Annotated in this window: 49 protein-coding genes (2 of these 49 running past the window's edge); 15 read left to right on the top strand and 34 right to left on the bottom strand. The window is 46.5% G+C overall.

Features of this window, described 5'->3' with window-relative positions:
- From MKY87_RS18600 to MKY87_RS18555, 10 genes are all read right to left on the bottom strand, one after another.
- Positions 1-388, bottom strand: partial view of an NAD(P)H-hydrate dehydratase gene (locus tag MKY87_RS18600; protein ID WP_340965672.1) — the 5' portion only. It extends 1,292 nt beyond the left edge of the window; only the first 388 of its 1,680 coding nucleotides appear in the window; the start codon lies at positions 386-388; its stop codon lies beyond the left edge, outside the window.
- A gap of 203 nt (positions 389-591) precedes the next feature.
- Entirely contained in the window at positions 592-1,224 is a 633-nt protein-coding gene (locus MKY87_RS18595; RefSeq protein ID WP_338590479.1) for an NAD(P)-dependent oxidoreductase, read from the bottom strand.
- Between the two features lie 263 nt (positions 1,225-1,487).
- Positions 1,488-3,239, bottom strand: a complete 1,752-nt coding sequence (locus MKY87_RS18590) for an alpha/beta hydrolase family protein (protein ID WP_340965671.1) — start codon at positions 3,237-3,239, stop codon at positions 1,488-1,490.
- Positions 3,221-4,687: a tetratricopeptide repeat protein gene (locus MKY87_RS18585; protein ID WP_340965670.1), complete on the bottom strand. Its 1,467-nt coding sequence runs from the start codon at positions 4,685-4,687 to the stop codon at positions 3,221-3,223. Before MKY87_RS18585 ends, MKY87_RS18590 begins: the two co-directional genes overlap by 19 nt.
- Complete coding sequence (locus tag MKY87_RS18580) at positions 4,684-5,484, bottom strand: hypothetical protein (protein ID WP_340965668.1); 801 nt, start codon at positions 5,482-5,484, stop codon at positions 4,684-4,686. The genes MKY87_RS18585 and MKY87_RS18580 overlap by 4 nt, the downstream gene beginning before the upstream one ends.
- Positions 5,462-8,206, bottom strand: a complete 2,745-nt coding sequence (locus tag MKY87_RS18575; RefSeq protein WP_340965667.1) for a lanthionine synthetase LanC family protein — start codon at positions 8,204-8,206, stop codon at positions 5,462-5,464. Before MKY87_RS18575 ends, MKY87_RS18580 begins: the two co-directional genes overlap by 23 nt.
- A 118-nt stretch (positions 8,207-8,324) precedes the next feature.
- Complete coding sequence (locus MKY87_RS18570; RefSeq protein WP_161799395.1) at positions 8,325-8,462, bottom strand: hypothetical protein; 138 nt, start codon at positions 8,460-8,462, stop codon at positions 8,325-8,327.
- Between the two features lie 186 nt (positions 8,463-8,648).
- Positions 8,649-9,920, bottom strand: coding sequence for an MFS transporter (locus MKY87_RS18565; RefSeq protein ID WP_340967485.1), 1,272 nt, complete (start codon positions 9,918-9,920; stop codon positions 8,649-8,651).
- The gene (locus tag MKY87_RS18560) at positions 9,910-10,287 is read right to left on the bottom strand and encodes a hypothetical protein (RefSeq protein WP_340965666.1); all 378 of its coding nucleotides are present in this window, start codon (positions 10,285-10,287) and stop codon (positions 9,910-9,912) included. Before MKY87_RS18560 ends, MKY87_RS18565 begins: the two co-directional genes overlap by 11 nt.
- A gap of 158 nt (positions 10,288-10,445) precedes the next feature.
- Positions 10,446-10,859 carry a GNAT family N-acetyltransferase gene (locus MKY87_RS18555; protein WP_307415191.1) on the bottom strand — a complete coding sequence of 138 codons (414 nt, stop codon included), beginning with the start codon at positions 10,857-10,859 and terminating at the stop codon, positions 10,446-10,448.
- A gap of 365 nt (positions 10,860-11,224) precedes the next feature.
- On the opposite strand from MKY87_RS18555, the gene MKY87_RS18550 reads away from it, so the two are divergent.
- From MKY87_RS18550 to MKY87_RS18535, 4 genes are all read left to right on the top strand, one after another.
- Positions 11,225-12,076 (top strand): hypothetical protein, encoded by an 852-nt coding sequence (locus MKY87_RS18550; protein WP_340965665.1) that lies wholly within the window; start codon positions 11,225-11,227, stop codon positions 12,074-12,076.
- Positions 12,069-13,205 carry a hypothetical protein gene (locus MKY87_RS18545; protein WP_339311955.1) on the top strand — a complete coding sequence of 379 codons (1,137 nt, stop codon included), beginning with the start codon at positions 12,069-12,071 and terminating at the stop codon, positions 13,203-13,205. Before MKY87_RS18550 ends, MKY87_RS18545 begins: the two co-directional genes overlap by 8 nt.
- Before the next feature lies 1 nt (position 13,206).
- Positions 13,207-13,614, top strand: a complete 408-nt coding sequence (locus MKY87_RS18540) for a hypothetical protein (RefSeq protein ID WP_339311953.1) — start codon at positions 13,207-13,209, stop codon at positions 13,612-13,614.
- Between the two features lie 140 nt (positions 13,615-13,754).
- The gene (locus tag MKY87_RS18535; protein ID WP_340965663.1) at positions 13,755-14,642 is read left to right on the top strand and encodes a hypothetical protein; all 888 of its coding nucleotides are present in this window, start codon (positions 13,755-13,757) and stop codon (positions 14,640-14,642) included.
- 770 nt (positions 14,643-15,412) lie between these two features.
- Here MKY87_RS18535 and MKY87_RS18530 read toward each other — a convergent pair.
- Positions 15,413-18,124, bottom strand: a complete 2,712-nt coding sequence (locus MKY87_RS18530; RefSeq protein WP_340967484.1) for an S-layer homology domain-containing protein — start codon at positions 18,122-18,124, stop codon at positions 15,413-15,415.
- A 363-nt stretch (positions 18,125-18,487) separates the two neighbouring features.
- Here MKY87_RS18530 and MKY87_RS18525 point away from each other — a divergent pair, with 363 nt between their 5' ends.
- Positions 18,488-20,809, top strand: coding sequence for a helix-turn-helix domain-containing protein (locus MKY87_RS18525; RefSeq protein WP_340965662.1), 2,322 nt, complete (start codon positions 18,488-18,490; stop codon positions 20,807-20,809).
- 307 nt (positions 20,810-21,116) lie between these two features.
- Positions 21,117-22,655: an extracellular solute-binding protein gene (locus MKY87_RS18520; protein WP_445669424.1), complete on the top strand. Its 1,539-nt coding sequence runs from the start codon at positions 21,117-21,119 to the stop codon at positions 22,653-22,655.
- 93 nt (positions 22,656-22,748) lie between these two features.
- On the opposite strand, the gene MKY87_RS18515 is transcribed toward MKY87_RS18520, so the two are convergent.
- The 7 genes from MKY87_RS18515 to MKY87_RS18485 form a co-directional block, all read right to left on the bottom strand.
- The gene (locus tag MKY87_RS18515) at positions 22,749-22,988 is read right to left on the bottom strand and encodes a YezD family protein (RefSeq protein WP_036607453.1); all 240 of its coding nucleotides are present in this window, start codon (positions 22,986-22,988) and stop codon (positions 22,749-22,751) included.
- A 156-nt stretch (positions 22,989-23,144) separates the two neighbouring features.
- Positions 23,145-24,020: a sulfate ABC transporter permease subunit CysW gene (cysW, locus tag MKY87_RS18510; protein ID WP_340965661.1), complete on the bottom strand. Its 876-nt coding sequence runs from the start codon at positions 24,018-24,020 to the stop codon at positions 23,145-23,147.
- A gap of 67 nt (positions 24,021-24,087) precedes the next feature.
- Positions 24,088-24,924, bottom strand: coding sequence for a sulfate ABC transporter permease subunit CysT (gene cysT / locus MKY87_RS18505; protein WP_017690928.1), 837 nt, complete (start codon positions 24,922-24,924; stop codon positions 24,088-24,090).
- Positions 24,925-25,011: 87 nt separating this feature from the next.
- The gene (locus tag MKY87_RS18500; RefSeq protein WP_340967480.1) at positions 25,012-26,091 is read right to left on the bottom strand and encodes a sulfate ABC transporter substrate-binding protein; all 1,080 of its coding nucleotides are present in this window, start codon (positions 26,089-26,091) and stop codon (positions 25,012-25,014) included.
- Between the two features lie 483 nt (positions 26,092-26,574).
- Complete coding sequence (locus tag MKY87_RS18495; protein ID WP_340965660.1) at positions 26,575-28,452, bottom strand: rhamnogalacturonan lyase; 1,878 nt, start codon at positions 28,450-28,452, stop codon at positions 26,575-26,577.
- A 265-nt stretch (positions 28,453-28,717) separates the two neighbouring features.
- Positions 28,718-29,974 carry a transcriptional regulator gene (locus tag MKY87_RS18490; RefSeq protein ID WP_339786713.1) on the bottom strand — a complete coding sequence of 419 codons (1,257 nt, stop codon included), beginning with the start codon at positions 29,972-29,974 and terminating at the stop codon, positions 28,718-28,720.
- Between the two features lie 379 nt (positions 29,975-30,353).
- Positions 30,354-31,409 (bottom strand): lactonase family protein, encoded by a 1,056-nt coding sequence (locus tag MKY87_RS18485; RefSeq protein ID WP_339786715.1) that lies wholly within the window; start codon positions 31,407-31,409, stop codon positions 30,354-30,356.
- 235 nt (positions 31,410-31,644) lie between these two features.
- On the opposite strand from MKY87_RS18485, the gene MKY87_RS18480 reads away from it, so the two are divergent.
- Together MKY87_RS18480 and MKY87_RS18475 are read left to right on the top strand one after the other, a co-directional pair.
- On the top strand, positions 31,645-32,505 hold the full coding sequence (locus MKY87_RS18480; protein ID WP_340965659.1) for an AraC family transcriptional regulator: 861 nt from the start codon (positions 31,645-31,647) through the stop codon (positions 32,503-32,505).
- Between the two features lie 146 nt (positions 32,506-32,651).
- Entirely contained in the window at positions 32,652-33,335 is a 684-nt protein-coding gene (locus tag MKY87_RS18475) for an S-layer homology domain-containing protein (RefSeq protein WP_340965658.1), read from the top strand.
- A gap of 194 nt (positions 33,336-33,529) precedes the next feature.
- Here the strand turns inward: MKY87_RS18475 and MKY87_RS18470 are convergent, their stop codons facing one another.
- The 3 genes from MKY87_RS18470 to MKY87_RS18460 all read right to left on the bottom strand — a co-directional run bounded on the left by MKY87_RS18470 (position 33,530) and on the right by MKY87_RS18460 (position 34,884).
- Positions 33,530-34,156, bottom strand: coding sequence for a nitroreductase family protein (locus tag MKY87_RS18470; RefSeq protein ID WP_076215923.1), 627 nt, complete (start codon positions 34,154-34,156; stop codon positions 33,530-33,532).
- 39 nt (positions 34,157-34,195) lie between these two features.
- Entirely contained in the window at positions 34,196-34,354 is a 159-nt protein-coding gene (locus tag MKY87_RS18465; protein WP_340965657.1) for a hypothetical protein, read from the bottom strand.
- 65 nt (positions 34,355-34,419) lie between these two features.
- Complete coding sequence (locus MKY87_RS18460) at positions 34,420-34,884, bottom strand: RrF2 family transcriptional regulator (RefSeq protein ID WP_091038227.1); 465 nt, start codon at positions 34,882-34,884, stop codon at positions 34,420-34,422.
- Positions 34,885-35,315: 431 nt separating this feature from the next.
- On the opposite strand from MKY87_RS18460, the gene MKY87_RS18455 reads away from it, so the two are divergent.
- The gene (locus tag MKY87_RS18455) at positions 35,316-36,047 is read left to right on the top strand and encodes an MBL fold metallo-hydrolase (RefSeq protein ID WP_340965656.1); all 732 of its coding nucleotides are present in this window, start codon (positions 35,316-35,318) and stop codon (positions 36,045-36,047) included.
- Positions 36,044-36,616, top strand: a complete 573-nt coding sequence (locus MKY87_RS18450) for a TetR/AcrR family transcriptional regulator (protein WP_339786724.1) — start codon at positions 36,044-36,046, stop codon at positions 36,614-36,616. Before MKY87_RS18455 ends, MKY87_RS18450 begins: the two co-directional genes overlap by 4 nt.
- Before the next feature lie 491 nt (positions 36,617-37,107).
- Here the strand turns inward: MKY87_RS18450 and MKY87_RS18445 are convergent, their stop codons facing one another.
- Genes MKY87_RS18445 through MKY87_RS18435 form a run of 3 tightly spaced genes read right to left on the bottom strand, consistent with a single transcriptional unit; the run spans position 37,108 to position 40,870 of the window.
- The gene (locus MKY87_RS18445) at positions 37,108-38,238 is read right to left on the bottom strand and encodes a hypothetical protein (protein ID WP_340910780.1); all 1,131 of its coding nucleotides are present in this window, start codon (positions 38,236-38,238) and stop codon (positions 37,108-37,110) included.
- Between the two features lie 54 nt (positions 38,239-38,292).
- Positions 38,293-39,735, bottom strand: a complete 1,443-nt coding sequence (locus MKY87_RS18440; RefSeq protein WP_340910783.1) for a glycosyltransferase family 2 protein — start codon at positions 39,733-39,735, stop codon at positions 38,293-38,295.
- Positions 39,716-40,870 carry a HEAT repeat domain-containing protein gene (locus tag MKY87_RS18435; protein ID WP_340965654.1) on the bottom strand — a complete coding sequence of 385 codons (1,155 nt, stop codon included), beginning with the start codon at positions 40,868-40,870 and terminating at the stop codon, positions 39,716-39,718. The genes MKY87_RS18440 and MKY87_RS18435 overlap by 20 nt, the downstream gene beginning before the upstream one ends.
- A gap of 217 nt (positions 40,871-41,087) precedes the next feature.
- Here MKY87_RS18435 and MKY87_RS18430 point away from each other — a divergent pair, with 217 nt between their 5' ends.
- A complete protein-coding gene (locus tag MKY87_RS18430; protein ID WP_179088578.1) occupies positions 41,088-41,573 on the top strand; it encodes a CcdC family protein in 486 nt (161 codons plus the stop codon).
- A gap of 120 nt (positions 41,574-41,693) precedes the next feature.
- Here the strand turns inward: MKY87_RS18430 and MKY87_RS18425 are convergent, their stop codons facing one another.
- Both MKY87_RS18425 and map read right to left on the bottom strand, forming a co-directional pair.
- Entirely contained in the window at positions 41,694-42,707 is a 1,014-nt protein-coding gene (locus tag MKY87_RS18425) for an NADP-dependent oxidoreductase (RefSeq protein WP_076215938.1), read from the bottom strand.
- A 174-nt stretch (positions 42,708-42,881) separates the two neighbouring features.
- On the bottom strand, positions 42,882-43,628 hold the full coding sequence (gene map, locus MKY87_RS18420) for a type I methionyl aminopeptidase (RefSeq protein WP_211084250.1): 747 nt from the start codon (positions 43,626-43,628) through the stop codon (positions 42,882-42,884).
- A gap of 207 nt (positions 43,629-43,835) precedes the next feature.
- Here map and MKY87_RS18415 point away from each other — a divergent pair, with 207 nt between their 5' ends.
- Entirely contained in the window at positions 43,836-44,045 is a 210-nt protein-coding gene (locus MKY87_RS18415; protein ID WP_017690946.1) for a hypothetical protein, read from the top strand.
- Positions 44,046-44,264: 219 nt separating this feature from the next.
- Here the strand turns inward: MKY87_RS18415 and MKY87_RS18410 are convergent, their stop codons facing one another.
- Both MKY87_RS18410 and MKY87_RS18405 read right to left on the bottom strand, forming a co-directional pair.
- Positions 44,265-45,098 (bottom strand): serine/threonine protein kinase, encoded by an 834-nt coding sequence (locus tag MKY87_RS18410; RefSeq protein ID WP_340965653.1) that lies wholly within the window; start codon positions 45,096-45,098, stop codon positions 44,265-44,267.
- 123 nt (positions 45,099-45,221) lie between these two features.
- The gene (locus MKY87_RS18405) at positions 45,222-45,908 is read right to left on the bottom strand and encodes a hypothetical protein (RefSeq protein WP_338590414.1); all 687 of its coding nucleotides are present in this window, start codon (positions 45,906-45,908) and stop codon (positions 45,222-45,224) included.
- Positions 45,909-46,451: 543 nt separating this feature from the next.
- Here MKY87_RS18405 and MKY87_RS18400 point away from each other — a divergent pair.
- Complete coding sequence (locus tag MKY87_RS18400) at positions 46,452-47,405, top strand: L-lactate dehydrogenase (protein WP_339786741.1); 954 nt, start codon at positions 46,452-46,454, stop codon at positions 47,403-47,405.
- A 257-nt stretch (positions 47,406-47,662) separates the two neighbouring features.
- On the opposite strand, the gene MKY87_RS18395 is transcribed toward MKY87_RS18400, so the two are convergent.
- Positions 47,663-50,371 (bottom strand): PAS domain-containing hybrid sensor histidine kinase/response regulator, encoded by a 2,709-nt coding sequence (locus MKY87_RS18395; protein ID WP_340965651.1) that lies wholly within the window; start codon positions 50,369-50,371, stop codon positions 47,663-47,665.
- Between the two features lie 657 nt (positions 50,372-51,028).
- Between MKY87_RS18395 and MKY87_RS18390 the strand changes: the two genes are divergently transcribed.
- Positions 51,029-51,589 (top strand): acyltransferase, encoded by a 561-nt coding sequence (locus MKY87_RS18390; protein WP_091038205.1) that lies wholly within the window; start codon positions 51,029-51,031, stop codon positions 51,587-51,589.
- 94 nt (positions 51,590-51,683) lie between these two features.
- Here MKY87_RS18390 and MKY87_RS18385 read toward each other — a convergent pair whose 3' ends face one another.
- From MKY87_RS18385 to MKY87_RS18365, 5 genes are all read right to left on the bottom strand, one after another.
- Positions 51,684-52,418: an ABC transporter permease gene (locus MKY87_RS18385; protein WP_340965650.1), complete on the bottom strand. Its 735-nt coding sequence runs from the start codon at positions 52,416-52,418 to the stop codon at positions 51,684-51,686.
- A gap of 1 nt (position 52,419) precedes the next feature.
- Entirely contained in the window at positions 52,420-53,136 is a 717-nt protein-coding gene (locus MKY87_RS18380) for an ABC transporter permease (RefSeq protein ID WP_338590406.1), read from the bottom strand.
- Positions 53,133-54,047, bottom strand: coding sequence for an ABC transporter ATP-binding protein (locus MKY87_RS18375; protein ID WP_036672188.1), 915 nt, complete (start codon positions 54,045-54,047; stop codon positions 53,133-53,135). The genes MKY87_RS18380 and MKY87_RS18375 overlap by 4 nt, the downstream gene beginning before the upstream one ends.
- An 80-nt stretch (positions 54,048-54,127) precedes the next feature.
- A complete protein-coding gene (locus MKY87_RS18370; RefSeq protein ID WP_340965649.1) occupies positions 54,128-55,645 on the bottom strand; it encodes a HAMP domain-containing sensor histidine kinase in 1,518 nt (505 codons plus the stop codon).
- A 44-nt stretch (positions 55,646-55,689) separates the two neighbouring features.
- Positions 55,690-56,373, bottom strand: a complete 684-nt coding sequence (locus tag MKY87_RS18365) for a response regulator transcription factor (RefSeq protein WP_192135550.1) — start codon at positions 56,371-56,373, stop codon at positions 55,690-55,692.
- Between the two features lie 215 nt (positions 56,374-56,588).
- On the opposite strand from MKY87_RS18365, the gene MKY87_RS18360 reads away from it, so the two are divergent.
- On the top strand, positions 56,589-57,671 hold the 5' portion of the coding sequence (locus MKY87_RS18360; RefSeq protein ID WP_340965648.1) for an alpha-glycosidase. 672 nt of this gene lie beyond the right edge of the window; 1,083 of the gene's 1,755 nt are visible here — the first part of the coding sequence; the start codon lies at positions 56,589-56,591; its stop codon lies beyond the right edge, outside the window.

The raw sequence follows: 57,671 nt of genomic DNA, 5'->3' as shown, positions 1-57,671 counted from the left end.
AGACCAATGTCACGCCAAGCCCTGCTTCAACCAAATGGCGCGCGGCCACCAGCCCATCGCCGCCATTATTGCCCTTGCCGATCAGCATGTACCACTGCTGATCTCCCGGGCGCTCCATCACCAGCGCCGGATCGGCGATGATGTCGCCACCATAACCTTGCCGATCACCGGGCCCGGTGTGTGCCCGCCTCGCATCGGTCTTGCTGCTATAGCCAAGCTGCCCTGAATCCACAAGCCGGCCTGCTGCCTGCCCTTCCCGGCACAGCTTGATGACTTCCTCGGCTATGGCGCGGCCTGCATTTTCCATTAGACTGGCAGCAGGAATACCCAGCTTATGAATGGTATACTCGTCCACAGCTCTCATTTGTTCAGCGGTTACGATAAACAACGTTCATCCCTCCCCGTGACAAGCTCATCTCATACTTAAAAGTAGCAACTTTGCACCTAAACGCTGCATCTTATATGTGTATCACTATATTTCCCCTTACCTCATCCAGTTACCACAATCCAATCGATACATCATCGAAAACTCTATCGATTCCGTGTACGAGACCTTCAGATTAAATTATCCATTCCAAAGCCCGTCTTCGCTTAATAACCTACCGTAAACCGTGCCTGGATAAACTGCGGATCGTCCAGTTCATCCACCAAAGCCGCTGCAAAATCGCCAACCGAAATTGAGCTTTCCCCGATATCATCTGTAATCACACGGGTCATACCAACTCGGAACTGGCCAGTCCGACGTCCTGTTGTGATTGTCGCAGCAGGGCTCATATAGGTCCAGTGAATACCTGATGCTTCAATCAGGTCATATGCTTCTGCATGTGCTTTTGCCAGTGGTTTGACTTCTTCCGGGAATCCCGGCGTATCCATCAGCATATCACCTGAATCGGTTAGCAAACTTCCCGCTCCACCAACTACAACCAGACGTCCTGCTTTTGCCCGGCGCACACCCTCGATCAACGAACGTGTCACTTCCAGCATCTCTTCTTCTCCACCAAACTTCGGTCCATATGCACTCACAACCGCTTCCTGACCCGCTGCAAAGTCAGCCACCTGATCCGGGTTAAGCAGATCTCCCTGTTCTACACGCAAACGCTCATGCACCATCTCAACCTTCGAAGGGTCACGCACCACCGCTGTCACTTCATGCCCACGATCCATCAGCTCCCACAGTATCGTCTTGCCAATTGCTCCGGTTGCTCCAAAAATGGCTACTTTCATATGAATTCCCTCTTTTCTGTAGATATCATCTTGTCAACTTACCGTTATTTTAATACTTAATCCTATTGTTATATACCTTAAACGGCTCACGCCATCTTAAACCGGATGTGACATCTTGTAAACGTTAATGTTCTTTCGCTTAACCTCTCAAGCTACGCACCAGACCACGAACAACACTTCCCCAACCGCTTTTCCTTTCCATATCATGACCTTAAACATCGCCAAAAAAGCCGCATTTGCGGCTTCAACATCACGTATTTATCTTACGTGGATACTCTACTGTAGGTTAGAAAATCAACAGCCTTCTGCGCCCAGATTCGTTCCGAATAAGCTTCATGCGCCATATCCTCAATATGAAGCTCAATCCTGCCTGTAGCACCAGACATTTGCTTGTTTTCCATGATGTCCAGATATAACCTCTCCGTCTGTTCTACGGGACACAGTTGATCAGACTGACCGTGAATGAGCTGAATATTCACCTCACTGAGCCCGGATACATAAGCTGTTGGGCTTCTATCCCGCAGGGCAGATTGATCATGCAAAAGCTCACCGATTTCAGTTTCCAAGAATGACCTTAGCTTCGTTCCTCCGCCTGCGTACAGTCCTTCCAGATCCGTAAAGGGTGCACAGGCAACCACAGTACTCCATAACGCCGGACTTTTACCTGCTACCAGCAATGCCAGATAAGCCCCATAGCTCACCCCATAGAGAGATACGTGTGAATAGGAAGATAACATCTGCTCCCGCATGAACTGGATGACATCTGCATCCACGCCGCCCCAATCGTTCTGAATGCGTATCCTGTAATCCGTGCCGAACCCTGAACTACCGGGATAGTTCAGCCCGATAACCCGCACTCCTGCCTGATATAATCCGCTGATGACCGGACTAAAGCTGTCAAACAGGCAATTATGAGGTCCGCCATGAAGATAGATGACCACCTGTTCTGCGCCCTCCGGGTGTATGTCCATGTACGGAATCATCTCATGTCCATAACGAACCCATCCATAGATTACATCGGGTTCCTCGTCAGGATGCTTGCCAATTCTCTCATCTCGCTCAACCGGGAAACGGGTAATCGTACGCGTTTGTTCCAAAAACCGGTATATCCCCGGCACCGGAGGACTTACAATAGATTCATATTTTCCGATCAAGCCCTGCCTGTCCCTGCTGAGCACAGCCTGTGTCAAGATTCCCGGATAATCATACAGCTCATACCTCTTCTCTCTGTCCAATGTATATTGAACATATTGCCACCTGCCGCAGGTTATCCCTTCGCAGAGGACTAGCTGTTGATGTAGATCGAGTTGCATTCTGATCAGTTCAGAGAAGGGTTGGCTATCCGTTGAACATTCATGCACCCGATCCTCTCCCTGCCTGATCCATCCAGGCTGGAAGCCATCTTCCACAGGAATAGAAACGGCTATCAGATCCCCCTGCTTATCCATCATAGGGTAGGGATACTCCTTATAGGGTATTTCGGATGATGGAAGGATATCTTCGGAATACGAGTACACTCTTCCGAATCCACCAACGTTTACACCAACCTCTCGTGTTGACGCAGACCAGAATACAAATTGCGGGTTGTCCAGATCAGGAGTCACCCATCGAGCCTCATCCTTCTCGGGATCGTAAAGACCTATACGGACAGCTCCTGAACGTCTAATGGAAAATAGCAGAATTAATTGTCCCTCTTGCCAAGCGGCCTGCATCACAGGAAATGGAAACTTCACAAAAAGGCTCTGAACCAAAATTGCTTGCTTCTCATTCTCGTATATATGAAGCCATTTCCCCGACTTGTCCTGAGTAATCACCAGAACACGGTTCCTTCCCATAAACTGAATATGCTGCGTGTGCTGATCTGACTCTGTCCCATGTTCAGAAAGGCTCTGCCGGCTATCAATCCGGCCTGTATCATCAAGACTGCACCATTCGCATGTATTGTCATCATAGCCCAAGAGCATACTCGTTCGTTCCTTATTCACACTCATTCGTGTCAAGAATGGATAACCCAACCGGATTTCCTCCTCTCATTCCAGCTCTTTAACTGCTCCCATCCCTCCAATTGCGATTCCAGTTTATCAATATACTGGTCCTGCGTGTATGCATCTAGGGGCGTAACGGTCCCCAGTCTGCCTAATGTTTCCCGAATCAATCTGATCTGTGGCAGACTGGCAACCGGCAGTCCCATCATCAATAGACGGTACACCCGGGATGCCCGTTCCTCTGACCCTTGAGTAATCAGCGCGCCAGCGATTTCCACCGCACGACCAAGCAGTTTCGAATGGATAGTGTTTGTCTTCATACGTAACAATTGAATCAACAGTTCATATTCCTGCTCCTGCTCACCAAGCTGTTGATGCAGTACCATTTTTAATTGCAGTACATGCCCCAGCCAATCCCCATATGCATCAACACATAACTTCTCCGCAGCCAGCAACGTCATACCCGCCTCTGCATAGTGACCCGCCCGGAGCTGCAAGCCCGCAATGTTTAGTAGCGTCTGAATCTGAAAAACCTGCTGATCGGGTCCATCAGGAAGCTGGCGTATACGCTGACCCGCCTGTTGCTCCAACGTAATTGCGCGTTCTACATTGCCCTCCTGCATCTCAATTAATGCTTCACCATTATCAAGTGCAGCCCATTTCCCAATACGATACGTTTCAGTTAACTCTTCATGGGCAATGGTTTCCCGAGCTTTGGAATAACAGTGTCGCGCTTCAGCATAATGCTTCCCGTTTTTGGTCAACAGCTGACCCAACTCAAACCAGAGTACTGCCTGTTGTGTCGCCGACAACCGTTGAAATAACGAATTATGGTCAAAAAAATGAAAACAGGACCTGTAGCGGGCCGGATCAGCCGATTTGGATAACAAAACCCAGGCCAGCCTATTGTAAAGCGCCAATGCTGCCTCTTTTTCCTTCCCTTTATCCTTGCTTACCATTTGTAGCTGTTCTTCCAACAAACGTCGGGTCTGATCGGGCGTATCCCTGACAAGGGATACCGGAAGTTTGGGTATGTCCTCAGGATGACTCGCCATGGTTGGATAGCGATGAAAAAAAAGCACTACACTTACTCCCCTTAGTTTCTGTCGATACAAGATATAGTGGATGGCTCCCAGATCCGCAGGGTGAAGGTAGGAAGATACTTCAACCAGAACCCATTTCCGATTACCAGGCGTCCACCCTGATCTTTGGAATCTCAATAACGCATTTTTACATGCCACAAGATCATCTATTGGCTGAAATGGATTTAGTTGATAGATCAGCGGGAGAGTAGCATACGGATCACCAACCGCAATTTGTATAACCTTATCCTGCCAATGCGTTCTCAGTTTGTGAATTTCATGCTTCACCGCATCTGATGCCCCTTCAACGACAAACAATCCAGGTTCATGACTCACACGAAACCATTTACTTCTCAGATCATGATAATCCGTACTTTCCAGTGAGACAGTCATCATGAAAGTTCACTCTCTTTCGTGATTCGGCATACGTGTATAAGTTCAGGCACCTGTTGTAAATTCAGTGCCGTCATCAATTGATAACTACCCCGGTTGTTTGCATCAAGTGATGCTTTAATCCACTGATTCGGATCTGAACTGCATCGATGGAGGCCATATGCAGCAAGCCATCGGGCCCAACCTTGACGTTTCGCTTCTGGTATTGTGAATATATGAGCAAGGAGTACACTGCCAAACTCATCGCTTAACAGACAGCCCCCGATCTTCCTTCCCTCCAGTTCCACAAGCCCGGAACCTTTCAGCAGCTTGCCATATACACCCTGATAAATATCTCCGATAGCTTGATGAGCAGCTTCCCAACCTGGACAGGTAGGATCACTGGCCTGAAGCAAGTGTGCAAGGGAATCCACCTGCCCCTCCGCAGACATCCAAACCGCGTCTTCATGTGGCATAGCCGGCACGGGAACGTCCTTCAACTTGCCGAAAAATCGATACCGATGGGCAAGAACATCCGCCCGGTATCCAAGCTTCTCCCACGGAAATGAGGCAGGAGCAGTTGCATATAGAGAGGACCATGTGATTTTATCCAAAACGGATGACATCCGATCTTCCCAATAAAGATTGGAATGTGCTTCACTCCATAAATCCAATGTATACTGCCCCTCACCCTGATCAATTAGCATGAATGAAGATAGGGTTTCGTCTTTTCCAGGTTCAACAGCATAATAGCGATCCCCCGCCTTCCCCGATTCGTGCTGGCATTGCGGCAGGATGTCAGATATGGATGTTAGCATCATACGCTCTCCCCTCCCTGTTATAATCGAAACCTGAATAAACCAGTGGTTCGGATGCAACAGACGGATAAAAACGGCGTAGCAGGAATGTATAGATCCCCATGTAACCGGTCATATAATCCGGGGAGAAGGACTCCATATCCTCCAGAGGCCACATCCATATGTCTTCCTGTGGATCACTTCGCAATACATGCAGGGTTCGGGTGTACTCCGCTAGTTTGGTTTCATATCTGCCTGGGAACTTGCGGTTAGCCAAGAGCAGAAAATCGCCATTGCCTGCAATTCCGTGACACTGCCCAAAAGAAGCAAATACCGTTGCCTGTGCTACTGCATCCGCTGCTTGAAGTCCAAGTCTGGTACAGAGGGGATCTTGCAAAATATCAGCCGCTGCCATCAAAAATCGCCCAATACCCGCCGATCCATTACACCAATGTACCCAGAGTGTATCCGGTTTTTCGGGGGATGCAGGCCACAGGCTCACGCCATTCTGTCCTCCATGACTCGTACGATCGAGTGTATCTACAATTCGCTTCACAGCAGAATAGTACGCTTCCTTTCCTGTACACTCCGCCAAGGCAAGCAGATAATATCCGATGCCTGCGATGCCATGAGAGAATCCAAGGGAATGATGGCCTTTTTTGTCCGATTTATCTTTCACTTTCCACAAACTCAATGATTCATCTGTCTGCTCTTCTTGTTCCAAAATATAAACTCCCAGTTCCTCTGCTCTTGCCAGAAGTTCAGGGCGGCCGCCAATACGGTATATTTCAAGCAGCATCAATCCCAACCCCGCCGCTCCATGACTAATATTGGTCTGCACCGGATCATATCGGGTGATTTCCAATGCCAGATCCTCTGCACGTCGTAGCAACGATGGATCATTTATTCGTTCAGCTGTCTCTGCAAGTGCCCAGGGAACAGCACCATATCCAAAATACAGACCTACAGGTGTCTCGTTGGGTACATAAGGATGGTTCGTCAAGATCCATTCCAACACTTTATGCGCATATTGATGATACTGTCTGTTTTGTGTAATCTGACCAAGCTGATTAAAACCAAAGATCATCCCTGTCCAGCCAAAGTTGAAATTCGCCGGATGAAACATCTTGCTCATGCTGTTTTCCGGGAACAGTTGCAAGGGGCTATTAAAATCAAGAGAAGTATACAGTGTGTTTACCATACGCTCGGCCTGACGGAGTACTTCTTCTGGCTCCATATTGCATTCATCCTTCTCTATTACATCCCTGCTTCCTCCTGAATTGACCTCTTGTTGTTCCAGCAATGAAACCAGTGTTTCACGAATTTCTGATAGCTCCACATGTCCGCCAGACATGATCTCGATGCCCAGACTCCCCAAGCCACGAAGCTGTGTATTACTCTGATGATTCAGATAAGCCTGTGCAGCTTCCAGATGGGATTGCCGATATTTCAGATAGGGGTCGATGGATGAAGCCATGTAATAGAAGACACCTCCCAGTGCATACAGATCATCCGTATAACTGGATCGCCTGCTGTGCTCACGTCCCCGTGGCACATAGCCCGGAGTATGACCGGTCAATGGATCGGCCTGACCCTCATCACTTCTGACATAAGCCAGTTCAAGATCAATCAGGCGTACACTTCCGTCCGTCAGCACAACAATATTGTTGGGCGTCAGATCATTGATCACAATTCCTTTATCGTGACATTGCTGCACCATATCGAGAATATGTATACCCATCCGATGCATATCTGCCCGGTTGTAGTCTGCGGCTACATGTCTGCGATGGATATATTCACGCAAGCTGATGCTTTCAAAATACTCCAGGATCAGATAGCGGTTATTTTCAGTACTAAACAGATCAAGCGGCCTTGGGGTAACTCCCGTATCCTTCATCAGATCAAGCACGCGATATTCATTGTCCAAATAGTTATGAGCAGAGCGCCCACCACCGTCTACACGCATGCGGTAGACCGCTTCTTTCATAACTGCCTGTTCATACGATGTGCCGGAGATGAGAAATACTCCTCCCTTGCCGGACTTCTTAAGTACACGTCTCACACGAATATTTCGTATACCAAACTCATTGTTATTGGAATCGGAATGACGAGTAGCAGCCTGATTCTTCTCCATCGCCTGAATCCGCAGTAATTCCTCAGGTTCACTCACCCACTCCGGTTTATACCTGCCAGGTGTTCTTCGATCCTCCTCCAACTTGCCTTCTGGATTCTGGATGGCATACACTTTTGCACCCGAGTAACGATCGTAATAGAAACGATCAGTGAATGCACCATAACGATAAAATACACACTGGCTACCGAGGTATGCCCGATCTGTCGGAATAGCTGGTCCTTTCAGATCACTTGTACATGAATGCATTAGCTCAAGTAACTTCAAGAACTGCTCTTCGTCTCGTGCGTAGATGGTGACACACTTCCCAGTCTGAGGGAGAGGTATGGAACCGTTAGATGTTTCAATCAGTTTCAGCCCGCTGCTCACTACTTTCCATTGCACATCATTTTCTGTGAGAACAGGTGCAATGCGTCGCAGCAATTCAGCTCCTTCCACAGGGATAACAGACAGATGAATTTTCCAGCCCTGTGCGGGAAGCCTTAATTCTTCCGGTCTAAAACAAATCCAATGGCCGTCATTCGACCATTGGATGGATTGGGGAAGTTCCCGGATTATATGTTCCAAAGCGTTCTCAAAGGCGTCCTTCTCTGGGGTTACGCTTGCGAATTTCAATGAGAATCACTCCTTTTTGAATAAAGTAAGAGGGGGAGGTACAATTATTTTAGTAATGCGCGAAAATCAAAGACTTATCTTTCAAATGATTCAGTGAATAGAGCGTGTAAAGAAGTTCCTAGCTCTCAACAACAATTGTTTGTGAGCTAGTCCAGCTGCACACTGTACACAAGCTTGTTTCCTCAAACATGTTGTTATCCTCTTCAACCTCTAGTGCCATCAAATCCTGTACAGATAAAATTTCCTTGTTTTCCATGATATATTACCTCCCATTTGTCTCCCCCTCTTATAAACCAAATTCTACATAAAATTTGATATTCCTTCTTTTTAATTGAATTATTTTACATATATTATTTAATTAATCCATTTATTTCGCTTGATCATGTCAATTTACTTGTTTCCTCGGACTAAAAAGAGGCGCAATATGACATCAAATTTCAGACTACATCGAGGTCGTTTGTTGCCGGGTACGCTTGCTCCGTTCTTCACGGAAAGGTCGGACAAATAGGCTTGCCATGCCCATACAAATAACAAATGTACCAATCCCCATGTACACCCATGAAGGGTTGTACGTTTCAATGAACCACCCTCCCAGCAACAACCCAAGCGGATTACTAATGCCACTCATCAAAACACCCATACTGTTCATGACACGTCCTCTCTTTTCTTCCGGGGTGGATAAAAGAATGGAAGTAACCAATGGTACATTCACAAGAGCAAGTCCCATCATCAACAAAAATGAACATGCAATCGCGATATACAGGTTAGGAAACATCGGCATAAGCAGCAAACTTGTACCTGAGATGAGATAACTGATCAAAAACCAGTGAGCGAGCGAGAGTCGTTTGGCATATTTACCACTGAGCAGAGAGCCCGCAATACTGCCAGCGGCAAAGGCTGACTGAAGCAGACCGTAGCCTTGTGGTCCGGCTTGCAGCACCATATTGGCAAAAATCGGCGTGAAAATGTGCAGTGGCGCCCCCGCAAAATTGATAATGGCTCCAAAAATAATACAGCAGGCCAAAATTTTACGGGAAAACAGGAATGTAATTCCCTGCATGCTATCTTTAACAAAGCCGGAGACTCCTTTTTGTTTCACTACTTTTGTTACAGGGATACGGATAAAGAAAATGGATATGGCGGATAGCAGAAATGTAACGGCATAGATGAACAGGATGGACTGAACGGAGATGAGCGCGATCAATATGCCCCCCAAGGCGTATCCAAGCAATTCAATCGTTTTGGAGGAAGAGTTCAGTAGTGCATTGGCTGGAGCTAATTGTTTTGCAGGTTCTGGCAAAATAGCGGGGATGACTGTCTGGGTTGCCGGATTGAACAAAAAACCAAGGATTGCAATGAGCAGATTGGCTGCGTATATATGCCACGGAAGCATGGATCCTGTCATGAACAAAAGAGCCAATATGCAAGCTACGCCTGCGCGCAATATATCTGTCCAGATCAAAAGTTGCTTTTTGGGAAGACGATCACTGATCGTAGCCAAAGGAATGCCCAAAAATGCATAGATCAAGTACGGCAACATCGGAATCAGTGCGGCAGCAAGTGCCGACTCCGTTAATTGGAGGATATACCACATCGTCGCCATAGAAAATAAAATCTGCCCTGCACCAGAAATCAATCTACCAACAAGAAGCACAACAAAAGAAGGAAGGCGCAAAACTGCTCGATAGCTGTCGCCGCGAATTTCATTTTTCATCTTTTTCACGCGCCTCTCCCTCGTACATAACAGATTCATCATCACTAATACGATGCAGACGTGTAACCAAACCTGAATCTCGAATGGTCTGTTGTATCTTGGCTTTTACCCGTTCAAGTTCAGCCGTATACTCGCGTATCTCGTTCAATAAGGTCTGATGGGTTCGGATGCCTTCCCTAATCAACATTGCAGTCGCATCAGAACGGTTTTTGGCTAATTCAAGAAATACAAGCTGATCTATGATATCAATCTCTTCCTGACTTAATCGGACGGAAACAACTCCCTTGGCTCCTGAAAGGTTTTTGTTCGCCTGCTCCACAGATCGTTCCACCATCTGGTTAAACTGAGCTTTCTGGTCATTGTACATATTCATTTCCTCCATTCTTCACGAGTGCAACCGTATATCGTAATTTGTAAATCGTAAATTGGATTTCATTTACATTATACATGTAAATATATGGTTGTAAAGCAAAAAACCTTTGGATTTATCCAAAGGTTCGCCGAATATGTTATTTAACTAGTTCACTAGTCTCCCTGCCTCCACCACATACCCTCCGATTTTGGGCTGGTGTATTCAAATCCAAATTGAGCATAAAGTTGATCAGCCGGAACATCCGCCAGCAGACTGACCAAACCACGGGCAGGTACTGCTTTACGCAGATAATTCATAATCTCGCTCATGATCAGTTTTCCATACCCCATGCCCTGAACATCCGGGTGTACAGCAATATCGACGACCTGAAAGAAACAACCTCCATCTCCAATCACTCGCCCCATGCCTATCAGCATATCCTCTTCTCGCAGACATACGGCAAACAGGCTATTCGGTAATCCAATCTCCGCCCCCTCCCTACTCATCGGGCTAAGGCCGGCAATCTGCCGCAAGGCAAGATACTCCACTGCTGCGGGTGGTGTGTGTTCAATATTCACATGATCCATGAATTGTGCCCCTCTCCAATAACTAATTTCTCCCCTTGGTTCATTAAAACTCGGACACGGTAATGCTATGCCCCGAATGCTTAATACCAAATTGATAATACATGTTAATGTGGTACTAACTTGGCCTCTTGCAGCTTAATATATCTTAAAATTCGAGTGAAACATCACTAAAAGATAGTAGTAGTCTCCCATACACTTCCCAAAGGTATTTTATTTAAATTCTCCCAATGCTTCAAAGCACTATTAGTGTATACTAGTCTTTATATATATAAGATTAAGGGGCGCTATTTATAAAGACTGTATTGGTTATAACAAGTACTGTAGATCAAACTGTAGATTACTTAATTAGTAAGTTCAAACACAAAGTGAATTTTTATAGAATTAATACAGATAAGCTACAAAATTATCAAATTAAAGTAACAACATCGGGTGTAATCATTAATGGCCCCATTGGAGAAATAACAGCCGATTACATAGATGCAGTATATTATAGAAAACCAATGTTACCCGATATGACCTTGTATGATTATAAGTTCCACTCATTAATGCAGAGAGATATTCTAACTCTTATTGAAGGGATTGCAGAAATTTCAGGAAAGGTAATTCTAACGAAGCCCTCTATTTTAAAGCGAGCTGAGAACAAAGTTATCCAATTACATTTTGCCTCCAGACTTGGATTTGTTATTCCAGCTTCTCTTATTACAAATGACTGTACTGATGCCTCTTCTTTCTGTAACAATCAGACTTCAATTGTAAAACCGTTATCCGTAGGACGTATACTTGAATTACAAAAAATCAATTACATACAAACAAATATAGTTGACCAAGCAATCCCAATTCAAAACTTGGAGATTGCCCCTTCATATTTTCAAAAATACGTTGATAAAGATGAAGAATACAGGGTAACAATTGTTGGAAGAAGTGTTTTCACCGTAAAAATCCAATCAAGTGATAAAGTTGACTGGAGAAGGACGAACGCCAAAGTACATTATACTAAGGCTTCTATACCTAATACATTAGTTAATCAATGCCTTGATTTAATGAAATTACTAGATATCAACTACGGAGCATTTGACTTCATTCTAAAAGATGGTGTTTATTATTTTCTAGAAGTGAATCCTAACGGACAATGGTTATGGCTTGAGCAAGCACTATCACTAAATATATCTTCTGCAATAATTGATCATCTGTTAGGAGGAAACACAATTTATGAATAATCCTATTTATTATATCCTTAAATTTTTTTCCTTTATGCCTTTTTTTCGTATAATTGACGAAAGTAACTTTGGAGAAATAAAAAAAGATTCCAAAGTTATTCAAGTTAATTTATTCAGTGTAAGTTTAGGCACAAAAATATATTGTCTATTTTATTTAGAAGCTGATTTGTATTTGTTTTCATTATGGGTTAATAGAACTCCACGACCAGGAAATATTTTTAAATTCGGCTGGGGAAAGATTATAAATTTACATAAATTACAACCTAAACTAACTGACCAAGAACTATCACAAAAGAGAGATGATTTTGAGAATGTTTTAATACTGAAAGAAGCTTTTCAAAAAGAAATATTAACTAACACTATTCTGCATAAAATAAATGATCTTCAATTAATACGAGGAAAAAGTTTCAATAAATTTTTGGCATATCTCGCAATAATTGCGTTACTTATTCCGATATATCTTCCTTACATATTACGTATTGATAGTATTTTCAACAAACCATTTTTACCAACTTTTATTTATGTCCTTTCAAGCATAATAATATTATTTTCTCTGGTCAACGTGTTGTTTTTCTCATATAATTTTCTCAAGGTTCAAACGTATCGTCAGTTTCTTTTCAATAAAATTAAAAATGCTAGCAGTAATGACGAAACATCTATTAAGTATATATCGGGTCTTTACTTTGATTGGCAAGAAATCAGGAATAGCACTACTAAAGAAGTAACCTTGATCAAGAACATGGAGAAATATTTAACCCACATAGTGATTTGGAGCATAATAGTCTTAGTCGTGGCAACAGCTCTCAATATTAATAATGGTTTTGAGAAGAAACCTCATACTATTTCACAAACCAAAAACGAGATTCATATTTTAGATAGCTCTCTAGACACAAAATCTTTTTTCTCAAAGTCCGAGGACTTGTTAAACAATATTCAAACTGGATTATTGGAAAATGATTATAAGGAAATTATTATTATAAGCAACAAGGAAGAATCGACTGATAATTACTCGCGCATTTTTGAAATTCTAAAAGCTTATAATGCTAATTCTACCCAAATCACTGAGATAATTGATGCAAATAATATAATCCATAAAAACCAAATTCAAATAATTATAATTAGGAGATAACATGAAAACACCTTATATCGCAAAATATATTAAGTCAATTCCTCTTATTGAAACAACAAGACACTATGACGAATTAATGCAAATGTCCTTTAATGTAAAAATAACAACAACAATTGAAGATACTGAACCGGATGAAATTAAATTCTCAGGATTCACCAAAATTACTGAAACTTTAGAAAATTCTGACGAAGACGATGTGATTGTGAACTTCAGTAGCGGAGCAGAAACCCGTTCTCTAGAAAATTCCGAGCCAGACGAAACAGTTTTCATGATTGATAACAATTCAACTAGACAAACCTATACTATTGAAAATAATGATGAAGACGACCAGGTGTCATTTGTTACATATAATTTATCAATAGAAACTGCCACAGTAGAAGACTCAACTCCAGATGAAACATCTATTTAAAATCTTAATTATTTTAATAAGCCGAATTCTCCTATCAATGGGTGGGGAAATTCGGCTTTCTTAAATTGCTTGAATTCATCTACTTCCTGTGTAATAGTGAGAGAAAGCTTACGTGAAGTTGCTGCAAAGGAGGAACAAGTGTGTTTCAACGTTGGATTGAAGATCTAACATCGCGCCCAGGTGCTGTGGCTGTGCTGCTTGGCGTCATGGCTTTGCTTCTGGGGATATACATATGGTCTGCCACTGAAGTTCGCCGCAGCCACGAAAGGCGAATGCGAAGGATACGAGATACATTATACATAAGTACAGCCCTCTTGGGACAACTTACCATCCAGGAAAATCGGAATTATGAACGATCGGAACACGAACATAATGATCTGATAACAGCAATGTTAGCCTGCAAAGCTGCATCTTACCTATCCCCTCAGCTACAGGACCAGATCCGTGACTGTATTAAGGATCATGATCCTGCCCGACTTGGACTGATGCACAGAGCACTGGAACGGGAATGCACCGTATTATCGGATGAACTCAACCGGGATACTCATGCAGATCATTGGGGCACAGCGGTCTGGACCATCCTTCGGCCTGTAGCCGAACCAGCCGCACTGGCGGCTACAGGGTTTCTGGTTACAGATCTGGTATTTCGTCAGCGGATGTTGGACGTGCCTGTCGACTCATGGGACAGCGTCTTGCCATGGCTTCGGGCAATTACCCTGATGATCACCATAGTATATGGTTACCTGCTCTGGGCCAGCCCACGACGGGATAGGTCACGTACAGTAACCAAAATGCTCTCCTTGCTGATCGCGCTATGCTCCTTGCTCCATCTGATTGGACCTGTTGCTTCACCCTATGCCCTTGGATTACAGCTGATTATATTCACTTCGGGTTTCGGGTTGACTGGGACACGCTCTCGAAGTGATCGCCCCTACGCAGGACATACGGATCTGGAACCAACGAAGCAAGTCTCTACGGAACTGGAAGGGAATGCACGTCGTACATCTGGTACCAACACCGACGAATAACCTACGATTCAGCTGCTTCCGTATGATTAAACTTAGATACCCACCTCGATGATACGAGACTTGGCCCTCCTTCGGCTGGATTTTTACAGATCAGGTCGTGTCTCCTTACTCGGCATTATACGATGATGAATGTCAGTGTCCCAAAATTATCGAGCTCTCGTCTGGCTGATCCTATTGAGTAGCCAGACGATTTTCTAAGGAACTCAGGACGTCTTATATTACCTCTACAGCCTCTTTCAAAATTGTAAAAAACCTCAGACACGTTATTTCCCAAAATCGCTCGATAAAAACGCTCTAAAACGCCGTACATTTCGATATAACGTGTATCAGATTCGTTAGATTTCTGCGGGTGCTTCAAATCCTTGAATACGACGCCTCAGATTCGTTAGCGCTCAATCCCTGCTCATGCTCTGTTCCAAGCGCGACTGAGAGGAAAACCTCGTGTCCCTCTCGTACGAAGCAAAAATTCTCATTGGTAGAGGAAAATAGGAAAGCCGCGGGGCATCCTGATCCCCTGCTTAAACATCCAATGTGCAGTACGCTTACTTACTCCGGACCTGTTCAGGGCGCCTCGGCTTTAAGTAAGTTTGAAGACACGCTCCAAATTCTGCAAGTCTGTACGCAAAAAGGGCTGAAACTACATTGTAGCTTCAGCCCTTTTCTATATTACTAATTTTGTCTTGCGAAGAATGATCGGAAAGTTATTCTGTCATCGAAGTCGCATGTGTGACATTCTTTAGTTCACTTTGTATCATGGATAATTACTTCACTTATTTGGCTACAACATGTGCAATGATACGACCTTTTTCGTACGTGACCGTAACGTCATAACCATCTGCCGTTACACTGTCGAATTCACCTGTAATTCCATTAGCCGTGATTAACGTAATATCTTTGGAACCTTCGACCTTATAGTTGGACAAGTCCAGTTTGAGACTTCCTCCATCAATATAGAGTTTTCTGCCGACATTCAGCTGACTGTTGTTGTCAGCCACTACTAATTCCAACGTACCGTTATCCATGGTAAAGTTTCTATTTAAGTTGAGTGCTCCGTCGACATCAACGACAACTGTTCCATTTTCTACATACAGATCACCTGTACCAAAAGCAGCTGCAGATTCAGCTACCAGCGTTCCTGCTTGCAACAATGTTCCGCCAGTGTAGCTATTTTCCCCTGTCAATGTAAGGCTTCCTGTTCCCTTTTTCGTAAGCATTCCACTACCGGTGATATCATTTCTCCACCAGTCTTGTGCATTGAAGCGCCCTTTGGAAGCGTCCATATCCACAGTTACATTGTTCAAGAATGCACCGTACCCATCCGCTGCCGTGACCAGATCAATTCTACCCCAGCCCTTGGATTCATCCAGTACAGGATATCCAGAGTCAATGGATGTTGTATACAATACTTGTCTGCGTTGCTCATCTGTTAAATACGGTTGACGTGTTTCTAACAGGGCTTCTGCTCCTTGCGGTACAACGGGAGCCAAACCTTTGGTTCCGGTTTGTGGTAAACCGTAAGTCATCTTTTCTCTATAGAAGGCTTTATTGGCATCATGATCTTCCCATTTGTGTTCATCGTAAGCACTCTTGAACGTGTAATCCTCTGTTACGGTGTGTGCATATTCATACAGACTCATATTTTTTTCCTTGGCTGCAGCTCCAAATACTTCTCCTGCATTCTCATAGCCTTTCTCTAACACATCTTTGTTCTCAGGCTGATTAAGTGCATAGGCAGCCATGGCTGTCGATTGTATTCTTCCTCCTATAATATCAAGCGGTGAGTGCATCCCCGTTACGACTCGATTCTCACCCAACTGAGCTGCTCTCGTTAACAATTCAGAGAATCGTTCTGGCGTAGCGTATGCCAAAGGAAATACGGATAAGTAAGCTGCACTGGTATGTCCGCTCGGAAATGCGCCATCTTTTCCTCTTCCATCTTCAGCGATTCGTTTGACATAAGTTAACGCAGGAATAAGTTTAACGTTAGTTTCGTATTGCTGGTAATGTTTTTCTCCTGTTGATTTGGTGCCGCCTGAAGCCAAAGGTACTTCTTTTTTCTCACCTTCGCCCAAGGTTTCCCATACAGGCAGTCCCTTGCTGTCAACAACTTCTTTCACTTCTCCATTGGAATTCATTCTCCACGGTCTAGGGGAAGAGTAGAAATATTTAGAAGGATTAGATGAGGCAGGAATTTTGAATCGAACCAGATCAACTAAATTGACCAAGTCTGAAAGTTCCGTCTTTGCTTCCCAATCTCCAATGCCTTGGCTTTCATCTTCCACTGTTTCTTCGGTCAATACCACATTCATTTCGTCCACCGTTCGTTCAACGTTTGTCTTTGGCTTGATGATATCTACATACGTGTTAGCCAACGGACCAAAACCCTCCATCACGCTATAGATCTTATCTCTTTGGTCATCATAATAGGCTGCCAATGTCTCTTCAGCCGTGCGATTTTGCGTGACCTTTTCTACATATTTGATATTGGCTTCCCAAGTCGCTTTGTTTCGGATCTCTTCATTTGCATATGTTTTCTGATCAGCGACAGCTACGGTTGGATCGTTTTTAAAGCCATCATAATATGGGGACGGTCCATCTCCATACTTTGCATTTTTGCCGTCAGCTCCAATTTTGGTTGCCGCTGTCCCATCTCTCCAATCCGCTTGGTTCATGGACCATACTTGATCAAAACCGTCCAAAATATCAATAAACGGATTGGTTTCCGCAATATTTTTCAAGGTGTCGTCTCCGGCATTGGCTCCGTGCTTCACGGCGGATAACCGAGCTTCATCTGCTGGGGGATTAACATTCAGTACGGTTGCCGTTCCTTTTGGCTTAGCTGGTTTGGCAGCTGTAGTAGCATCTGTTTCCACCGCCTTAACGAGCGCAGACACTGCTTCGGCACGAGTAATGGAATTAAGCGGTTTGAAGCTTCCATCTGCATAACCGGAGATAATTTTCGCTGCTGCCGCTCCACCTACAGCTCCCTTGCTCCACGCCGCAATAGACGATGAATCGCTAAATACATTCGCTGCTGTTTCATTTAACTCCAGATTCAAAATGCCAGCGATCACTTTAGCTGCTTCTTGACGGGTGATCGGATCTTGTGGCTTCATTGTGCCATCGGTGTATCCATCTATATATCCATTCGCATTTGCAATAGAAATTGCTTCGTAATACCATGCACTCTCAGACACATCGTTAAAGGTAATTTTAGCTTGTCCGGAATATCCGAAAGCACCGTTTACCAAATTCATAAATTCTGCTCTGGTAATATACGTATTCGGTTTGAATGAACGATCCAGGTAACCTCGAATTAATCCTTCATCACCCCATGCTTGAATATTTGCTTCCGCCCAGTGTCCCTTAATATCAGAGAACTGAATCTTCTGATCGGCTGCAAAACTCTTCTCTGCAAATGTCGGACCAACCATAGACAACATTAGAAGTAATGCCAGTGACTTTTTAAGTGGTTTTCTCATGGCTTGCAAATACACGCTCCCGTTATGATAAATTATTTTTTGCTTCTGCATCTGCAAATGAGTAAGAAAGACTCTATACAGATGTCTGATCTGCCGTTACTGTAGCATTAGGGAGCGTTTCGCATCTATAGAACAAATTCCGTTTTATATCAAAATCGTACGTTCCGGAGCTTATATGCCAAGAAAAATGGAGTTAGATACTACATTTATCAATTAAAATACCTACTTTTGTAAACGCTTTATTAACTGAAAGTAAATTATTCAGTGGGAGTTTGTTAAATTTCGATCAACATGATTTCTAGTCCTCGGCCTGCTATATAATGATGAAGTTGTTTAGAAAAGAGAAATGAAGGGGGAAAAAGAATGCTTAAGCCATTTCAATCTGTGAGATCCAAAATGGTTCTTTCCTACCTTGCTGTCGTTCTTGTCATTGCGCTTCTTTTCGGCTCCATTCTATACCTCTTCTTCTCCCATCAATACAGCAAAGAGATTCGAATCAATAATCAACTTTCGCTGAAAAGCACTGTCAATACCATTGAGAGCTCCGTTATCCAGAAGGTGAATCAGGTTTATCTGTCCCTGGCACTCGGTAACGCTGCAAATATCGATCTAGATAGCTTAAAAGGAAACCATAGCAAAATCCTGGACATCGAACAGTCCCTCAAAAATATGGTGCAAAATTATTCCGATCTCATTGAAGCTATTCATGTGTACGATACGAAGAACCACTTCATTGTCTCATCTGTATATGGGCTATTGCTCTATGAGGACACGCCTTCGAGTGTGGATCATACGACGGATTGGATTGCTGCGATGAAAGAGACTCCTGAAAGCTCCTTATGGATGAAGACTCGCATGGTTCCTCAGGATGCTTATATCGAATCACGGGAACAGGACAACATGAGTCCTCTGATTTCCTATGTCCACAGTTACCCGTTTCAATCGTCTGGACAGGACAGTACGGCCATGATTGCGATTGATATCAAAGAGTCAGCGATCAGTCAGATCATTAAAAACTTGCTCCCTGCTGACTATATGAATACATTCATCATCGATCAGGATGGAACCGTCATCTCTGCCGCAGACAAAACATTGCTCGGTAACTCCACGGAGGAACATCTAACGCAGTCGCTGCTTTCTTTTCATTCATCAGAAGAGAACTTCACGCCTGTATTTAACCATGACTCGCAAGTTGTTACCCAAGATCAATTTAAAGGAAATGCATGGCGGATTTACACGACCACACCTAATGACAGCTTCTATTATAAGATGGATAGCTTGAAAGAAGTTTCGATTCTTCTTGGCTTGCTGGCTGTTGCAGTTGGGATAGCGATGTCGTCCATTTTTACCACGGCCAACTATAGTCCTCTTAAGCGAATCCTGAATAACATCAAGAGCCGGATGGATAGCCCAACCAGCTTAAAACAGGACGAATACCGGTTCATCGATACAACGTTTAACAGTCTATCCAATAAAGTTGATAGTCTTGAAGAAACCTTACAGGCCAATCACAAGATGATTAAGCATAGTATCATGCTTAATATGTTAAATAATCGATTTACACCGGAGGAACTTACGGAACAGCTCCAGTCTGTTCACATTTCAATGGCCTACTCTCGCTTCCGTTGCATCGTCATTGACCCCGTTAATGAGAAGTGGAAGGATCTGAAGCCACGACAGTTGCAGCATACGTTGTACACGATGATTCAGCAACTTGAGATCGCAGAAATGGATGGAACTCAACTGCTGGCAGAGGAATTGCAGGATCACAAAATAGCCGTAATTATCTGTACCAACCAACCCGAAGAACCTCTCTCTGATCACATTGTAGACTTTATTCACGCTGAGGCGAGCAGCAGATTTGGTCTGGAATTTGTACTATCGTTAGGCGGATGGGTAGAACACTTCACAGAGATTCACACAAGCTATCATCAGGCGAATACCCTGATTCGATACAGCTACTTCTTCCCCGAGCAGTCTGCCATTCAGGATCTTGATCTTCTGAACAGGGAAACCAGCAGCTTGGAAATTTCGGACTCATACCTCGTAAATTTTGAGAAGAAATTGCAGACTCGGGATGTGCAAGGTACGGTTCAGGCCATTCAGGAATTGGTCGCGACATTAAAGAAAGGCCCCTATTCCGCCGAATACAGTCGGATCATCTTATTAAAAACGGTATCTATTTACGCTGAGTGTATTAATCAGGTTCGTTGGCAGCCCGCCGAGGCGAATTCATTGAATTTGTACAAGCAATTTTCATTGTTCTACAATATCAACCGCTATTCGGAATGGATCATTCATCTCGTCACCGAATTTGTGATGCATATGGAGAAGCGAAGTGAGGTACGAAGCGTGGATACCATTTCAGCTGTCAAAGCCTATGTTCGTGAGCACTTATCGGGCGATCTCACGCTGGATCATGTCTCAGAGCAAGTATTCATCAGCCCTAAATATCTCAGTAAACTTTTCAAGGAAGAAACCGGGATTGTTTATTCCGAATATGTTACGAATCAGAGAATGGAACGCGCACGCGAGCTCATGACACAGCGTGAAATTACAGTTGAGCAGGTCGCAAGTACGGTCGGTTACCGTACCCCTGCTTATTTCATTAAGAAGTTCAAAGAAATTCACGGCTGTACACCAAAAAACTTCATGCGCAGTCTAATGGAACAGGGATCTATATAGGGTCAATTAGGAATATTTACACGGACACTCCGATGACAGAATAACCTTCCGATCGCTGTTATTCCCAGATTTATTTGATCCCTTTTCTAAAAGGGGAAATCCGGGAATAAAGGCGAACGCTTCGCTTCTTCAGGTTCTTTCTGTCCTCTCCGTTATTGTGTAAATGTTAAATTGAACCTATATAGAATTTAAAATTAGTAAAGGAGCTGCTATGAACCTTTCAAGAAAGCTATGTCTATTGATTGCTACATCTATTCTTATAGGATTGATGAGCGGTTGTACCTTTCTAAACAGGGAGGAATCACAAGTGCAACAGCAGGACCATCTAGCAAGCGCTGAGAAAGATACAGCACCACAGTATACGATATCCTGGACCATGCATCAGAATATCCCTGTTCCTGAGGACGCTGAGATGATTGCATATATTGAGGATCGATTTGATGTCGATCTGGAGGTGTGGAACCTTGAAAACAAGCGGTACGAGGAACTGCTGGATTTGGAGCTTGCTCAAGGTAAAATACCGGATCTGTTTCGGATCAGACAACCGCATGATCTGCTGAAGTATCAAATGCAGGGGGTTTTAGCGGAAATCCCCCCGGATGTACTTGAACAATATGCGCCAAATATCGTACAGCGAATTCGCGATTATGACTCACGTTATCTGGAGTATGGAAAAATAAACGGCAGCTTATATGGAATACCGGCCATCAATGAGACCAACATCTATCGAACTCCTGTCGTATATCGAGAGGACTGGCTTAAGCGGCTTGGTCTGGACGTACCGAAGACATTAGAGGAATTTGAGACGGTTATGTATGCTTTTGCCAAAGATGATCCGGACGGGAATGGTAAACAGGATACGTATGGCCTGTCCAGAGAGGGCTTAAATGTCGTGTTTGGCGCCTTTGGACAGACCGTTTTCACCGAGCAGCTGTATTTTAATGAAAAAAACAACCAACTCGTGATCGGCGCTTTGGAGCCGGAGATGAAAAAAGCCCTGACTTATATGCAAAAGTGGTATCAGGACGGGATTATCGACCCCGAGTTTATAACCGGCGAAAATAAGGGTGGTTATAAACATCTATCCCATGCTTTTATTAATGGAAAAATTGGGATGACCTCGATGGGCAACTACTATCATTGGAATCAAGAGGGGGATTACAGTGTCCTGAATGAAAATGGCGAGGAAACTCCGGTGGGAGCCTCGTTTAATGTGAATGAGCTACTAAAGAAGAACGCAACTGCAGAGGTTGTATTTGGTTCTCCTGTTATTGGTCCTGATGGACATAGCGGTTCAAAAGGGAACAATCTGCTGATGAATTTTATTGCTATAGGTGCTGAGGCTACGAAGGAGCCGGGGAAACTGGAGAAAATTTTGGAGATCCTCGATTATGTAAGTGCCAACCCCGATCCGGAGGAGCAGATCAAAATGGAGTATGGCCTTCCAGGAAAACACTGGAATTGGAGCGCTGAAGATCCAAACTCGTTCCATTTACTTTACCCATACAACAGAATGGAGAATTATATTAATATGATCGGCTCAAGTATCGGCATGACGGTTCCAGGTACACCCTCGGATAAACGTGAACAGTGGGCTGCATCTGCAGGGTTGACGGAGAATGGTATCTATAATCGCCTGGAGGTTGCAACCCCTGCCCTGATTCAATATTCATCTGAATTGATTCGCATGAGAGACAGAGCGTACATCTCCATCATCACCGGCGATCAGCCTGTGGGGTATTTCGATACCTTTGTGGAAGAATTCATGGATGCAGGTGGGCAACAGGTGCTGCTTGAAGCGAATCATTGGTATAAGGAGCATAAGGAAACAAGTCGTGCGCAATAGGTAGGACAGTGTGAAACATACATTTCCCATGAGTTTCTGGATTATACATGTGTATTCCTATACACCCATCCTTCCCTGATACAACGGCACTCTCTATCCCTTTGCACTCGCATTTGATCCGCGTAGTGAACGGGCTGAACTGCTTCGTGCCGTGCTTCCGGATTTGGAGGCGCTGCCTGAGGGCGTATTTTCAAAACGCTTGCGTTCGGTCCGCTCCATCTGCACAATCTGACCTTCGTGCACCACGATATGCAAAGAACCAAACTCCATGTCATTCAGCTGTCCGGCAATTCGGTCCAACCATACCTCATCCACTTTTAACGGCTTAGCCATAGAGCCGCCTCCTCTTCTCGGGCTATTGCCCGCCATATTCCTAAGTACGCTGTCATCCAACGGATTTATAAATCATTCTTATCCAACCTATATACTTGGTTTATACATTATCAGGGCTTCCAGTAGCTGTCAATCTGTATTTTCTTCTTCTCATCATCACTTTTCTGAAACGGCTTTGTGTCCAAGCCAGCTCTTGAGCAGCAACGTGGCAAGAGCCAGAATCAGGAGCAGCGAAGCTACGGCAAATGAAGCTGAGAATTGATATTCGTTATACAAAATCTCCACATGCAGCGGCAGTGTATTGGTCTCTCCGCGGATATGTCCGGAGACCACAGATACCGCTCCGAACTCACCCATAGCACGGGCATTACACAGAATAATGCCGTACAACAGCCCCCATTTGATGTTGGGCAAGGTTACACTCCAGAAGATTCGCCACCCGGAAGCACCCAGTGTAACCGCCGCTTCCTCTTCCCGGATTCCCTGGTCCTCCATGAGTGGAATCAACTCCCTCGCTACGAACGGGAAGGTAATAAACAGCGTTGCAATTACGATGCCTGGGAGCGCAAAAATGATCTTGATATCATGCTCGGACAACCACGGCCCAAACCACCCATTCGAACCAAAAACCAATACAAAAATCAACCCGCCCACCACAGGCGAGATGGAAAAGGGAAGATCAATCAGCGTGATCATGAGTCCCTTGCCCTTGAACTGGAATTTGGTAATGACCCATGCAGCGGCCACACCAAATATCGTATTCAGCGGCACTGTAATCGCCGCAACCAATAACGTGAGTTTCAGTGCAGACATGGCATCCGGCTCGGTAAGAGCCGCGATGTATACACCCCAGCCCTGCTTCAACGCCTCCATGAGCACAATGGCCAGTGGCAATATAAGCAGCCATATAAGTACCAAGCTCGCCAGTCCAATCAATAACCATTTGACCCATGGAGCTTCCGTTGTTGCACGGTTCGTTCCGCGGCCAGCTCGTACGGGTGGAACAGGGCTCAGTGGGACAGAACCCGCCATATGCTGCACCTCCTTTGGTTTGGGTGAGTGACGTCTTTTAATATCCTTATTGCATCATGTTTCATTCTCATGCCCTGCCCGCCTTCCGGCTCCAACGTTGCAAGGAATTAATAATCAGCAGCAGGATGAAAGAAACCAGTAGCAACAGCAGAGCTACCGCTGTAGCGCCTGCATAATCGAACTGCTCCAGCTTGGCCATGATCAGCAAGGGGGCAATCTCCGTTTTCATCGGCATATTACCTGAGATAAATACAACGGAGCCATATTCACCAATGCCCCGGGCAAAAGCCAGAGCAAACCCGGTCAGCAGTGGCGGAATCAGATCCGGCAGCAGAATGGTACGGAATATCCGCCATCTTCCTGCTCCCAGTGTGGCAGCCGCCTCTTCCACCTCTGCCTCCAGCTCCTCCAACACCGGTTGCACCGTACGAACCACGAACGGAATGCCGATAAACATCAGCGCCAGCGTAATCCCGGCCTGTGAATAGGCCAGCTTAATGCCCAAAGGTTCTACAAACTGCCCAATCCAGCCATTGCCGGCATAAATCGCCGTAAGGGCAACCCCTGCTACCGCTGTTGGCAAGGCAAAAGGCAGATCAATGACCGCATCAAACAGCCTTTTGCCAGGAAACTCATACCGAACAAGCACCCATGCCAGGAGTAACCCCAGCACGAGATCAATCAGGGCCGCTGCACCTGCGGTCAGAAAGCTGACTTGGAAGGAAGCCAGCACCCTGGGATTGGTCGCAACCTCAATCATGGTTGCCCACGTCAGCCCTGTTGAGTTAAACAACAGGGCAGCCAATGGAATAAGTACAACCAGGCTCAGGTAGAACACACTGTAACCCATCGTTAATCCGAATCCCGGCAATGTGCGTCTCCGCGCCACCATCACCTTGCTCATGCACGTTCATCCTCTCTGCCTTCAGCCGGTAGGGCTGGTTGGCCGCTCACAGCGCGATTGATCGGGTGTTCATTGAACAGAGCAACCTTAGCTGCCTGGAACATAGATCTGGTCGAAGATACCACCGTCATTAAAATGTTTGGCCTGAGTATCCCGCCATGTACCGAAGACATCTTTCAACGTGAACAGTTCAAGCGCCGGGAACTGATCCTTGAATTTTTCCTCCACGCTGTCCAGCGTTGGGCGGTAATAATTTTCAGCGGCAATCGTCTGTCCTTCTTCACTGTACAAATATTTCAGATAGGCATCCGCCACGTCGCGGCTTCCTTTTTTATCTGCATTTTTGTCCACAATCGCAACCGGTGGTTCAGCCAAGATACTAACCGAAGGCACGACAATATCAAATTTGTCCGGACCCAACTCTTTTACCGATAGGAAAGCTTCATTTTCCCAGGCAAGCAGCACATCACCAATACCACGTTCAACAAACGTTGTCGTAGATCCGCGAGCACCCGAATCCAGTACAGGCGCATGTTTGAATAATTCCCCAACAAATTCCTTCGCCTTCTCTTCATCATTGTTATTATGCTTAAGGGCATATCCCCATGCCGCCAGATAGTTCCAGCGCGCTCCGCCGGACGTTTTGGGATTCGGGGTGATGACTTGCGTATCCCCTTTGATCAGATCATCCCAGTCCTTGATGCCTTTTGGATTACCCTTACGTACAAGGAATACAATCGTAGAGGTATACGGAGAGCTGTTATGCTCGTATTTGTCCTGCCAACCCTCGTTAATCAGACCTTTATCTTCAATCGCATCAATATCGTATCCCAATGCCAGCGTCACCACGTCTGCATCCAGTCCGTCAATAACAGAACGGCTCTGTTTGCCCGATCCCCCATGGGATTGCTTAATGGTTACTTCCTGGCCCTTCTCTTTCAACCAATGCGCCGCAAACGCTTTGTTATATTGCTCATAGAGTTCCCGCGTTGGATCGTAGGAAACATTCAGCAGTTGGATGGCCTTGGGCCCTTCTGTGCCGCCTTCTGCTCCCCCTGATGTTCCTGCCGCACTGGACCCGCCGCTATCCGATCCGCATGCTGCCAGAACTCCTGTTAATACCAGTGCCAGACCAACCAAAATACCCTTATGAATTCTCTTTTTCATGAATAACACTCCCCCGATATAGATCTGCATGACTACCTCAGGCCGGCTGAACAGGATTGAACGCCCCGTAAAAAACAAGAAGACGGAGGAACCCCCGCGCACTTCTCCCCATAAAGTCATGCCGGCTTAAGGCCGTGCATGCTTCCTCCGGAAAGGATGCGCTGCGGTGTTCCTCCGTCTATACGGTGAGAACGTTATTCTGTTCAGGTTGCATGGTTGCATCTGTCTGTAAAATGACCGTTTTCACAATGAAAACAGACTCATTTTTATTATTCCTACCTGTTTAGTAAGTTATATACGTATAATAAAGGCAGTCTATATACCTGTCAAACGTTTTTTCCGATTTTTACCGGATTTCTGGGCTATTGGCAAAAAAGAGGAACAACGAACCAGCGTCCGTTGTTCCTTTCAGCGAATGAATCCCATGCTTCGCTGGCTATTGTAAACATGAACGGAATTGGACGGCCACACCTTGTCCATTCCTCATCTGCCCGCATATCGGATATTGGGTACCGGTGGTGTGCTCATGCCTTCTCCCAGATAAAAACCGGTGTGCGGCGGTTGATTGTAGGCTACATTTTGCCAAGCGATGCCAAGACGGTACACCGGATCATGCATCAGCGTATAGATGCGTTTGTCCGTAACTGCTGTTGTGGTGTAGATCCGCAGCGCTGAGCTGTCATTGGTCCGCCATACCACTTCCTCTCTCCAGTCTCCGAACAGGTCGGCCTGCAGATTCGGCGTAGACTTGGTTCCGTTGTTCGAAGATACGCCGGAAGCGGTGAGCAGGTTCATCGTTGTGTTATTGGCATAGTTCCACTTATCGATTCGATTGCTGTCCAGCAGTTCACGAAGCAAATCACCATCCCACCAGATTCCAAAATTCGTGGAGGACGGCAGGGTTGTCCCGAGTTTCTGCCCTTTGGCCGTATACAGACTGCCGTCTGCCCATACTTCAGCGCCTTTATATCTTGGATCGATATCTGCCGCCATGCCGCGTCCAATATCCTTTGTTGTTTTGACTCCCCAGATTAACTGACCTGTACCTGCATCACGGAATTCCACTCCGGCATTGGATGGTGTCTCATGGACCTGAAATACCTCAAGTCCAGGGCGGTCCGGGTCGAGGTCACTCAGATGCATGGCATCACCATGATGAAGTCCTGTTGTGTACAATCCTTTGCCGTTATCGTCCACCGCCATGGCACCATAGACGATCTCGTCTTTCCCATCTCCGTCTACGTCCGCCACACTCAGATTGTGATTACCCTGCCCAGCATAACCTGAGTTACCGGACGTATTGGAATCAAATGTCCATTGTTTGGTCAGCTGTCCATTCCGCCAGTTATAAGCCACCAGTACGGTACGGGTGTAGTACCCACGCGCCATGACCAGGCTTGGACGCTCTCCATCCAGATACGCAATGGCGGCAAGGAATCGGTCCACTCTATTGCCGTAGTTATCTCCCCAGTCGGACACATTGCCACGTGCTGGTTCGTAGTTCACTGTGGATAGCGCTTTGCCAGTCTGCCCATTGAAGACCGTCAGGAATTCGGGGCCAGATAATACATAACCGCTGGAATTGCGGTAATCCTTGCTGGCATCACCGATGACCACACCAGTGCCATCCTTGGTGCCATCGGCTGTTTTCATCGCAACCTCGGCTTTGCCGTCACCGTCGAGATCATACACCATGAATTGGGTGTAGTGAGCGCCGGCACGGATATTTTTGCCCAAACTAATTCGCCAGAGGCGTGTACCGTTTAATTTGTAGGCATCGATAAACACTTCCCCGGTATAACCACTCTGGGAGTTATCCTTGGAGTTGGAAGGGTCCCACTTCACGATCAATTCATACTCACCATCACCATCCAGGTCACCTGCACTGGCATCATTGGCACTGTAGGTGTAGGCTACTCCATCGGGCGTTGTCCCACCTGCGGGTACACTGAGCGGTACAGATAGATAGTTATTGCCCCATACGCTTGCTGCCGCTGAAGCAGCCTGCTCCGTTCCACTCACGACAGCGCGAACCGTATATTTGGAACTGCTTGTCCCGCTTGCATCCTGAAGGTTGGTGCTGTTTGTTATGGGCGTAGCGTTCACTTTGGTTCCATCCCGATAAACGTTAAATGATACATTCGAACCTTCCGTTCCCAGAAGCCGCCAGCTGACAAACACACCTGTCCCGGTCTTCACAGCCACCACACCGCGATCCAGATATTCCATCTGCCTAGCACCCGCCGCATGTGTAACCGGCGTGTTACCAAGGCCAAGCGAAGTCACCAGTAGCGCGGAGCTCAGCAGGGACACTCCCGCTGTACGTAATGTGCGCTTCCACAATGATGAACGATTTCCCATAAACAATTGCCTCCCCAATTGTATTGGTAAGCCCGATGCCCTTGTAGCGCCATCTTTTCATGTAAGCGCTTTAATATATTCATTTTAAATTAAACATATAATTCCATCTATAGGTCTAATTTAGTAATTGAATGATTGGTACATAAAAAAGCCGAAGGATTTCTCCTTCGACTTCGTAATTTTTTGAATGAATTCTTAAATTTACACTCCGCCTGCTCCGTGGCCCATTAAGGCATGAATGATTGGACAGATTGTAACTGTAACACTAAAAATGGTTAGCAAGAAAGACGTTTTTTTTCGCATTGAGCCGTTGCACCTCACTTGATAAGGATTTGAACTTCTGTTTTGCTTCTGGATCAGCTTGATCTCTGTACTGCTCAAATAATGTCATACATGTAATAATATTTCGATCACTATTTATTTTAACTGACATTTGCAATCCTTCAAGAATAAGATTCATTGCATCATTACGATTTCTCTTAAGTTGGTACATCCCTAGATCACTTAAAAACCGCGCATAACTTTCATTAATAATACGTTTATTATAATCTCCAAACTCAGTCTTGTAGGTACGTAAAGGCGTATGTTCGGAGAAGCGATCCAAAATGTCATCAATGTTCCAGTCAAACCGATTGGCTGCCTGTATCATGTAACGTAAAGCTAAAAAAATTTCATCAGGATACTTCGAGATGTAGTCCGCGTATTCGTGAACAATCTCCCTTTCTCCAGATAACATTCGGTAGAGATAGGTATTAGCTGTAGCCCATTCCCCAAATTGTTGCTGTATGCGCTCTGATTCTTCATCCTGTTCCTGTAACCAGCCCTGTCCGTATGCATACAACGATACAAACTCCAAAGCTTTTTTATAATCTCCATACTCCTCATAAACTGTGGATCGAATCAACCAAGCATATAAAATATAAGTATAGAGTGGGCGTTCGGTGTGATTCTCATGGTGGTGTTCCCTTCGTTTAGAAAGGTGTTTAGACTCATAGAAAATCTTCGCTAATTTGTACATCTCTTGCGCTAAACCATCTACTTTATCCCATTTATGAACTGCCATAAACACATGAATTAAATGTTTCAGCGCGTCCAGTTGGTATCCCTCATCCAACCGGTCAACATAAGGCTCGAACAAGATAGCTGTCCTTAGATTTTCTTCCAGGTTCTCTCCTTGTCCAATTAAAAACAACCGATACTGACACATCGCGAGCCGTTCAGAATGCTGATATTTCTCAACTTCACTCACACTCTTATATAACAATGCCGCGGCAGACCGCTGATTTTGTTCAAATAATTGTTCAGCCATCTCAAATAATTCTGTCGCATAATCCAGGTCGTCCAGTAGCCGATAAAGAATCTGCTCAATGCAATCCAGCCGATTCAACTCCGCACTTCGGAGAATAAACGGTCTGATTCGCCGCATGGAGACAGAATAAGCAAAACATTCTTCCACATAGTCGGAAAAAAAATGATCCGCTGCCACGCCCATTCCTGATGAGATCGCAATCAACTGACTCACGGATATGGGACGATTCCCATGTAAAATACGACTAATTGTGCCTGTATTAATGCCAGAGACTTCCGAGAATCGGGTGAGCGTCATGCTGTTCTTTTCGATAAACTGGGTTAATTGCTCCCGAATTGAATTTGCAGGTTCCAAGGAAAGCACCACCCTTCGTGCAACATCCAGATTTTAGGTTTTACCCCTATATATCCTGATCATAATGAACATTAGAACGATGGTCAATAAAAAAATGTGATAATTGCCACTATTTTCAAGTTAATCGCATAAAAAGCCTAAAAAAGCTGTAAAACCATGTGTTTCTCCATGATTTCACAGCTTATTAGACCACTTTTTAGATGTAGTATTTCACGTTCTCTTCACCGTATTACAACTTTTATACCACAGGAGCAATACATACCGGACGAGGCAGTTCCAGCTTGAACCCGTTATGCGTCAGGCGTCCGTCTTCTTCACTGATTTGGAAACCTACGAGGTTATTACTGTCCTGATTTGCCACGACCAGAATCCCACCAGGCAAAATATTAAAGTTACGCGGTGTCTGCCCAATCGTGGACGTCCACTCTACAGCTTCCAACTCGCCGCTCTCCTGGTCAATATGATAAAGGACGATGCTGTCATCTCCCCGATTGGATGCATACAGGAAACGTCCACATGGAGATATACGGATGTCTGCAGCCGTCCCCTCTCCTTTGTGCCCTTCTGGAAGTGTGGAGATGTGCTGCACCGTAGTGAACTCCCCTCTGCGCTCATCGTATAGGAATGCCGTAACGGTGTTGTTCAATTCGTTGATTACATATGCCCACTTCGAGTTGGGATGGAACACAAGATGCCTTGGCCCTGCGCCTGGTGGCTGATCCATCTCACGATGGGTTACCAGACGTCCCTCTTCCAACCGATACACAATGATCTGATCCAGACCGAGGTCACATACGACAGCATACTGCCCGGACGGATCGGGTTGAATGGAGTGTGCATGCGGCCCTTCCTGCCGTTCTTCGTTGATTCCACTTCCCGTGTGCTCCACCCATGCACTCATCTCACCAAGCGTCCCCTGATCGCCAACCGGGAATACATTGACACTGCCGCTGCTATAGTTGGATGAGAACACCCACTGACCATCCGTGGAGACAGACACATAACATGGAGAAGCCCCTCTGGTCTGTTTTCGATCCATCAGGTGCAGCTCACTCGTTGCTGCATCTCTACGATAGACCAACACCTCTCCCTCGTCCGTCTCACTCGCCACATACAGACAGTTTCCATCCGGGCATAGCGCCAGATAAGACGGATTATCCACGCCATCCATGTGATTGACGATCCGCATCTCTCCTGAATCCGTATTCAACGCACATAGGAATATTCCTGGTTCATCCGCTGACGCATACGTACCTGTATAGAAAAGTGTTTCCTGAGTTGTGACTGGTTCCATATCTAATCTCTCCCTTATCCTATATATTCATTGGTCTGATTCTTCCCACTGGTATGTACTTACCCAATTCACGGGCAACTGCTTCACTTCCTGTAACGTGGCTTTCTATATTGAGAACAACCCCCGGTGAGCGCTCTCATATCTGGCATTGACTCCCCTATCCCCTCTCACCATAATACAAAGTATGAGACCTAACAACAGACCACCCCTACAGCGTAAATCTGACGGATTTCGTATGCAAAAACTCATTGTGCTTCCGGACTCACTGCTGCAAGAAACCGCAGCTTATCCGGTCACGTCCGGACTATACGTTACCGATATCGGTTACTTTCACGAAGCGGAGCATCATTACCGAGACCGTCCCGATGGTTGTGAGTCACACATTCTGATGTACTGTGCCCAAGGCACAGGCTGGTATACGATGGATGGCAGCAAGACATATGATGTCCGCCCGGGAAACCTCGTCATATTGCCTGCACACGTTCCTCATGTGTATGGTGCCAACACAGCTGAACCATGGAGCATCTTCTGGATTCATCTGCGCGGGGAACACGCTTTATCCTACATAGAACCCTTGTTAGCCCATCATATTACTACCATGCCACCGGCCAAGGCTCAAAAATGGCTTGAGCTGTTCCATGAATGTTACGGCGCGTTAGAGACGGGTTACTCCATGCAGACGATGACATATGCCTCCCAGATTATCGGTTATATGCTTGGCATGCTCGCTTATGGACCGGAGACAACCGGAACGGATGGCGGGATCGTGAGCAGCAAACGTGCGGCTGAACAATCCGTTCAATATATGCTGGAGCACCTGGAGAATGGAATCACCCTCAAGGAACTGGCGGCTCATGCGCGGCTGTCTGTTCCTCATTACTCTCAGTTGTTCAAGCAAGCTACTGGGCATTCGCCCATCGATTATTTTCTGCGGCTGAAGATTCAGCATTCCTGCCGCTATCTGGATTTTACCGATTGGACCGTGAAGCAGATCAGTTCCGAGCTTGGGTTCAAAGACCCGTACTACTTCTCCCGTCTGTTCAGCAAAATGATGGGACGTTCACCCACGGATTATCGGAATAAATCCAAAGGATAGATGCAGTGCCTTCACTTAGCCCTTTCTGAATGATTATGAATTTCAGTTGGAAAATTGCAGCAACCTTTTGAACAGAAGGGTCGTCTATAGGGGCAAATAACTTTTATATAAAGGGATCATCCCTGGAAAAGTGAGGCGAACCTATCATGAAAAAAAATATACTTGCTACATTAACTGCGGGAGCTCTGCTCACGCTGTCTCTAAGTGCAGGACCGATCAACGCGGCGCAGGCCCAATTCACGGATATTCAAGGTATCGCAGGAGCTGACAAAATCGAATCTCTCCATAAAGATGGATTCATCAAAGGCGTGAGTGACAGCTTGTTCAAACCTGAACTGGAGTTAAATACCGCTCAGGGCATTCAACTGATTGCGGACGGCCTGAATCTGAATCTGGACACGATTCGTTTTATCAAAATGCCGGTACCAAGTGACTACTTCTCTGCTGTAAAAGATGGCGTATGGTACAGTGATGCATTTATCCGCGCGCAATATAATGGCATTCAGATGTCACAGGATATCGATCCATCCAAACCGCTTACTCGTGAACAATTCACACTGTTCCTGATGCAAGGCATCGAGGCCAAAGGCGGTCTGCCAATGATTAATATCAAACCGGTGGATATTACCGACGAACGGGAACTTACGCCAGAGTATCAAGGTGCCATTCAGCGTTCACTTGTTCTCAAAATCAATGAACTGGATGCCGACGGAAACTTCAATCCCAAACAAACGATTACCCGTGCCGAAGCAGCAGTGATGATGTATAACGCAATCGAGTACATGGAATCGTTCCATGCACCACAAATCCCGGAAACACCTGAGAAGTAATCATTTCATGTTGGAAGCTACGAACTCACTTTAGTGTGGAATCTGATCTATTGGAGTCACCACTCAAGTGAGTTTGGACTTTTCCATACACCCTCAATATGCCAAACAGCCGCACTTTCCCTCAACAGGAAAGTGCGGCTGTTTGTATTATACTTATATCACTGATGCAAAATCATCAGATTTAACTCTCTAACTTAGAAAGAACCTTTAACAACAACCTCAGACAACGGCAAACGTCCTGACGGGCGAGCTGGCTGTGCCGCTTTACCTACAGTGATCAACAACGTTGGCACAAATCGTGCAGGAATGTTGAATGTTTCGATCAGTTTTTGTGGATTATATCCACCGATTGGACATGTATCGTAACCCAGGGAGCGTGCAGCAAGCATAATATTTTGGGAAGCAAAGGATGCATTGCGGATCGCTTCATCACGAGCGATTTGCGGGCTTTGGTAAGCACCGTTGATCTGTCCAACCAATGCGTCACGAACCTCAGCAGTCAGTGCGCCTGCTTCAACAGCTTGATCGTAGATTACCGTGTTACGGTTTGCTTCCAAATCTCCGAGAACAGCAATCGTAACCGAACTTTCCACGATCTGACTTTGACCGTAAGCAACTGGCAGCAATTTCGCTTTGTCTGCTTCGGATTCAATCACGAGGAATCTCCAGTGTTGCAGGTTCCATGAAGATGGTGCTTCCGCAGCTGCTGTCAGAATCGCATTGAGATCAGCTTCAGGCAATTCAAACCCTTTTTCGTACTTTTTGACAGCATGGCGTTCGCTAATGACGCGAAGTGTTTCATTTTTTTCAATGCCTGACATGTGTTCCACTCCCCAGAATCTAATTTGTTTATTCTTCTTTTACTTCCGCAAGGTGATCTCGAAGTTTACTCTACCAAGGATTTGCCTTCCGAAAATAACATCAGCGCAGACGATCTCTCCCCCATCTGTGTTCACGTTATGCCCGGAATCGCCTGAGAACATCAATGGATCTTTCACCGGAGCACACGCCAATGCCATAACTTGTCCACCATGCCTGACTAAACCAAGGCCATGTCATGAAGGACCATTCGTTGTGGACTCCGTCAGGACTTCTCCTTTGCAGGCAATCCATTCAGCGACAAGGTTATCGCTTCCCCATGACCTATGCGCTCTTTCACATCCTGAATGGATATACGGTCAAAATAAGCGCTGAGCGCCTCTTCGCCTCCGTTATATATGTTCCCCATCACATCCTGCATATTGGAAGATACCACGCACGATGAACCGGACTCCCCTGAGCACCAATTGGGACCGAGTGAGCCACCAGCTACCAGTCTGTACAATTCTCCAAGCTTGATCTCTTCACTTGGACGGCTAAGCAAGTACCCACCATGAGCACCTTCCTTGGTCGTCAGGTAACCATGCTTGCGCAGAACACTAAGTACCTTACGGACTCTGGCCGGGTGTGTACCCACACTCTGGGACAAATCTTCACTATTGGCCATACACTCATCTCTCATCGACAGAAAAACAAGACAATGCACCGCTATGGTAAATTCGCTATTCATAACTTACTCCTTCCCGGCTTACAACACCGATGAACTCCAACCCAAGGTAAGTATAACTGTCATTATATGAATAACAGTTATGTTTGTCAACTTTCAACCAGGATGGAGATCAAACGTGATTTTTCCTGTTATACCAATACTTACAGCTCATCAACACAATTAAGCTGGGATTAACATCCCGTCTTCATTCTAATCTAAAAAAGACAAAAAAAGTGAGCCTTCCGCTATGCGAAGGGCTCCAATAAGATAGACATATGAAAGGGCTTACGTGATTATTATAATCGGTAATCTTCAATTTGAAAACGCTTTTTTTGTAAAGTGAATCATTATTTCAAATTTTTTTTATTTGAATAAAATGAACAACAAGCATTGCTAAAACTAATGCCATTAGTTATTATACTAATATCATTAGTTTTAAGGAGGGTTTATCGATGCGCATTACCCGAGAGTTTGATGTCGTTCAAGTTACGTTTTTTCCAAGACTCTTCCCTGTGAACGTATATCTGGTTGAAGAGGAAGATGGATTAACCCTGATTGATGCCGGAATACCGTTCAGTTTTAAGGGGATTTTGGCAACTGCCCAGTCCCTTGGAAAACCCATTACCAAGATCATTCTGACTCACGCTCATAGCGACCATATTGGTGCATTGGATCGTCTCAAAGAGGCACTACCCCAAGCTGAGGTCTTCATCTCCAGACGGGATGCACGGCTATTGGAGGGTGACACTTCCCTTCTTCCCGGTGAACCACAAACCCCGGTACGCGGCGGCGTGCCCAAGCCCAAAGCGGTGCGCACCCAGCCAAACCACTTGCTGGATGACGGTGACCAGATTGGTTCACTGGTCGCCATTGCCTCACCAGGACATACGCCGGGACATATGTCCTTCATGGATACGCGCAGCCGCGTGCTCATCGCTGGCGACGCGTACCAGCTGCAAGGCGGCCTTGCCGTATCCGGCCGCGTGCGCCCGCTCTTCCCGTTCCCCGCGCTGGCGACGTGGAACCGCGAAGCGGCTCTGGCCAGCGCGAAGCGTCTGGCGGAGCTGGAACCGTCCGTGCTGGCTGTAGGCCACGGACGGATGCTGCGCCAGCCCGCGGCCGCCATGCGCGCGGCAACCGCTGATGCACAGCAGCGGTTTGATCTTGCCGGAGGGCAACTATGAGCCCCCGGCAAGGGCTGGATCGCGGCGCTCTGCTCAGTGCCGCGGCCCAGCTTGCTGACAGCGACGGCTTTCAGGCGCTGACACTGGCCGCACTCGCCCAGCGGCTGGATGTGCGCTCGCCGTCGCTCTACAACCACATCAGCGGACTTCCCGGGCTTCGCCAGGAAATGGCGCTGATGTCCGTACAACAGCTCAGCCGCGCATTAACCGCGGCTACTGCTGACCGCACTGGCGATGATGCCATCCAGGCCATCGCTGCGGCATACATTGGCTTCGTCCGCGAGCACCCCGGGCTGTACGAAGCCTCATTCCATGCCCCGGACCGCGAGGAGCCACAGCTCGCCGCGGCCAGCACAGCCACGCTGGAGTTGCTGCTGCACAGCTTGCAGCCCTACCCGCTAACCGAAGCGGAAGCATTACACGCCGTTCGTGGTTTGCGAAGCCTCTGCCATGGATTTGCCTCCATTGAGGCACAAGGCGGCTTCGGCATGGACTTTGATCCGGACGAAAGTCTGCGTCTGACCGTATCCGCATTTCTGCACGGACTCCGGCATCTTCACGAAAACTAGTACGCACGGGTTGTATCATAAAAAGGACTGCAGATTCGCTGCAGTCCTTTTTACGTTGCTGTTCCACCTTCTTGCCAAAATCTAACGAACCCAGGACACGCTATAACACCAATTAGAGCGGATAGAAAAATCTAACGAACCCCACACACCCTATTTCATAGAAAACTGGCAGTGGGACAGGCAAAATGAGCATATTCCATCATTTAACGTGTCTGTGATTCGTTAGATCTACCAACGTAGCAAATTAGGCCGAATAAGACGCGCTACGTTCGTTAGAGTCTGCTACATATGTTACTTCAGTTCATGATGCCATAGCGGCATCGCATTACACATTGCAATTCAATTTCCGCCTGATACATATCGTGCTCCGCTCAAAACTTCTGCCCCTCACATCTACGCGCTTCTCTAATATGTACATCCCCGGTCCTCACTCCAGAAGAACGGCCTTTCACTACCTGCTCTCCATCCGAACGTTTTTCTTTACACCCACCCTATGGCCATTGTTGCCGTCCATCCTGCACTTCATTCAAAATATGCTTCATCACGGGCACATACACCTTCCAGTAGAACATGTCCGGAACATCTTTCTGATCTGGCGTAAGCTTGGACCGGACGACCTCCCAACCCCGGATTCGGCGCCAAAAAGAATAATGCTTCATCTCTCCGAATGACCCTGCCATGTAATACGACCGATTATAGTCGTCATATCGGACAAGTGCAGCAAATTCCGCGGGAATTCCTGCATCCACCAGCTTCTGCTCGCCTGTCTCCGTCAGATCCGTCTTATACCAGGCCAGTATGGAATTCTGCTGTTGCGGGACAATGATATCGAACCAGCCATTGTAATGTATATCCTGGGTTATACCGCTCCAATCGCTGCCTGCCGGTGTAAATGCAATCTGTATATTGCCTGTCTTCACATCCGGACCTTTCTCCAGTACCATGACCTGTCCATCCATATGGATCAGCAGCATACCCGCTCCGTGATAAGACCATTTCTTCTTCTCCCGCTGCTCATAATTCGCCCGAACCCACCGGGGGACTTCTTCCATACTTTGCAGATTAGATACCGATTTCCCCTGCCATCCACTGCTGTTCACTCCCAAAATGGGATACAGCTGCTCTCTGGTCATTTTCGAAGCCGTATTTGCCAATGCACTGTATTCAGCGACAACCGTTACCCCTTTATACGCAGCCTCGCGGATCTTCTGCACATCATATATTGTTAATCCTTCATAAATTTCGTCTTGCTTCCGTTCATTCTTGTGTGCAGACAGACTACTCCGATTCGCCGTCAGATAGATCAGATCCGTATCCGTCACCTCATCAGGCAGCAGTTGTTTCATCCGTGGAAGCCCGTCCTGAAGATCATAGCCGTAATAATCCTCTTCATACGAGTAGTATTCCCCTGTGTGCTGTACAATCTTCTGTTGATTCAGAAGCCAAACCAACCCCTTGTGCCCCTGATAGGATAAGTCTGGTCTGCTCTTGTCAATAATCATGATGTTCAGTGGAACCGGGGCCTGGGATTGCCACATAATCCAGGGGACAACCAGCACCACTGATACCACTGTAAAACAAGCCAGCGTCCACATCGTGGCTGGCCTGTAACTTTTTTTCATGAAGCGTATTCCTCCTTGCTCTGTTCCAAGGTATTGTCAGGATCGGTCGTTAGATTACCCTAATCCATGTCTGCTGTCCTTTTCCTCTGCCTTCCGCAATCCCATAGCCTGCAACATGCCATATATACGGGATATGTTATTCAGTGGTCTGAACCAGAACGTCTCCGAACAAGCATACAATAACAGACGCGTCACCTCTCTTGACGTGTACGCTTTGCGTGAACACCATACCTCGAACATTACCATACCTGCGGACAACAGTGAACCATAGAGCGTCAGCAGTAGAGCGAGAATGATGCATAGGTTGATATCCACCAATTGTAGCCCTATGCCTGAGATGAACAGCAAAATCGCTCCCAGTTCCATCACAGGTCCCAGCAATTCGATCAAAATAAAATACGGGATGGATACCATCCCCATCCAGCCATAGGCCGGATTGAAGATCATGCTCCGCTGAGTCCATAGACTGCTTGCAAGCTGCATGTGCCAACCGATACGCTGTCTGCACAGCTTACGCCATGTACCAGGTACTTCTACCCTGCAGATCGGATCGGGAATATATATAATACGGCCAGGTTCCCGGATCTGCTTCATATGTTTCTGTAACCGCATTACCAGTTCCATGTGAGCAACCTGGTCATCGCTCTTGTAACCCCCAACTTCCATCACCCGGTTCTTTTTGAATACACCGAATACTTCTGCTGTAAATAAAAGCACATTAATATTATAACGAACGAGTCCCACGCCGCTAATCAGAAAAGCACGCACGTATTCAATGGTCTGCATAACATACAATGTACTGCCCGTAAGTTTTGTGCTGTTGTCGGTTGAATCCGTTTGATCCGTATTTCTGGGGGCCATGAGATCTACTCGTCCACTACAAGCAACGACCTCTTCTCCTGGGAGAGCATCCATAACGGGTTTCATAATCTTCACCAATGCATCCCGTTCCAGAAATGTCCGGGGTCCAACTGAGGCGATATAAGGATATTGCGAGATATTCAGACCTGCATTCAAGGAGTCCATTCGTCCTCCATACGCCTTGTCGATCACAATCAGACGATGATGCAGCCTGGATTGGTAGACACATTTAATCTGAGCCGTCTCCTGACCGAGTCCCGAGTAATGAACTTTACTCCGAATCGGCATCAGATCATAGGTTTCTATTAACTGTGGCATTGTTCCATCCTCTGATCCATCATTAATGATAATCACTTCATAGCGTGAATACTGAATATCCAGCAGACAATTAATTCGCTGTACGATCGTATTCTCGCTATTACGCATCGGGACAAGCAGGGATACCGCCGGAGCCAATTCTTCATCCAACATCTCGTGATATTGCAGCGGGTCCAGATCCCTTCTCGGGATCAATGTGCGAGCGGCAGCAACTACCAGAACACTGCACGTCAAAATCGCAAGCACCAGATAGATAAATATACCCTCGTAACATGCCAAAACAAAACTCCGCAGCATCTCAATCCATCTTTCGTCCATACTGCATCCTTTCCAGCGTTTCTTCCGCTATCTGCCTTGCATATCTATCCGGATGGTTTACAGCCGTATCCCGGAGTTCTTCAAGTCCCTGCTCGTACCGGGCAAGGGAGTTCGCCGCTTCCTGTCTGATCTGAAAAGAAGGATCACCCATCATTACCTTCAGTCTAGGAATAAAAGCATCCGCATGAACAGTGCCCATAAGCTGGGTCACTGTTAGTCTTTCAGAGCGTTGCCTTTCCTCGCCAGATTCGTTCCATACCAGCAATAGCCCCTTCAGCAACTCTTCGCGACCTCTGCCCACTTGAGCCAATGCCTGATAAGCATGGGTACGCAGCAGCGCATCCTCTCCAAGAATGAGCTTCTCCAGTAGGACAACAGCACCCTCCGTCTGGTCATCCCGAATACGAATGGCATGGACGATATTAGACTGGACCTGATAAGGTACCTCCTTGAAATGATCCTTAAGACGTGTCCAGGATGAATCGGTAAGCAACAGCAGAATCTGCAGATACTGCGAATCGGACCATACATATTGCTCACGCATCAATTCCTTCACGATTCTGAAATAACCGGTTCTGGCATATATGCGCAAAATGATGAAGCGTTCAAGCGGCGTACAGGAGGTAACCCTTAGCATATCCTCTAACCTGGGCAGGAGCTCCACCATATGAAACTGTTCAATATATAACAACGTGTTGACCCGTTCACTCCACTTTCCCGTCTTCAAAACCGACCGGTATGAACTTCCAAAGACTTGCCAGGATAACAGACGAATTCGCAGAGTCTCGTGCTCTACCGGACCTTGAGCAAGCCGTTGCAATAACAGCTGCTGCAAAACACTCTGTTGATCTCCACTCATATTCAATAAGTCTACTTTTACTTCTCCTTGGCCCAGATACCGCTGTAGCACCGAATCTTCAGAAATTAATTCTTGCATCAGTACCGTCTTAACCTTTTCCCTGCGCCTACTGCTATATTTCATCCATAAGATGTAACCGTAGATGATCAGCAAAAAAGCCAGTACACTTGCACATACAAGGCTGACCACATGTACTAACCAATCTGTATTACCCACAAGCCACCCTCTATGATGTGAGCCTATAAGCTTGAAATACATCCATTGTTGTCCAATCATTGCATGATTTCCCCTTAATCGAATAAACGGCCTTACAACGGGCACAATAATACAAAATTTTCAAATACACCCTGTGAATACATATCGGGTATATGATACACTAAGCTTTCTATCGGCTTTCTACGTTTGTGATATAATAGGAACTGAAAATTCCGGCAATTCGTACTGGGTTCCGGATCTCCGGATAACATATTATTCCAGAAAGAGGGAGTTCTACGTGGCTCAAATCAGTCCGTACTACCTGCAAATCGGAGCAACCGTGGGCATGCTCGTCATGGCACTGCTTGCCATCTTCATCCGCATGAAAGCCAGTCACAGACCGGTGACCATTCGCAAAATCCTTATTCCTCCGCTCGGCATGAGCACAGGATTTCTCATGTTTGTTGTACCGGCAACACATGTTCCTCTACTCTGGGCATTCATTGCGTTTCTGGTGGGCTGGTTCCTCTTCTCCTATCCCCTCATTCGCAGTACACGGTTTGAACGAGTAGGCGAAGAAATTTTTGCCACACGTTCTCGCAGCTTTGCTTTTATCTTGCTTGGATTGCTGGCCGTACGCCTGATCCTGCATGAAGTCATCCAGCGATATGTAAGTATTCCGCAAACGGGCGGATTGTTCTTCCTGCTGGCTTTTGGCATGATTGTACGCTGGCGTGTATATATGTACAAACACTACAAAGAAGTGCTGGTCGCCGAACACTAGTCACCCTACATAGACCACGCATAGATTTACAGATAAAAAAGACACGTTCTGCTGCACCCTCGGTGTGCAGAACGTGTCTTTTCGTTTTCAAACTAATAGTACATGTAAACCATTCAATATCTATTCAGGATCTGCAACCTTAACCAGCTGCTTGCCCAGATTATCTCCCGAGAAGAGGCCCATGAATGCTTCCGGCGTCTGTTCGAACCCGTCCACAATGTTTTCTTCATACTGGATATGACCTTCCTTGATCCATTTCGCCAACTTGGCGCGGCCTTCTTTGAAGGATTTCGTATAGTCACCCAGCAGGAAACCTTTCATTAATGCTGTATTTGTTAACAGCAACGTCTGTGGCCGCATCCCGATATCCGGTTTCTCCAGATTATAGGATGAGATCTGACCGCATAACGGAATACGTGCATTCCGATTGATGTGGCGCAAGACTGCATCCGAGATGTCACCGCCCACATTGTCAAAGTAGACATCTACACCATCCGGGCAAGCCCGTTCAATGGCCGCTGACATATCCTGCTCCTTCTTGTAGTTCAACACCACGTCGAAGCCCAGCTTTTCTTTCAAATAAGCGCATTTCTCATCAGAGCCTGCAATACCAACCACGCGCGCTCCCACAATTTTACCAATCTGACCAGCAATCATGCCTACCGCTCCGGCTGCTCCCGATACAACAACCGTTTCGCCGTCCTTCGGTTTGCCGATGTCCTCCATACCAAAATAAGCCGTCAGACCCGTCAGGCCCAGCGCACCCAGGTAAGCCGTGATTGGTGCTTCTTCGGTATCAATTAGCGAAAGATCAGCCGTATTCACTGCGGCATATTGCTGCCAGCCCCACATACCGGATACGAGGTCACCTTTGCGCAGATTCGGTTCCGAAGATTCCACAACCTGTCCAATGGCTCCACCCTTAATCACTTCATTTAACGCGTACGGTGCAGCATAGGATTTTGTATCTTTCATGCGGCCCCGCATATACGGATCGACCGACAAATATAATGTACGTACCAGGACTTGCCCAGCTTCCGGTTCAGGAAGAGGTGCATCAATGAAGTTGAAATTCTCTCTGGATGGGGCACCTTCGGGACGAGAAGCAAGTACGATCTGTTTATTTAAAGACACCAAAATTACCTCCTTGTTGCCAAGTGGACGCAAGGTTAACCCTTGTCAGCTGAGATCACTTACCACTGGCTCTGTGTTATCACTTCTTAATAGTTTAAACCGGAACAGGCGGTTCACAAACGTGGGCCGCCTTGAAATATGCAAATATCGTCACATTGTAGCTGCTTTTGGCTATTATTGTGCTGTCAAAATCACTGGACCATCCGCCGTAATCGCAATCGTATGTTCATACTGGGCAGACAGACTTCCATCCAAAGTACGAGCAGTCCATCCATCTGAATCCAGCTTACTTCGGAACGTACCAATATTCAGCATCGGTTCGATCGTAATAACCATGCCTTCCTTGAGACGCGGACCTCGATGAGGCGGACCGTAGTGAGGGACTTGTGGTTCCTCATGCATCTTCTCACCAATGCCGTGTCCGATAAACTCACGCACAACCGATAGGCCTTCACCTTCTGCATACACTTGAATCGCATTGGAGATATCCCCGATCCGGTTGCCCACCACGGCAAGTTCAATTCCTTTGTAGAGAGAGTTTTTGGTTACATCCAGCAGATGTTGTGCTTCCGGAGTCACTTCACCTACGGCATATGACCAAGCCGAATCCGCCAGCCAGCCATTCAGATTAACCACCATGTCGATTGTGACGATATCGCCGTCTTTCAGTGCATATTTTCCCGGAAACCCGTGACAGATCACATCATTAACCGACGCACATGTCGCATATTGGTATCCGTTATATCCCTTTTGTTCCGGCGTAGCGCCATTTTTCTTCATAAAAGCTTCTGCAAACTGGTCGATCTCCTGTGTCGTAATGCCTGGACGAATCATCTTTGCAATTTCTCTATGGCATGCGGCGAGAATTTCTCCGGCTTTTTTCATATATTCAATCTGTTCTTTGGTCTTCAATGTAATCATGATAACTACTCCTGTCCGTTAAAATCTTATCCTGTCCTCTATTGTAACGCTAAACGCTCAAAATAAAAAATTCCGTACAATCAGCAACATCCTATTATACGCCAAGCTCCTGTCCAATGAATACAATTTTCCATGAAAAACTCGAAACCCCTTCTGATCTAGCCACGTATATGCTTAAAACAGTTGAAGTCGAAAGGGTGAAAGCTCATGTTCAAAAAGATTATCGGCAAACTTATTGATTCCAAATCTTCATCTCACCGCAAACGTTACAGCTCCTCGGACAGGCGCTCATATAAACGTCACAGCAGTTCCTCAGGCAAGCGTTCCTACAAGCGCTATTCTTCTTCGGATGTGAAATACCGGGACAGCCGCAGTGGCTCCGGGTATTACAAAAGCAGAAAATACAGCTCCAGCTAAGCTGCTCTCACGACTGCTTTTAAAGAGCAATGATCGTGCCAGCAGTTTATTAGACGCTACAATAAATGAATATGTAATAAAGGGGTGTTCGCTAGCCGTACTTACGGCCAGCAGAACACCCCTTTATTGTTTCTATATAGCAAAAAGGAAAAAGACCCCTACAGATATCATACGAAGAGGTCACGGATAACAAATATAGGCCCGCCTACAGAGCTTATTTCATGGTAATTTCAGCAACACATTTTCCATATCTGCCTGTAACTCCCTCGCCCCACCCTCATAACCTGGACGGAGTCCAAGAAGTCGTTCCAACATCTGGTGTAATTCCGGCGTAAGCTTGAGTTCCTCCTGCCAGCTGGTGGGTTCACTGCCCTTCTCTGGCTCATAAGCCGAATACAGCATAAAGAGAAGAAAGTGGCCGATATCCTGCAGATCATGATCCGGTGTAGCCGGTTCATCTTCAGGCTCAGGCACTTCACGCATACGTCGCTTCAGCTCCGGCAACAACGGCTCCCCCAAGCGTCTCGCCAGGCCAAAGTCAATCAGATGTACAGTCCCTTCACGTAAAATAACATTGGGAATCCGCACATCTCCATGAATGTATCCCTGCTCATGCACATGAGCCACCGGAGCCAGCAGTTGACCTGCCAATTCCAGACATTCCCGCTCCGTATATCGAAGACCTTGCTCAAATATGCAATCTTCCAGCGTCTGTCCACGAATATATTCGGTAACGATATAACTTCGTCTCCCGGATGTGAACACATCCAATAGATCAGGGATCGCCGGATGATGCAGACGTCTCATCACGTCCGCCTCCCGCTCCAACAGCTTCGCAGAGAGTCTGCCCTTGCTAGGCTTGGACTCCTTCAACGCCACTTCCCTGCCATTCTGGTCATCTGTACACAGGTATGTCAGCCCATAGCTCCCCATACCCAGCAGTTCCTGTATTGTATAACGCTCAGCAATGGTCATGCCTTCCCGCCGAGGACGATCCGTCCATAGTCCAAGCAATCTTTGCCAACTTCGTCGCAGCTCCACAGATCCTCCCACGCCAGCTTCCTGATCCACTCAGTCTTTATCTATACCGAGCAGTCCGTTGCCAGTCTTCATGTTGTATGGAGCTTATTATATCAGGCCCATAATGCAAAATCACGATGAGCAAGAGCCTCTCACTCAAGCTTCCTTATGCTTCTTGGGCAGGAACCCGAACAACATACGCAAGGATACTCCTTTTGGTTTGCGTTTTCTTCCCTGGAAGCTGCGCAAGTTGGTCACGAGTTCACGATCCCGCTCTTCCTCCAGCTTCTCATTCATCCACACGCGCTGTTTCTCCATCTGTTCCTGGAGAGCCATATGTGTCTCCGCCAGATGCTGAAGGGTCAGCTCCAGTTCATCGACCCGCTGTTGCAGCAGCTGTACCCGATCATCCTGCTGTTGTTCTACAGCACCATAAGTCACCTCACTTACAAGTTGCCCCAGACCTTCATAGGATCTTAGATTACCCATTATTTCAGGTTCTTCAGGGAATACGGATGGCATGACTGTCGCTGCACATTCCGACTCTGACAGACCTTCAATTCCCACCACCGGAACATCTACTTCAACTACAGCTACAGGTACTTCTGGAGCCAATACAGTCACCACAGCATCAGCCAGGGGTAGATTATGCTCTCTGAGTTCGGTCATCAGGCGTTCAATGCACTCGATGTCGTCGGATTTGAATAGTCTGGATTTGTTGGCGGACCGTTCGAACCGGTATCCCTGTTCTTCCAGTGCCGCCGCATATTTACGAAGAGTACTGGCACCTATGCCCAGGCTCTTGGCCGTTTCCGTCGTTGCTCCTGCTTCTTCAATCATCATTAATTCCCTCCCGGAATGAAGTCTTTTGGGAATCAATTTCATATAACTTTAGTGAGTTATGAAATTGATTCTTGGATAAAAACATTATGGCTTCAGCGTTCCTTTTTGGAACCATCATCGGATCGGGGCAACCTGTCTCATGGATCAAGTATGCTTATCTTTTGCTTGTCCGTATGTATTCGTCAGCTCCTCGGCAGATCCCTTTGGCGGTTTTGTTCTGTTTCTGCGGATTCCTAAGAAGTTTTGTCAGGTATATAATCTGCATAAATAACCCCCAATCCGACAACGAGCATGAATGCTGTCATGTCGAAGACATAGGTGCAAACGCCGTCAAATCTTATGATTATGAATAATTCATGTCAATTTTGTTAACTCCGTTACTCCAACACGCTCCCGCGATAGCGGATATCATTGCTGCACAGCTTTTCCATGTGTTATCTTATGTAACGTAGAAGTGCATTCCAGCATAAAATAAAGGACTATACTTAACATAGGACGCGTAAGTGACGAATAAATATCAATCTAAATGGGGGCTGAACGGCAGTGTTAGGCAAATCAGGCAAAGTAGCGGTGATCGGGGCGGGTCTTGTCGGTTCGAGTTGTGCGTATTCCATGATTAATCAATCGATATGCAGGGAAATTATGATGGTGGACCGGACGTATGACCGTGCTGTAGCACAGGCATTGGATTTTTCCCATTGTATGGACTTCACACATAACCGCACCAAGGTATATGCAGGCACGTACGCGGATTGTGGCAATATGGATGTTATTGTCTTAACTGCCGGAGCGAATCCCAAGCCAGGACAGACACGGCTGGATATTCTGGAGGAAGCGGAATCGATTGCCAAAGACATCGTGGTCCCGATCATGAAAAGTGGATTTAACGGGATTTTTGTCGTCGCTGCCAATCCGGTTGACATAGTAACTTATATGGTATGGAAATTATCTGGTCTGCCGCGTGAGCATGTCATCGGCACAGGAACGTCCATTGACTCTTCAAGGCTTAAAACGCTGCTGTCTGAAGTCTTCTCCATCGATCCACGCAGTGTGCACGGTTATGCCCTCGGGGAGCATGGAGAATCCCAGTTCGTAGCCTGGTCTCATGTGACCATCGGTGGCAAACCGATTATGCACATCATGGATCAGCACAAGGAGCGTTTCAAACATCTGGATCTGGACGATATTGCACGCAAAACAAAGGATGCTGGCTGGGAGATTTTTACCCGTAAAGGTTCTACCCAATTCGGAATCGGTAATGCCCTCGCGCACATCACTCGTTCCATCCTCAATGACGAACACAAGATCATCGCCGTATCGGCTATTCTGGACGGAGAGTACGAGCAACACAACGTCTGCGTCGGTGTTCCTGCAATCATCGGTGGCAATGGTATTCAAGAGATTATCGAATTGCATCTGGATGCAGCGGAACGTGAGAAATTCAACAGCTCCTGTGAAATATTATCTGGTAACATTAATCGCCTGACATTGGCATAACTCATTCGTATACAGATCACTGCATACGCTTCAGCTCAACTTCAAAAGCCTGTCCACACAAACACGCCAATAACACTCCATCAGTGGAGGATTATTGGCGTGTTTGTGTGTATTATTTTCACAGCCAGATGAATCAAATTCATAATACCTTCAGCTGCTCCAATCAAGGCTAGATATAGATCAAAACGGTTCATTTTGTCTATATTTAGTTACAAAAATCTATTTTAGTAAGTTATGAAATTGATTTGAGTAGTTGTTCAATTTGGTGCAAGCCGAGGTTCGTCCCTTGGCCCCCATTGCTGTAACACCCGCTTCAACTCACTCAGCATAACCGGTTTGCTAATAAAGTCACGCATTCCAATCTCCAGACAAGCTTCCTTATCTTCACGTTTGGTATTGCCTGTAACTGCGATGATTGGAGGTATGCGATCCTGTGGAATTAGGCGGTGTAACAGGTCTGTCGCCTTCAGTCCATCCATCACAGGCATATGAATATCCATCAGGACAATATCATAAGCATTCTGAGAGATGGCATCAATCGCCTCCACGCCATTAGTGCACACATCTGCCTGGTATCCAAGCTTCTCCAGATATTCTCGCAAAATCTTCCGGTTTACCGGATGATCCTCCGCCACCAGAATACGCATGGCAACCTTATCACTCTGACGTGTACGATCATGATGGAACTGACTTGCTGTCTGTTCTGCTGAAGCATCTACACTCGCCGCAGGAACAGCAAACCGGAAGGTTGAGCCTTCCCCTTCTATACTCTCGACACTGATACTGCCTCCCATAATCTCCACGAGTCGCTTGGAGATGACCAGTCCCAATCCGGTACCACCATACTTCCGGTTAATCACCGGATGTAGTTGAGAGAAGGACTGAAACAACTGATCCAACTTGTCAGCGGGGATGCCAATTCCCGTATCTTGCACCGCAAAATCAAGAACGCTGTCTTCAGGCTTTCTGCCCTTGATAATATCCACGGCAACATCAATGCTTCCCTGATCTGTGAATTTGAGCGCATTACCAACCAAGTTCACCAGAATCTGCCGGATACGTATGGCGTCACCGACCATGAACTCAGGGATGCTCGGATTGAGGCGATATCTGATCTCCAGATGTTTCTCATCTGCACGCGGTTTAAACAGTTCGGCAACCTGTTCCAGCATCTTGCGTAATGCAAATGGTTCATAAGCCAGTGCCATTTTCCCGGATTCCAGCTTACTGAAGTCCAAAATATCATTAAGGATGTTCAGCAGAGCATCACCGCTGTCTCGAATAATCTCGGCATATTCACGCTGTTCTTCCGATAAATCGGTACCGATCAACAATTCTGTCATCCCCACGATCCCGTTCATCGGTGTCCGGATCTCATGGCTAACCATCGACAGAAATTCTGACTTGGCCTGAGCCGCCAGCTCAGCTGTTTCTTTGGCACGTACAATTTCACGTTCGCCAGTCACATCATTAAATACAACCACCGCGCCCTGAATCTGTCCCTGTTCAATAATCGGCGTCACCTGATACTGCACCAGAAAGCTGCTGCCATCTTTACGCCAGAATACATCTTCCTTGATTGAACGTCTCTGTCCATCCAACACAGTCATGTGGATCGGGCACTCTTCTTGTGGCAAATGACTTCCGTCTGCACGGGTGTGATGGATGATAGGATGTGAGTTTTTGCCAATGAATTCTTTCGCCTCATAACCGAACATCGAAGCTGCTGCTGGATTCATAAACATGGTGATTCCATCCGCATCCAAACCAAATATTCCTTCCGTAACCGTGTTGAGAATTAGCTCATGTTGCTTGCTGAGCTCCTGAATCCGTTCCGTGTATTCCTTACGCTCGGTAATATCGGACACGATCCCATAGACGCCCACCATTTCCTTATCCACAATAATGGGCACATTCGTAACAGATACTTCAATCTTCCAACCACTTGAATTAACGACTCGGGTCTCATAATATTGCGGTTCGCCTTGCTTCACCATGTCAAAATAATGTTTGCCATATTGAACTTCGCATTTATCCAGATTAGATAAAAAAGATTGGCCAATCAGCTTATTGCGCGGAATATCCAGCATTTGCACCAGTTTGCTGTTCACTGCGCTGTATTTACCTTCCAGATTCAATGAATACACAGCTGCCGGGTTATATTCGAACAACGATCTGTATCGCTGACGACTTTCTCGAAGACGTCTGTCCGCATCCTTATGCTGGGTAATATCCCTGCTGATGCTTACAATCTGGACACTCTTGCCACGCTCTCCAGCCACAGGCTTCGCCAATGTCTCCATCCAGATATAATGTCCCTTCTTGTGCAACACACGCATCTTGCAGCCATTGCCGATCTTGGAAAGATCCATAGGGTCCGGATAATCTCCCGGATAACAATAATCCTTGAAGGACTTTCCTATGACTTCATCCGGCTTATAACCCAGCAGGGTGTACACGGAAGGGGAGACGTATAACAACTCGCCATCCGTAGCACAAGTGGTAATCAGATCTTGTGCATGGTCAGCCAGCACCTGATATTTCTCCTGTGCCTCCTTAAGCTCACGTTGCACTTCCAGGATATCGGTAACATCCTTGGCAATGCCATAGATTCCTACGACTTCTTTTCCCTCCGTTATAGGCACATACGTTATTTCTGCGTGTTTCAGGGAACCATCTTTATGATAAAAAGTAATGGGATTACTGACTGAACGTCCAGCCAGTACCTCTTTAATGTATTGTTTGCGTGAATTTTCACTGTCCGGAGGACAGATCTCACTCTGATTCATACGAATCAAGTCATCCAGTGTATACCCAGATATCCGCTCTACCGAGGGATTAGCATCAATATAGTTTCCATGGATGTCCATTACATAAATGGCATCCGGATGGTTAAAAAACAGTGATTGGTAAGAACTTCCCTCAGAAATAATGCGCTTCAGGGTTTCCGTTTTATTAATATCCAAGGCTTACCCCTCTTTTCTCAGCCAATATCTTCATCTAACAGCAGGGATTAATTATCCCTTACAAAAATGGGCCTATCCTCGAATAACCATGTAAGCCTGCCTAGAAACAGCTTTTTTTATTTTACCAGATTCTCGTCTCATTTTGCTTACAATCTATGATTCAATTCACATGATGTGTGATGTAATACTTGGAATTTTGATTTTACAATTTATACAAGGATCAAATTAAGCCTCTAACAAGCTTGAAGTTCAATTCCGAGTCAGCTGATTCTGACGAATGGCTAAACGATTTTCTAAAGAACTCAGGACATCTTATTTGGTGTCCAGGTCCCCTTTTAAAATTTTAAAGAACATCAGACACGTTAATCCCCATAATCTCCTGACAAAAACGCTGCAAACGGTTGTTTCATTGGATATAACATGTCTCAAGTTCCTTAGATTTCTGAGATCACTTCAAATTCTTGATTAAGACTCCTCAGATTCGTTAGGGAGTTGAGAGGATGACTCCGACCCCCGCCTGAAGCAAATCTTCTCAAGGAAAGAGAGATCATCTGCTCTTGCGATGCCTTGATATAAAATTAACGATACAATTTGTATCAAAAAGGCTATAATCGTTAAAAAAAAACGATTTTCAACTACGGAGAGGACGGATGAATCATGCTGCCCAACAGAGTTAAAATTGCTTACGGTAAACTAAGAGGCTTGGCCATCTTTGGTAAAATCCAGCCCTCTATGGGCCTGCTGCCACGAATCAGGGGTAAGGTTTATCTGAATAGATTGGGTGACTTGCAGGTGGGAAAACGGCTTAACATCATAGGCAAACCTTGGGGGACCCAGTTAACCGTGGTCAAAGGCGCGAGATTAACGATTGGCGATGACGTCATGATTAATGCAGGAGTCGGGATTGCCGCTAACGTTGAAGTGACCATCGGCAATAACGTCATGATTGGTCCTCGAACAAGCATATTCGACAGTGCCTACCACCGGATTGACTCGCTGGATGACGGGAGCCAGACTGCCAAGCGGATTGTGATTCAGGATAATGCCTGGATTGGTACAGGCGCGCTTATTTTGCCCGGAGTGACCATTGGCAGAAATGCAGTTGTAGCTGCAGGAAGTACGGTAACCAAAGATGTACCCGAAAATACACTTGTAGCCGGGGCACCAGCCAAAATCATTCGGGAGTTGACCATTCATGATGGGTGGGTCAGACATTAGAAAAAATCCTCCTGAAGCATACATACAATAGAGCTTTGCATGTTTTGCTTAAAGAGGATTTTGATCTACGATAACCAAGTGTGTAACGGATTATTCAGATTTCTTTTTTCGCAAAATACATCATGCCGATTCCAATGAAAATGACAGCACTGCCTCCAACAACAGCCAGCATTGTCATCAGTGGCACGTTGTAGGCTCCGAAACCTCCGCCATCAACGGGTGTCATCAGAATCATCGGTTGTGCCCATGGATAATACGGCCCATATGTCGCCGAGTTTACAATGAGAATATTCGGTATGGTCAGTGCAAAATTCAGTGCGAGCGGTGCGGCAAAGCTGCTCCACACCAATGAAACAAACATCTGCAGGGCAGCCAAGGGTACACAGGCCAGCAACCCAAGCAGCAGTTTGCTCGTCAAGAATCCCCAAGGTACTGGCATCGTAATGCCGTGAATCATGCCTGCCAGCAGAATGGACATCAGCAATAATACTTGTGTACCCGCCAGAAGCATGAGCACAATCGTCAGTTTACCTGCATATACGCCTGAACGTGTGAGCGGTAAAACCAACATCTGCTTCCACCCTCCACCTGCATGTTCAAAACGGCAGACAAAGGACGTAAACACACCAGTCAGCATCGGTAACAATAACAATCCGTGCAGGAAAACCATCGCGGTCATCAATACCTGCCAATTTCCCGATGGCGTGGACAACAGTCCGATGAGCAGCGCAATAAGTGGACTCAGCAGAATCAGGAGCCATATGGGCGATTTGCCCATTTTCAATCGTTCAGCGGACAAAATTCGGAAGTACGTTGTCGCAAAGCTCATGTCAGGCCACATCCTTCCGGCTAAAGTGCACCATACCCAGCAACAGAATCAAGATTCCCAGACCTGCACCCATGCCTGCATACAGATATGGATTGGGTCCATTCCAGGCCATCTGCGCCCAAGCGAGTGGAAAGTTCGGTGAGATACTGAGTGCGAACATGCCCGTTATCGCGAGAACGATGCCCAGGGTGACGGGAAGTGCCTGATTCTTGTTAACCATCGTGAGCCACAACTCCAGTGACAACACGGGAAGTGCACCAGCCAAAGGTAATAGCCCCAGCTTGATCGCATGTGTCCAAGGTATTTCGCTGGCATGGAATCCGAGAATCAGACCCAGACCTACTATTCCTGCGGTTAACAGCAGGCAGGAGATTACCAGCAGCACACAAGCAAGCAGAAACTTGGCTAAATACACGGCTGGTCTGGGAATGGGCATCGCGAGCAACTGTTTCCAAGATCCCTGTTCATGCTCAACATTAGCGATCATGGAGCTGAGAATGGTTGCTCCCAGCATCAGAGACAAGGGCACAAAGACAACCACATTGCCGAGCAATCCGCCCCACAGGTTATCTGCATACTGCTCTTTCAGATAGTCCAGCCGTAAGCCAAAATTAAGCGCCTGCATCGCTGTCAATCCAAGAGGGGCCAGAAAAACAAGAAACCAGATCCCTTTCCCCCGAATCTTGAGCCAGTCCGACGATAATGCACGCCCGGTCATATGGAAGCCCCCTCGCCAATGACCCGCATGAACAGATCTTCCAGCGACTGACGCTGTTCCTCTACACGATACACATCATGATCCTGCTCAATTAATCGGCGCACAAGCAGTGCCACTGAACTGTTATCCATATAAGGGAACGTTAAAGCAGAGCCTTGTTGCTGACCAAATTGTCCCTGTTCTCTTGCCAGCTTCATAGCCTCTTCCGGCTCGGAAACCGTTAACCGGATAGAGCTACCCGTCTGACTATGCAGACTTGCGATAGTATCCTGAAGCACCATCTTGCCTTCACGGATAATACCAACGCGACTTGCCATCTGTTCGACTTCACTCAGCAAGTGGCTGGAAACCAGAACGGTAATGCCATGCTCCAGAGGCATGCGTTTGATCAGTTCCCGAATCTCCTGAATACCGGCAGGATCAAGCCCATTCGTTGGTTCGTCCAGAATCAGCAACTCCGGTTCACCCAGCAAAGCGCTGGCAATACCCAGACGTTGCTTCATCCCAAGGGAGTATCCCTTTACCGAACGTTTGGCATCCTTGGTCAGATCTACAATGGACAGCACTTCAGCAATTCTTGATTTTGGTACATTGATGATGCGACGTAAGGTCTCCAGATTCTCTACTGCGTTCAGATGTCCGTAATAGGACGGGTATTCGACCAAAGAGCCCACACGGCGTAAAATATCCATGCGATCCTTGCGGATATCCTTGTCGAAGACACGGATCACGCCTTTGGTTGGTTTAATCAAGCCGAGAAGCATGCGAATCGTTGTTGTTTTGCCGGCGCCGTTGGGACCGAGGAAGCCATAGATATCTCCCTTTTTAATATGCAGATCAAGTTCACGGACCGCTGCACGGTCCCGGTATGTTTTCCATAAATTCGCCGTTTGAATAATATTTTCACTCACTGTATGATCACCTCGGAACTATCGTAACCTTCCAAGGTTAAAGCCAAAGTAGTCTCTAGTTTAAGTTTAGTTTAAAAAAGCTATTTCAGCGGTTTGTTGTTTTCCCTGTTTCCCTTACCACTGTAGATATATGTCTGGACACCCGTATCGGAACTGTCTACCCGCTTGCGCAGACCCATCTCACGAATCAACAGGTCTACAATGGATAAGCCTAGACCTGTGCCTTTTGTGTCGGAATTCGGTTGCATTCCCGGACCCCGATCCTGAATAACGACGGCCGTCTCACCCTGAATCTCCTGGGTTGTTATGCCAATATATTTCCCGCTGGCGGCATGACGGATTACGTTCTGAAACAAATTATCGAGTACACGGCGCATGCCCTGTTCATCCATATGCCAGATCAGCGGTTCCTCCGGGAGGTCAATATCAATATCAAATTGCTCTTTCTCCCAGACCGGGTACCAGGCCGCCGCCGTTTCCCTGACGATCCGCAGTATATCTTTCTCTTCCAGCTTCAGTGTATATTTCCCGCTCGTGAGCAAATTGTAGGATAACATGTTGTCAATGAGCCCGCCGAGGTCCTCCATTTTCGCTTCCATGCGATGTAATGAACGGTCACCTTGCTCGCTCAGCTCTTCCTTGTGCAAAGCATGCATATGTCCACGAATTACCGTTAGCGGGGTACGCAGATCGTGGGAAAGCCCCGCAATGAGACGTTTGCGCAATTGTTCTTCCTCGCGTTCACGGTGGCGGCTGTTGGACAGTTGATGCACCATCTGATTGAAGGATTCTTCCAGTTGACCAATCTCGTCTGACCGGCGGATATCTACCGGAAGCGGGAGGCCTTCCTTGCCTGTGGTCATCATGGCCGTCTGCAAACGAATAAGTCGTTTGCGAATGCGTGCGAAGAAGAGAATCGACATAATGATGAAGATCAGAAAGATGAGGGTCATTACGATACCAAGATACAAGAGTTCCATCGGCCAGTTACTCTGATTCATTTGCAGAAGTGACCGAGGCACTTCAATGATCATGAATCCCTGTCCTTTGTCCTGCTCATCTCCGCCAATATATGCAACTACGGTGAGTGGATCGCGAAAGGAAGCTTCTTTCATGAATTGCACTGTATTATTTACATTCCATAAGGCTGGAATATGAGTCTCTGTCGTTTGCCCGGAATCCAATGACCATCTCAATGTCGTGTCTGTCCTGCCATCCGGCGACATGGATTTTAGAAGCGTTACATCTTCACCACCGAGAATAAGTAGGGTCTCCCCGTTCACATTCACACGATACATCGAAGATTTGGGATACGAGCCATGTAATTGCTCCAACCGGGCCTTAATCTCTTCATCCGAAGCACCATCCAGGTTCTTCGCTTCACGTGACCAGAGGTTACTTATCCGAGTAACATCACCATAAGGCGCGGCTCGGTTCGTATTCGTGTCCGTGTTATTCACTACGACAATATATATAACGGATATGATCGGAAGCACAACAGGCACAAATAATACAGCCGCCAAGATCAGGAGGATGTATCTGGACATCAAGGACCGCCCAAAGCGAAGCTTGCGCCGCCCGGATTGCTTTTGATCCATGCTTCGTTCTCCCTTCATGATCTTCCGTTCCCTGAACCACCGGATCATGGCTTCTTCACACGATATCCCACACCACGGACCGTCTGAATAATTGCAGGATTGGCCGGATCAAGCTCCAGCTTTTCGCGTAGATGCCGAATATGTACCATTAAAGTTTTGTCCCCATCCAGATAGGGCTCGTTCCAAACGGCTTCATAGATCTGCTCTTTGGTTCGAATCATGCCCATATGTCGTAGCAGGTAGGCGAAGATGTGGAACTGTTTTCCCGATAAAATAATCTCATCCCCCGTCTCCTCATTAACGATCCGGTTGTCCTTCTCATAGATGGAGAGATGATCCAGCTTCAGGGCAGCATCCGTGGATACCGCTGTTCCTGCCTTACGCAGCTGTACTTCAATCCGGGCAGCCAGTTCATCGGGGTGAAATGGTTTGGTCACATAGTCATCTGCAAAATCAAGACCGTGTAACTTGTCGTCAATAGACGTTCTGGCCGAGAGCATGACAATGGGCACGGCAGGATGTTCTTTTTTCAGTCGCTGACCTACCGTAAATCCATCCAGCCCGGGCAGCATGACATCCAGAATAATGAGTGAGCAACCGACAGCAGCCTCCGCTGCACCTTCACCACTGCCGAGCCATACCACCTCATAACCGCGCTCCTCCAGATCGGCTCTGACCCAAGTCGCAATTTCCGTATCATCTTCAATATATAACAGTTTGGTTTTCATCCGAATAATCGTTTCCTTTCTGCCCTCATTGGGTTAATGATATATCTGAGCATCATCATGATAAAAGCTGTCTATACCATATGGATTCATGTCTTGTTCAAGTCTCGCGTTAACACGCATTCTAATTATAGCTTATCCATTAACTCGGGTAACGTCATATCCATCAAGTCTACCAAGTACATACTAGTTCTACACCTGACGGGAGGAAATTCATTATGCTTCTGGAAGCCATCTATCATCAACCGAAACGAAACTGGGCCTATGCCTATGACCAAGATACAATCCATCTGCGTTTGCGTGCCAAAAAGAATGATCTGACCGAGGTACATGCCCTGACCGGGGATAAATATGCGTGGGATGCAACCAAAGCGCTGATTCCCTTAACGAAGTTCACCTCTGACTCCATGTTCGATTACTTCGAGGGCGAAGTGAAACCTCCCTACCACCGACTCAAATACTCTTTTCTGCTCAAAAGCGGCGAAGAACAGATCTGGATGACCGAGACGGACTTCCAGGAAGAAGAACCGGACGATCCGGGTCGTATGTTCCAGTTCCCTTATATTCATGCCGGAGCTGTATTCACACCCCCTGCATGGGTTAAGGATGCGGTGTTCTATCAGATTTTCCCTGAACGATTCGCCAACGGCAACCCGGATATCAGTCCGGAAAAGGTAGAGCCGTGGGGTGGCGAGCCAACACCTTTCAATTTCTTCGGCGGTGACCTTCAGGGCGTGATCGACCATCTGGATTACATCAGCGATCTTGGCATTAATGCGATCTACTTCACACCCATCTTCGAAGCCACCACCAATCACAAATACGATACAGAGGACTATCTGCGGGTAGATCGTCACTTCGGTGATGCAGATACCGTGAAACGACTGGTTGAGCTGTGCCATGCACGTGGAATTCGTGTACTGCTGGATGCCGTGTTCAATCATTCCGGGAAGACATTTGAGCCGTTTGTAGATGTACAGAAGAACGGAGAACAATCCAAATACAAGGACTGGTTCCATGTACACGAATACCCGCTGGACGTGAAGGACGGTATTCCTACGTATGAGACCTTCGGATTCGAAGCTCACATGCCAAAGCTGAATACGGAGAATGCCGAAGTTAAGGCCTATCTGCTGGAGGTTGCTGAGTACTGGATCAAGGAAGTGGGCGCGGACGGATGGCGGCTGGATGTGGCAGACGAAGTGGACGATGCATTCTGGCGCGATTTCCGCCGTGTAGTCAAAGCCGCTAACCCGGATGCCTACATTTTGGGCGAAGTATGGAACGAGTCTTCCTCCTGG

It is taken from the genome of Paenibacillus sp. FSL R7-0198 (assembly GCF_038000415.1).
Lineage (GTDB): Bacteria > Bacillota > Bacilli > Paenibacillales > Paenibacillaceae > Paenibacillus.
The sequence above is the reverse complement of the archived record's forward strand: the minus strand, read 5'-3'. Positions and strand labels throughout refer to the sequence as shown.

Bases quoted from the DNA above. Each gene is read 5' to 3' on its own strand.
- MKY87_RS18595 (WP_338590479.1), bottom strand. From the start codon at position 1,224: ATGAAAGTAGCCATTTTTGGAGCAACCGGAGCAATTGGCAAGACGATA.
- MKY87_RS18585 (WP_340965670.1), bottom strand. From the start codon at position 4,687: ATGATGACTGTCTCACTGGAAAGTACGGATTATCATGATCTGAGAAGT.
- MKY87_RS18580 (WP_340965668.1), bottom strand. From the start codon at position 5,484: ATGATGCTAACATCCATATCTGACATCCTGCCGCAATGCCAGCACGAA.
- MKY87_RS18570 (WP_161799395.1), bottom strand. From the start codon at position 8,462: ATGGAAAACAAGGAAATTTTATCTGTACAGGATTTGATGGCACTAGAG.
- MKY87_RS18565 (WP_340967485.1), bottom strand. From the start codon at position 9,920: ATGAAAAATGAAATTCGCGGCGACAGCTATCGAGCAGTTTTGCGCCTT.
- MKY87_RS18560 (WP_340965666.1), bottom strand. From the start codon at position 10,287: ATGTACAATGACCAGAAAGCTCAGTTTAACCAGATGGTGGAACGATCT.
- MKY87_RS18555 (WP_307415191.1), bottom strand. From the start codon at position 10,859: ATGGATCATGTGAATATTGAACACACACCACCCGCAGCAGTGGAGTAT.
- MKY87_RS18545 (WP_339311955.1), top strand. From the start codon at position 12,069: ATGAATAATCCTATTTATTATATCCTTAAATTTTTTTCCTTTATGCCT.
- MKY87_RS18540 (WP_339311953.1), top strand. From the start codon at position 13,207: ATGAAAACACCTTATATCGCAAAATATATTAAGTCAATTCCTCTTATT.
- MKY87_RS18530 (WP_340967484.1), bottom strand. From the start codon at position 18,124: ATGAGAAAACCACTTAAAAAGTCACTGGCATTACTTCTAATGTTGTCT.
- MKY87_RS18525 (WP_340965662.1), top strand. From the start codon at position 18,488: ATGCTTAAGCCATTTCAATCTGTGAGATCCAAAATGGTTCTTTCCTAC.
- MKY87_RS18515 (WP_036607453.1), bottom strand. From the start codon at position 22,988: ATGGCTAAGCCGTTAAAAGTGGATGAGGTATGGTTGGACCGAATTGCC.
- cysW (WP_340965661.1), bottom strand. From the start codon at position 24,020: ATGGCGGGTTCTGTCCCACTGAGCCCTGTTCCACCCGTACGAGCTGGC.
- cysT (WP_017690928.1), bottom strand. From the start codon at position 24,924: ATGAGCAAGGTGATGGTGGCGCGGAGACGCACATTGCCGGGATTCGGA.
- MKY87_RS18500 (WP_340967480.1), bottom strand. From the start codon at position 26,091: ATGAAAAAGAGAATTCATAAGGGTATTTTGGTTGGTCTGGCACTGGTA.
- MKY87_RS18495 (WP_340965660.1), bottom strand. From the start codon at position 28,452: ATGGGAAATCGTTCATCATTGTGGAAGCGCACATTACGTACAGCGGGA.
- MKY87_RS18485 (WP_339786715.1), bottom strand. From the start codon at position 31,409: ATGGAACCAGTCACAACTCAGGAAACACTTTTCTATACAGGTACGTAT.
- MKY87_RS18480 (WP_340965659.1), top strand. From the start codon at position 31,645: ATGCAAAAACTCATTGTGCTTCCGGACTCACTGCTGCAAGAAACCGCA.
- MKY87_RS18475 (WP_340965658.1), top strand. From the start codon at position 32,652: ATGAAAAAAAATATACTTGCTACATTAACTGCGGGAGCTCTGCTCACG.
- MKY87_RS18470 (WP_076215923.1), bottom strand. From the start codon at position 34,156: ATGTCAGGCATTGAAAAAAATGAAACACTTCGCGTCATTAGCGAACGC.
- MKY87_RS18465 (WP_340965657.1), bottom strand. From the start codon at position 34,354: ATGGCATTGGCGTGTGCTCCGGTGAAAGATCCATTGATGTTCTCAGGC.
- MKY87_RS18460 (WP_091038227.1), bottom strand. From the start codon at position 34,884: ATGAATAGCGAATTTACCATAGCGGTGCATTGTCTTGTTTTTCTGTCG.
- MKY87_RS18455 (WP_340965656.1), top strand. From the start codon at position 35,316: ATGCGCATTACCCGAGAGTTTGATGTCGTTCAAGTTACGTTTTTTCCA.
- MKY87_RS18450 (WP_339786724.1), top strand. From the start codon at position 36,044: ATGAGCCCCCGGCAAGGGCTGGATCGCGGCGCTCTGCTCAGTGCCGCG.
- MKY87_RS18445 (WP_340910780.1), bottom strand. From the start codon at position 38,238: ATGAAAAAAAGTTACAGGCCAGCCACGATGTGGACGCTGGCTTGTTTT.
- MKY87_RS18440 (WP_340910783.1), bottom strand. From the start codon at position 39,735: ATGGACGAAAGATGGATTGAGATGCTGCGGAGTTTTGTTTTGGCATGT.
- MKY87_RS18435 (WP_340965654.1), bottom strand. From the start codon at position 40,870: ATGATTGGACAACAATGGATGTATTTCAAGCTTATAGGCTCACATCAT.
- map (WP_211084250.1), bottom strand. From the start codon at position 43,628: ATGATTACATTGAAGACCAAAGAACAGATTGAATATATGAAAAAAGCC.
- MKY87_RS18415 (WP_017690946.1), top strand. From the start codon at position 43,836: ATGTTCAAAAAGATTATCGGCAAACTTATTGATTCCAAATCTTCATCT.
- MKY87_RS18405 (WP_338590414.1), bottom strand. From the start codon at position 45,908: ATGATGATTGAAGAAGCAGGAGCAACGACGGAAACGGCCAAGAGCCTG.
- MKY87_RS18390 (WP_091038205.1), top strand. From the start codon at position 51,029: ATGCTGCCCAACAGAGTTAAAATTGCTTACGGTAAACTAAGAGGCTTG.
- MKY87_RS18385 (WP_340965650.1), bottom strand. From the start codon at position 52,418: ATGAGCTTTGCGACAACGTACTTCCGAATTTTGTCCGCTGAACGATTG.
- MKY87_RS18380 (WP_338590406.1), bottom strand. From the start codon at position 53,136: ATGACCGGGCGTGCATTATCGTCGGACTGGCTCAAGATTCGGGGGAAA.
- MKY87_RS18370 (WP_340965649.1), bottom strand. From the start codon at position 55,645: ATGGATCAAAAGCAATCCGGGCGGCGCAAGCTTCGCTTTGGGCGGTCC.
- MKY87_RS18365 (WP_192135550.1), bottom strand. From the start codon at position 56,373: ATGAAAACCAAACTGTTATATATTGAAGATGATACGGAAATTGCGACT.